The sequence below is a fragment of the Stenotrophomonas sp. STEN046 genome (assembly GCF_056759755.1).
On record NZ_JBRRDR010000002.1, the window covers coordinates 109,828 to 167,498 of the forward strand.

At 65.7% G+C, this 57,671-nt stretch carries 45 protein-coding genes (2 of these 45 only partly in view); 21 read left to right on the plus strand and 24 right to left on the minus strand.

Going from position 1 to position 57,671, the window contains the following annotated elements; translation table 11 throughout:
* On the plus strand, positions 1-124 hold the final stretch of the coding sequence (locus ACVOLJ_RS01860) for a DUF3037 domain-containing protein (RefSeq protein WP_475280584.1). Its footprint begins 269 nt before the window's first position; only the last 124 of its 393 coding nucleotides appear in the window; its start codon lies off the left edge, out of view; it ends in the stop codon at positions 122-124.
* 16 nt (positions 125-140) lie between these two features.
* Here the strand turns inward: ACVOLJ_RS01860 and ACVOLJ_RS01865 are convergent, their stop codons facing one another.
* The 3 genes from ACVOLJ_RS01865 to ACVOLJ_RS01875 form a co-directional block, all read right to left on the minus strand.
* Positions 141-1,571, minus strand: a complete 1,431-nt coding sequence (locus tag ACVOLJ_RS01865; RefSeq protein ID WP_481563307.1) for a serine hydrolase domain-containing protein — start codon at positions 1,569-1,571, stop codon at positions 141-143.
* A 64-nt stretch (positions 1,572-1,635) separates the two neighbouring features.
* On the minus strand, positions 1,636-2,151 hold the full coding sequence (locus tag ACVOLJ_RS01870; protein WP_481563308.1) for a DUF4952 domain-containing protein: 516 nt from the start codon (positions 2,149-2,151) through the stop codon (positions 1,636-1,638).
* Positions 2,152-2,201: 50 nt separating this feature from the next.
* Positions 2,202-3,107 carry a LysR substrate-binding domain-containing protein gene (locus ACVOLJ_RS01875; RefSeq protein ID WP_481563309.1) on the minus strand — a complete coding sequence of 302 codons (906 nt, stop codon included), beginning with the start codon at positions 3,105-3,107 and terminating at the stop codon, positions 2,202-2,204.
* 120 nt (positions 3,108-3,227) lie between these two features.
* Between ACVOLJ_RS01875 and ACVOLJ_RS01880 the strand changes: the two genes are divergently transcribed.
* The gene (locus ACVOLJ_RS01880; RefSeq protein ID WP_481563310.1) at positions 3,228-4,217 is read left to right on the plus strand and encodes a zinc-dependent alcohol dehydrogenase family protein; all 990 of its coding nucleotides are present in this window, start codon (positions 3,228-3,230) and stop codon (positions 4,215-4,217) included.
* 49 nt (positions 4,218-4,266) lie between these two features.
* Here ACVOLJ_RS01880 and ACVOLJ_RS01885 read toward each other — a convergent pair whose 3' ends face one another.
* From ACVOLJ_RS01885 to ligA, 9 genes are all read right to left on the minus strand, one after another.
* Positions 4,267-5,898: a peptidoglycan-binding domain-containing protein gene (locus tag ACVOLJ_RS01885; protein ID WP_481563311.1), complete on the minus strand. Its 1,632-nt coding sequence runs from the start codon at positions 5,896-5,898 to the stop codon at positions 4,267-4,269.
* Positions 5,899-5,945: 47 nt separating this feature from the next.
* Positions 5,946-7,034, minus strand: coding sequence for a lysozyme inhibitor LprI family protein (locus ACVOLJ_RS01890; protein ID WP_481563312.1), 1,089 nt, complete (start codon positions 7,032-7,034; stop codon positions 5,946-5,948).
* Between the two features lie 125 nt (positions 7,035-7,159).
* Entirely contained in the window at positions 7,160-9,685 is a 2,526-nt protein-coding gene (locus ACVOLJ_RS01895) for a membrane-bound PQQ-dependent dehydrogenase, glucose/quinate/shikimate family (protein WP_481563313.1), read from the minus strand.
* Positions 9,686-9,816: 131 nt separating this feature from the next.
* Entirely contained in the window at positions 9,817-12,531 is a 2,715-nt protein-coding gene (gyrA, locus tag ACVOLJ_RS01900) for a DNA gyrase subunit A (protein ID WP_475280592.1), read from the minus strand.
* 256 nt (positions 12,532-12,787) lie between these two features.
* Positions 12,788-13,852 (minus strand): S-methyl-5-thioribose-1-phosphate isomerase, encoded by a 1,065-nt coding sequence (mtnA, locus tag ACVOLJ_RS01905; protein ID WP_481563314.1) that lies wholly within the window; start codon positions 13,850-13,852, stop codon positions 12,788-12,790.
* Positions 13,853-13,899: 47 nt separating this feature from the next.
* Positions 13,900-14,631, minus strand: a complete 732-nt coding sequence (locus tag ACVOLJ_RS01910) for a DUF3011 domain-containing protein (protein ID WP_475280662.1) — start codon at positions 14,629-14,631, stop codon at positions 13,900-13,902.
* 137 nt (positions 14,632-14,768) lie between these two features.
* Entirely contained in the window at positions 14,769-15,725 is a 957-nt protein-coding gene (gene epmA / locus ACVOLJ_RS01915; protein ID WP_481563315.1) for an EF-P lysine aminoacylase EpmA, read from the minus strand.
* Positions 15,722-16,207 (minus strand): N-acetyltransferase family protein, encoded by a 486-nt coding sequence (locus tag ACVOLJ_RS01920; protein WP_475280594.1) that lies wholly within the window; start codon positions 16,205-16,207, stop codon positions 15,722-15,724. The genes epmA and ACVOLJ_RS01920 overlap by 4 nt, the downstream gene beginning before the upstream one ends.
* A gap of 51 nt (positions 16,208-16,258) precedes the next feature.
* Positions 16,259-18,763, minus strand: coding sequence for an NAD-dependent DNA ligase LigA (gene ligA / locus ACVOLJ_RS01925; protein WP_481563355.1), 2,505 nt, complete (start codon positions 18,761-18,763; stop codon positions 16,259-16,261).
* A gap of 278 nt (positions 18,764-19,041) precedes the next feature.
* Between ligA and ACVOLJ_RS01930 the strand changes: the two genes are divergently transcribed.
* On the plus strand, positions 19,042-20,166 hold the full coding sequence (locus ACVOLJ_RS01930) for a pyridoxal phosphate-dependent aminotransferase (RefSeq protein WP_481563316.1): 1,125 nt from the start codon (positions 19,042-19,044) through the stop codon (positions 20,164-20,166).
* Between the two features lie 72 nt (positions 20,167-20,238).
* On the opposite strand, the gene zipA is transcribed toward ACVOLJ_RS01930, so the two are convergent.
* From zipA to ACVOLJ_RS01965, 7 genes are all read right to left on the minus strand, one after another.
* A complete protein-coding gene (gene zipA / locus ACVOLJ_RS01935) occupies positions 20,239-20,976 on the minus strand; it encodes a cell division protein ZipA (RefSeq protein ID WP_481563317.1) in 738 nt (245 codons plus the stop codon).
* A gap of 46 nt (positions 20,977-21,022) precedes the next feature.
* Positions 21,023-24,526 carry a chromosome segregation protein SMC gene (gene smc, locus ACVOLJ_RS01940; protein ID WP_481563318.1) on the minus strand — a complete coding sequence of 1,168 codons (3,504 nt, stop codon included), beginning with the start codon at positions 24,524-24,526 and terminating at the stop codon, positions 21,023-21,025.
* A 256-nt stretch (positions 24,527-24,782) separates the two neighbouring features.
* Positions 24,783-25,235 carry a 50S ribosomal protein L9 gene (rplI, locus tag ACVOLJ_RS01945; protein WP_475280598.1) on the minus strand — a complete coding sequence of 151 codons (453 nt, stop codon included), beginning with the start codon at positions 25,233-25,235 and terminating at the stop codon, positions 24,783-24,785.
* A 104-nt stretch (positions 25,236-25,339) separates the two neighbouring features.
* Positions 25,340-25,570 (minus strand): 30S ribosomal protein S18, encoded by a 231-nt coding sequence (gene rpsR, locus ACVOLJ_RS01950; RefSeq protein ID WP_005926280.1) that lies wholly within the window; start codon positions 25,568-25,570, stop codon positions 25,340-25,342.
* A gap of 11 nt (positions 25,571-25,581) precedes the next feature.
* Positions 25,582-26,022, minus strand: coding sequence for a 30S ribosomal protein S6 (rpsF, locus tag ACVOLJ_RS01955; protein ID WP_475280599.1), 441 nt, complete (start codon positions 26,020-26,022; stop codon positions 25,582-25,584).
* 204 nt (positions 26,023-26,226) lie between these two features.
* Positions 26,227-26,769: a CbrC family protein gene (locus tag ACVOLJ_RS01960; protein ID WP_481563319.1), complete on the minus strand. Its 543-nt coding sequence runs from the start codon at positions 26,767-26,769 to the stop codon at positions 26,227-26,229.
* Positions 26,770-26,828: 59 nt separating this feature from the next.
* On the minus strand, positions 26,829-27,167 hold the full coding sequence (locus tag ACVOLJ_RS01965) for a HesB/IscA family protein (RefSeq protein ID WP_475280601.1): 339 nt from the start codon (positions 27,165-27,167) through the stop codon (positions 26,829-26,831).
* 131 nt (positions 27,168-27,298) lie between these two features.
* On the opposite strand from ACVOLJ_RS01965, the gene asnS reads away from it, so the two are divergent.
* The 11 genes from asnS (at position 27,299) to ACVOLJ_RS02020 (ending at position 36,839) form a co-directional block, all read left to right on the plus strand.
* Entirely contained in the window at positions 27,299-28,693 is a 1,395-nt protein-coding gene (asnS, locus tag ACVOLJ_RS01970) for an asparagine--tRNA ligase (RefSeq protein WP_475280602.1), read from the plus strand.
* Positions 28,694-28,722: 29 nt separating this feature from the next.
* Positions 28,723-29,022, plus strand: coding sequence for a hypothetical protein (locus ACVOLJ_RS01975; RefSeq protein ID WP_053515445.1), 300 nt, complete (start codon positions 28,723-28,725; stop codon positions 29,020-29,022).
* A gap of 7 nt (positions 29,023-29,029) precedes the next feature.
* Positions 29,030-29,344: a hypothetical protein gene (locus ACVOLJ_RS01980; protein WP_475280603.1), complete on the plus strand. Its 315-nt coding sequence runs from the start codon at positions 29,030-29,032 to the stop codon at positions 29,342-29,344.
* Between the two features lie 9 nt (positions 29,345-29,353).
* Positions 29,354-29,992, plus strand: coding sequence for an FMN-binding negative transcriptional regulator (locus ACVOLJ_RS01985; RefSeq protein ID WP_475280604.1), 639 nt, complete (start codon positions 29,354-29,356; stop codon positions 29,990-29,992).
* A gap of 74 nt (positions 29,993-30,066) precedes the next feature.
* Positions 30,067-30,729, plus strand: coding sequence for a carbonate dehydratase (can, locus tag ACVOLJ_RS01990; RefSeq protein ID WP_475280605.1), 663 nt, complete (start codon positions 30,067-30,069; stop codon positions 30,727-30,729).
* A gap of 18 nt (positions 30,730-30,747) precedes the next feature.
* Positions 30,748-31,269 carry a 3-hydroxyanthranilate 3,4-dioxygenase gene (locus ACVOLJ_RS01995; RefSeq protein ID WP_475280606.1) on the plus strand — a complete coding sequence of 174 codons (522 nt, stop codon included), beginning with the start codon at positions 30,748-30,750 and terminating at the stop codon, positions 31,267-31,269.
* A gap of 162 nt (positions 31,270-31,431) precedes the next feature.
* The gene (gene kynU / locus ACVOLJ_RS02000; protein ID WP_475280607.1) at positions 31,432-32,706 is read left to right on the plus strand and encodes a kynureninase; all 1,275 of its coding nucleotides are present in this window, start codon (positions 31,432-31,434) and stop codon (positions 32,704-32,706) included.
* A gap of 30 nt (positions 32,707-32,736) precedes the next feature.
* Positions 32,737-34,104, plus strand: a complete 1,368-nt coding sequence (locus tag ACVOLJ_RS02005) for an FAD-dependent oxidoreductase (RefSeq protein WP_481563320.1) — start codon at positions 32,737-32,739, stop codon at positions 34,102-34,104.
* The gene (gene sbcB, locus ACVOLJ_RS02010) at positions 34,104-35,543 is read left to right on the plus strand and encodes an exodeoxyribonuclease I (RefSeq protein WP_481563321.1); all 1,440 of its coding nucleotides are present in this window, start codon (positions 34,104-34,106) and stop codon (positions 35,541-35,543) included. Before ACVOLJ_RS02005 ends, sbcB begins: the two co-directional genes overlap by 1 nt.
* A complete protein-coding gene (locus ACVOLJ_RS02015; protein ID WP_475280610.1) occupies positions 35,540-36,226 on the plus strand; it encodes a DUF2461 domain-containing protein in 687 nt (228 codons plus the stop codon). The genes sbcB and ACVOLJ_RS02015 overlap by 4 nt, the downstream gene beginning before the upstream one ends.
* Positions 36,227-36,287: 61 nt before the next feature.
* Complete coding sequence (locus tag ACVOLJ_RS02020) at positions 36,288-36,839, plus strand: DUF2939 domain-containing protein (RefSeq protein WP_481563322.1); 552 nt, start codon at positions 36,288-36,290, stop codon at positions 36,837-36,839.
* Positions 36,840-36,944: 105 nt separating this feature from the next.
* Here the strand turns inward: ACVOLJ_RS02020 and ACVOLJ_RS02025 are convergent, their stop codons facing one another.
* The 3 genes from ACVOLJ_RS02025 to ACVOLJ_RS02035 form a co-directional block, all read right to left on the minus strand.
* On the minus strand, positions 36,945-37,889 hold the full coding sequence (locus ACVOLJ_RS02025) for a 5'-nucleotidase (protein ID WP_481563323.1): 945 nt from the start codon (positions 37,887-37,889) through the stop codon (positions 36,945-36,947).
* A gap of 47 nt (positions 37,890-37,936) precedes the next feature.
* Positions 37,937-38,710 (minus strand): NAD kinase, encoded by a 774-nt coding sequence (locus tag ACVOLJ_RS02030; RefSeq protein WP_481563324.1) that lies wholly within the window; start codon positions 38,708-38,710, stop codon positions 37,937-37,939.
* A 385-nt stretch (positions 38,711-39,095) separates the two neighbouring features.
* Positions 39,096-44,072, minus strand: coding sequence for an NAD-glutamate dehydrogenase (locus tag ACVOLJ_RS02035; protein ID WP_475280613.1), 4,977 nt, complete (start codon positions 44,070-44,072; stop codon positions 39,096-39,098).
* Between the two features lie 250 nt (positions 44,073-44,322).
* On the opposite strand from ACVOLJ_RS02035, the gene ACVOLJ_RS02040 reads away from it, so the two are divergent.
* The 4 genes from ACVOLJ_RS02040 (at position 44,323) to ACVOLJ_RS02055 (ending at position 50,615) form a co-directional block, all read left to right on the plus strand.
* Positions 44,323-44,979: a TetR/AcrR family transcriptional regulator gene (locus tag ACVOLJ_RS02040; RefSeq protein ID WP_475280614.1), complete on the plus strand. Its 657-nt coding sequence runs from the start codon at positions 44,323-44,325 to the stop codon at positions 44,977-44,979.
* Positions 44,979-46,238, plus strand: coding sequence for an efflux RND transporter periplasmic adaptor subunit (locus ACVOLJ_RS02045; protein WP_475280615.1), 1,260 nt, complete (start codon positions 44,979-44,981; stop codon positions 46,236-46,238). Before ACVOLJ_RS02040 ends, ACVOLJ_RS02045 begins: the two co-directional genes overlap by 1 nt.
* A 15-nt stretch (positions 46,239-46,253) precedes the next feature.
* The gene (locus ACVOLJ_RS02050; RefSeq protein ID WP_481563325.1) at positions 46,254-49,427 is read left to right on the plus strand and encodes a multidrug efflux RND transporter permease subunit; all 3,174 of its coding nucleotides are present in this window, start codon (positions 46,254-46,256) and stop codon (positions 49,425-49,427) included.
* Positions 49,428-49,703: 276 nt separating this feature from the next.
* Entirely contained in the window at positions 49,704-50,615 is a 912-nt protein-coding gene (locus ACVOLJ_RS02055) for a hypothetical protein (protein ID WP_481563326.1), read from the plus strand.
* Between the two features lie 76 nt (positions 50,616-50,691).
* Here the strand turns inward: ACVOLJ_RS02055 and ACVOLJ_RS02060 are convergent, their stop codons facing one another.
* Positions 50,692-51,840 carry an acyl-CoA dehydrogenase family protein gene (locus ACVOLJ_RS02060; RefSeq protein WP_481563327.1) on the minus strand — a complete coding sequence of 383 codons (1,149 nt, stop codon included), beginning with the start codon at positions 51,838-51,840 and terminating at the stop codon, positions 50,692-50,694.
* A 163-nt stretch (positions 51,841-52,003) separates the two neighbouring features.
* On the opposite strand from ACVOLJ_RS02060, the gene ACVOLJ_RS02065 reads away from it, so the two are divergent.
* From ACVOLJ_RS02065 to metH, 3 genes are read left to right on the plus strand one after another with little or no spacing between them, the layout of a single operon-like run.
* The gene (locus ACVOLJ_RS02065; protein WP_475280619.1) at positions 52,004-52,933 is read left to right on the plus strand and encodes an ArsR/SmtB family transcription factor; all 930 of its coding nucleotides are present in this window, start codon (positions 52,004-52,006) and stop codon (positions 52,931-52,933) included.
* 7 nt (positions 52,934-52,940) lie between these two features.
* The gene (locus ACVOLJ_RS02070) at positions 52,941-54,032 is read left to right on the plus strand and encodes a homocysteine S-methyltransferase family protein (RefSeq protein ID WP_481563328.1); all 1,092 of its coding nucleotides are present in this window, start codon (positions 52,941-52,943) and stop codon (positions 54,030-54,032) included.
* Positions 54,029-56,713, plus strand: a complete 2,685-nt coding sequence (metH, locus tag ACVOLJ_RS02075; protein ID WP_481563329.1) for a methionine synthase — start codon at positions 54,029-54,031, stop codon at positions 56,711-56,713. The genes ACVOLJ_RS02070 and metH overlap by 4 nt, the downstream gene beginning before the upstream one ends.
* Positions 56,714-56,738: 25 nt before the next feature.
* Here metH and ACVOLJ_RS02080 read toward each other — a convergent pair whose 3' ends face one another.
* Positions 56,739-57,671, minus strand: partial view of an acyltransferase family protein gene (locus ACVOLJ_RS02080; RefSeq protein WP_481563330.1) — the end only. The gene runs 1,125 nt beyond the window's last position; 933 of the gene's 2,058 nt are visible here — the last part of the coding sequence; the start codon falls outside the window, past its right edge; the stop codon is at positions 56,739-56,741.

Below are 57,671 nucleotides of genomic sequence, written 5' to 3' on the forward strand. Positions count from 1 at the left end.
CCACTTCCTCACCGCCAAGCGCAGCTCGATCGTGCAGATGTCGAGCACGCATGTGGGCCGCACCGCGGACCCGGGTGGTGTGGTGGAACATCTGATGCGGCGCATGGTGCGGGTACCGGAATGACCGGCACCCGCTGCTGCTACAGCGGCAACCGTCGCGCGATGTAGTTGACCACGTTGCCGATCGCATCCGGATCGACATTGGCCAGCCCAACGATTACATAGCCCTGCGCGGGCAGCACCACGATGGCGCTGTTCGAGCCGGGCGCGCCCCCTTCGTGGCCGTACTGGCGTTCCCTGCCCTCGCCCTGCACCACGAAGCCAAAGCCATACCAGCCCTTGTGGTTCTGTGCCGTGGTGGCCTGCTGCAGCAATGCAGGTGAGACCAGCGTTCCACTGCGCAGCGCCTCGGCAAACTTCAGCATGTCGGTTGCCGTACTGTATCCACCGCCAGCGGACATGCCGCGCCAGGGCAGCGTCTTCGTCTCACGGACCCATTGCCCGGTCTTCTTCGTGTAGGCGACGGCACGCTGCGGAACGTTCACCGTTTCAGGCTCGAAGCCGGTGCCGGTCATGCCCGCCGGCAACAGGATGTGGTCCTCCACATAGGTGTAGTACGACTGCCCGGAAGCCGCTTCGATGATCCGCCCAAGCACGATGAAACCGTAGTTTGAATAATTGTCCTGGCTGCCAGGGGTGAACTGCGGTGCGTCCTTGGCAAAGCGCTGCACATAGTCGTCCAGCGTCTTCAACGATGCCGAGTAGCGCTCGAAATCGTCGCCGAAGAAATCACCCAGGCCGCTGGTGTGGGTCAACAGCTGGCGCACGGTGATGGTGCCGGCGACGGCCTTGTTCGGATAGTCGGGCAGGTGCTTGCCGATGGTGTCGTCCAGCCCCAGCTTGCCGGCCTGCACCAACTGCAGGATCGCCACCGAAGTGAACATCTTGTTGGACGAGGCCAACCGGAAGCGCGTATCCGCATTCACCGCAATCCCGCCCTCGCGGTCCGCATTGCCACCCCGCCAGTCCAGCAGCACCTCGCCGTTCCGTGCCACCAGCAGCGCTCCCGACAGCGCGTCCTGTGCACGCAATGCATCCAGTTTCGCTCTGGCATCGGCCATCAGGGCAGGTAATGCAACACGCTCCGGCTTGTACTTGTCCGGTGTTCGAGTGCCTTCGATCTGGAACTGCGCCAGGTGCGCCGGGTTGTCCGGGTCCATGCTGGCCGTCACCCACATCGCGCGTTCATTCAACTGGCCCATTACCAGCAGCTTCGCTTGGCGGGGCGTGTTCTCGATTGTTTCCAGCGCCCTCAGCGGCCCGGTGCTCTCGCGGAACTCGATATAGTCATCAGGACTGCTGCCTTCCTTCTTCGCATATCTATCGGCGAAGGCCTGCAACGCCTCGAGGCTGCCGGCGTTGAAGGCCGCCAGCCAGTCGTCGATGGCATCCTGCGCACGTGGATACGCACGTTCGGAAGAAGTTGCGCCAACGGCTGGAAATGCCAACGTGGCCATCAGAACCGAACAGGCCAGCGCATTGCAGAAAAGCAGTCGCCCAACAGCCCTCATCGCCATTCCTTTGCGGGGATCCCTGGACGCATCCTAGACAAAGGAAGCCTCCGCCGCATCCACGCTAGGGACTCTGCCGCAACACCTCAACCGTGACGTTGAATGCATCGATGCGATGCCACTCATCCCGCGCATGCGGCAGCGACTCCACGCCCATCCCGATCTGGTACCTCACCGCGTCTGGACCTTCGCGCCAGTAATAGGGCGCGCCATTGCTCCAGCCACAACACACGTAGCGCAGTTCGGGCATGCCGAACACTGCATGCAGGTAGGCTTCAACTTCCGCAGCGCGCGCGCCGGTGACGCGGTAGCGAGCCTCCATCGGCTTGATGTAGGACGCGTCATCCTGGCTGCACACGATGTATTCCAGGCCCTCGGGCTTCCTGTTCATCGCCTGCAGGAAGTCCTGGCACGCGGTATCGGGGCGCGCAAGACCCTCGGCGCGCCCGTGCGCTTCCCAGTCGGTCAGCGCCTGCGCGGGCGTCTGCTGCGCAAGTGCACTGGCACTGGCACTGGACAGTACTGCTGGCGGCACCAGCAACAGGAAGAACGCAGCACGCAACGGCATCCGGGGAAACATCTCAGGGCGATCCTTCGCAGGTAGTGGCAGGAATGCTAACCGAAGCTGCGCTATCGCCGCGCCATGCTCTGTTCGTTGAACCAGGCGATGCAGAAGTCGAGGAAGCTGCGCAGCTTGGGTGTCAGCTGACGATCGCGCGGGTACAGCAGGTTGATCCAGGTCGAAACCGGCACGAACGCCGGCAGCACTTCCACCAGCTCACCACGGGCCATTGCCGCTGCCAGCATTTCGTGGGGCTGCAGAATCAATCCCAACCCACCCACGGCCGCGGTCAGCAGGGGTTCGGCCTGGTTGACCATGAAACGACTGGATACCGGCACGGTCAGCACGGTGCCGTCGGCGTCGCGGAAACTCCAGCGGGTGCGGATGATCGAATGCGCGAACCCCAGGCACTCATGACGGCTCAGATCGGATGGGTGCGCGATGGCCGGGCGCGATGCCAGGTAAGCCGGCGATGCGCACAGCACCAGCGGGTACGTCCCCAGCCGTCGCGCCACCAATCCGCTGTCGGCCAGATCGCCGGTACGGAACACCAGGTCGTAACCGTCCTCGACGATGTCCACCAGGCCGTTGGACAGGTTCAGATCAACCTGCACGTCCGGGTACTGCTGCATGTAGGACACCACCGCCGGCCCCAGCGCGTGCACGCCGAAGGTCACCGGCGCACTGATCCGCAACCGCCCCATCGGCCGTCCACGCGCGACCTCGGCCAACCGTTCGGCAGCTTCCACTTCCTCCAGGATCACCCGCGCACGCGCTAGATAGGCCTGCCCGAAATCGGTCAGGCTCTGCTTGCGCGTGGTGCGGTTGAGCAGGCGCACGCCCAGATGCTGCTCCAGTGCCTGCACATGCTTTCCGACCAGTTGCGGCGACAGGTCCAGCGCCTCGGCCGCCGCGACGAACGAGCCGATCTCGGCCACCTTGGTGAAACTGCGCAGCGGTGCGATCAGGTCCATTGCAAACGATTGTTTTCCAATGAAACCCCAGATTACCCCTTTCCGCACCCGGCAACCACGCGCACAGTAGGCACCTGTTCCCTGCCCGGCCGCGTGCCGGCCTACCCATTGGAGACCCCCATGACCCAGGTTGTTCGCATCCACGAATATGGCAGCGCCGATGTGCTGCGCATCGATGACATCGAGGTGCCCGCCCCCGCCGCCGACGAAATCCAGATCCGGGTGAAGGCGATCGGCCTGAACCGCGCCGAGGTGATGTTCCGCAATGGCGCCTATCTGCAGCAGGCGCAGTTCCCCAGTCGCCTCGGTTACGAAGCGGCCGGCGTGGTCGAAGCCGTGGGCAGCGAGGTGACCGGCTTCGCTGCCGGCGATGCGGTGAGCGTGATCCCGCCGCTGGATATCGCCCGTTGGGGCACCTATGGCGAACTGGCCAACGTGCCGGCACGGCTGGTGGTCAAGCATCCGCAGGCGCTGGGCTTCGAAACTGCCGCTGCGGTGTGGATGCAGTACGTCACCGCCTGGGGTGCGCTGCTGGAGCAGGCGCATCTGGCTGCCGGCGATTTCGTCATCATCACCGCTGCCTCCAGCAGTGTCGGCCTGGCCGCGATCCAGATCGCCAATGCGGTGGGTGCCACACCAATCGCAGTCACCCGTGGCCCGGGCAAGCGCCAGGCGCTGCTCGATGCCGGCGCCGCCCACGTCATTGCCACCCAGGAACAGGACCTGGCGGCCGAAGTGGCACGCATCACCGAAGGCGCCGGTGCCCGCGTGGTGTTCGATCCGATCGGTGGCCCGCAGTTCGTGCCGCTGACCGAGGCGATGGCCCGTGGCGGCATCCTGCTGGAGTACGGCGCACTGAGCAGCGAGCCTACCCCGTTCCCGCTGTTCAACGTGCTGGGCAAGTCGCTGACGCTGAAGGGCTACCTGTATTCGGAAATCGTCGGTGACGATGCCGCGCTGGCACGTGCCAAGGCTTTCATTGTCGATGGCCTGGACAAGGGCACGCTGGCCCCGAAGATCGCCAAGGTGTTTCCGTTCGCGCAGATCCAGGAGGCACACCGCTACCTGGAATCGAACGAGCAGATCGGCAAGGTGGTGGTGACGCTGTAACCCCTGGCGGCAGCGACGGACCCGCAGCGGGCACGTCGCTGCCGCAGGCTCAGGCCATTGAAGGCCCGCGGTTCTCATGCTGGCGGCTGTCGAGGGCGAGCTGGTGCTCGCGCTGCCGGTTGTCGGTGGCTAGATCATTCACGGTCTGCTCCATCGAGCGCGCGGGCTGCGCCGTATCCACGCTGGCGCGCTCACCTGGAATCAACCCGGCAACCCACAGGCGATCTCCGGCCATCATCACCCGGTCGACGCGCCCGGCATCGTCGATGCCATTGCGCTTGGATTCCAGCACCGCCTGCATCACGTGCTCGTCGCCGATGCTGCCAGGTACCCCCTGGCGGATGCGCTCGAACAGCCCGGCGTCCCTGGGCGACAGCGATTCCACACCACTGCGCTGCGGCGCGGGTTCCTGTGGAGCCGGACCAGCAACCGGCGGATTCGCCGCCGCCTGCTGCCGCGCCTGCACCTGCTCCGGCTGGAACTCCGCCCGCGTATAGGGCGGACGCTGCGGCGGCCAGTTCTCTGCGCGGTCGAACTCGGTGGTCGGCGCATGTTCGCGAGCGACGGCAGCATCGTTCAACTGCCGGCGCGCATCCGCGTCGATGATGCCGCCCGGGCGCAACGGCAGGCCGTAGTCCTGCTGGAAGGTGCGCATGGCCGTCTGCATGCCGGCATCAAACGTGCGCGCCTCGCGCTCGACACGTGGATTCGGTTCGGTCAGGTACCCCAACGCTTCCAGTTGGCGGCGCATCTCGAACACCGGCTCGCCCTTCTCACCGGGCCCCAGGTTGCTGTCGGCCAGCGGCCCGGTCAGGTCGGTCACCGTAAGGCGCTTGAAGTCCGGATCGACCGCCAGCGTGTCGGTGCGCATGCGCTCCAGCAATGCATCGTCGATGCGGCCATTGGCCGGACTGATGCCCCGCTCGGTCTGGAAGCGGCGCACGGCCTGCTCGGTGGAGGCGCCAAAATCACCGTCGGGCTTGATCGCGGCATTGGCGTTGTTGCGGATGTCCAGCCGCTGCAGGTACTGCTGTGCTTCCAGCACCTGCTGGTTGGCGTCGCCCCGGTGCAGGTCCATCGCCCCGGCGGGCGCCTGCAGGGTCGGCACCGGCATCTGGAAGCCTGGCTGCTGCACACGCTGGACCAGGCCGGCGACCTGGGATTCCCATCCAGTGGCCAGCGTGGCGATGGCGTCCGGATAAGGACTGCCGTTGATCAGCTCACCGCCATTGACCGAGGCCCGCGCCTGCCGGTAGTCGGCATGGTTGGCGTCGACGTTGTCGGACAGCCGCGCACCGAACATGCCATCGCGCATCCCCACCACCAGCACCTTGGTGGCGATTTCCGCCTGGGCTGCCCGTTCCGGATGCTCGACCAGCTCGCGGCCCATGCCCAGCGCCTCGCCCAGCCGCTCGTAGTTGTTGACGTGGGTAAGGTGGGCAAAGCCCCGGCCGTAATACTCCTCGCCACCGAAGTAGCGCAGATCCACCGCCTGCTTCCTGCCCCAGTCTTCCTCGGGTGCGGCGAAATCACGCGATTCGTGCTGCGCCGTGGCCAGCACATAGGCAATCTGCCGATGGTCGGTAATGCCGTTGTCGATGCAGGTACGCACGATCATCTCGACCGACTGGTCCCGGGTCAGGCCGAAGCCCACCCCACCTTTTCCATAGCCTTCGCTCATCCTTCAGCTCTCCAGTTCCGGAACGCATCCGTTCGTCAGGGGACGGCCTACTTCAGCAGATCCGATTCGGTAGGGGCTTCGCCCTTGCAGGTGTCATAGCGTCGCTGCAGCAGCGTGCGTGGCTCGGTTCCGCGCAGCTCGATGACCTTGTCCTCGCGCTCGCACGGGCTGACCTTCGCGCGCAGCACGAACCGCCCCTTGTCGATATGGTCGATGTCGCGTCCGCCGATGGCCGCTTCCAGTGCCTTGGCGCGCACATAGCGCTTGCCCTTGGCATCGAACAGGTAGAACGCATGCAGCGGAACGTTGTAGACGCCGTTGTTGTCCTGCCACACCTGCAGGTCCAGCACGCCATCGCCATTGAAATCCGAAGCGGTCAGCAGCACGGCGGCCGCCCCCAGGGCGTCGGCGCCGGCGCGGGTCAGGCGCGGCTGCACGCCCGTGACCGCCACGTTGCGCCCGCCACGGGTCACGCTCATGCTGCGCACCTGGCAGGTCGTCACGTTGTCGGTGCCACTGCAGTCGGCCACCTGGAAGACCACCTGCAGTGCAGGCGTGATCCTGCCCTCGCCGGGCCGCAGGACGATCCTGCCCTGTTTGTCGGGCGCGGCATCGACGGTATGCACAACGACCTGCGCGGCCGCCGGGGCCGCCTTGGCTTCAGCCACCAGCGCCGCCGCGCCGCCGCCCTGCAACTGGCGCGCACGCAGCAGGGTCATGTGCGTGCGGCACTGCTGTGCATCCAGCTGGGCAACGGCCGTGCCACCTTCCGGGCAACGGCTGTCGCGCTGGCGCAGCCATTGCCGCTGCAGGTCGCGCAGCACCTGCTGGCCACTGGCTGTCAGCGTGGAGCGCGCCGCGCTGTAGGCGGCGTTGAGCGCATCGTCGTGCACCTTGAATTCAGCGTCGGCACAACGACGCTGGGCGTCCAGCGCGTTACCCGCGGCCGCCATGCAGGGCGCGTGGGCGGGGCTCAGATAGCGCGCATCGCCAGCGATCAATTCGGCACCACTGGGCATCTTGCGCACGGCGGGCTGGGGTGAGGTCTGCGCGCTTGCCCACAGGCACGGGCCAAGCAGAAGCAGTCCTGCCAACAACCGGGTGGCACACCCCGGCAGGCGTTCAGAGTTCAGCATGCGTTTCCTTCCATGGGAGCTTTGGCCGGCCCCGTCATGTTCCGATGATGGATGCTGCCCGATCGCCAGCGCAACTTCAGCGACAGCGGTCATAGCCCCGTATGCCGTATTCAGGCGGGCAGCCGCTATTTCGGCAGAGCGAAGGCCATCACGTAATCGCCGTTCGGGGTTTCCATGAAATGGTGTCCGGCGGCGACGATCACCACGTACTGGCGTCCGCCCTGCTCGTACACCATCGGGTTGGCCTGCCCGCCCGCCGGCAGCTTGGCGTGCCACAGCTCCTTGCCGGTCTTCAGGTCGATGGCGCGCAGCAGGTCGTCGGTAGCGGCGGCGATGAAGATCAGGCCACTGGCGGTCACCACCGATCCACCATTGTTCGGCGTGCCGATCTCGATCGGCAGACCGGAGCGGATGCCGAAAGGTCCATTGCCGCGCGCGCTGCCGAAGGGTCGGTCCCACAGCAGCTTGCCGCTGCGCAGATCGATGGCGCGGATGCCGCCATAGGGCGGCTGCTTGCACAGCAGCCCGGTGAACGGCAGCCGCCAGCCGGCGTTGACGTCGATGCCATAGGGCGTGCCGACCTGCGGATCGCCCGCACCTTCCGCACCGCCCTTGTCCGCTCGGATCTGCTCGCGCGGCAACCAGCCCTTGCGATCGGCCTCGGCGCGCGGCACCAGCCGGTTGTAATTGGGCATGTCGTTGTAATTGGCCACGATCACCCCCCGCCGCGTGTCGATGGCCACGCTTCCCCAGTCCGAACCACCGTTGTAGCCGGGGTATTCGATGGAGTGGTGATCGCTGCTGGGCGGCGTGTAGAAACCCTCGTAGTGCGCCTTGCGGAACTGGATGCGGCACACCAGCTGGTCGATGGGGGTGATGCCCCACATGTCACGTTCGGTCAGCGCATTGTCGCGGCGCAGCGTGTGGTACAGCGAGAACAGCTGCGTAGGCGAGCGCTGCTCGGGTTCGACTCCGCCTGCAGGCACCTTGCGCTCCTCGGCCGGGGTCAGCAGCTGGCCGTTGCGACGGTCCAGGATGTAGATGTCGCCCTGCTTGGTCGGCAGCAGGATCGCCGGCACCTTGCCCGATGCCGTGGGATAGTCGATCAGGCTCGCCTGCGAACCCAGGTCGTAATCCCAGACATCCTTGCGTACGGCCTGGAAGTGCCACACCGGTTTGCCGGTGGCTACATCGATGGCCACCAGCGAGGTCGCGTACCTGTTCTGGTTTTCGGTGCGCGATCCACTCCAGTAGTCACCTGCGGAATTGCCCAGCGGCAGATAGACCAGGCCCAGCGCTTCATCAGCGGTGGCGGTGGTCCACATGTTCGGTGTGCCGCGCGTATAGGTCTGCTCGCGCGGCGGCAGGCCACTGCGCTCGGGCTGGTCCATGTCCCAGGCCCAGCGCAGTTTGCCGGTGATTGCATCGTAGGCCTGGATGACACCTGACGGTGCATCGCGGCGCTGCCCATCCAGCACCTGGTGGCCGGTGACGATGACACCCCGCACGATCGCCGGCGGCGAAGTGATCGATACATAACCCGGTGGCACCTCGCCCATGCCCAGGGTGATGTCGACCTGGCCGTTGTTGCCGAAGTTGGCGCACGGATGGCCGCTGTCCGCATCCACCGCGATGATGCGGCCGTCCAGCGTGCCTTCAATGATGCGTGCACTGCAGGCTGCTCGACTGCCCGGCACGGAACTGCGGCTGGCGATCGTCGGCGGCGGGGCGGGCAGTGCAAGGTCGGCGGCCACGTCGGCCAGCGCGGCATCGGCGTAGGTCGGTGCACTCGGTTGTTCGTAGTAGGACACGCCCCTGCAGGCGGCCGTGTACGGGATTGCCGCGTCCTTGACCTTCGGGTCGAAGCGCCACAGTTCCTTGCCTGTCGCAGCGTCCAGGGCGAGCAGCCGGTTGCGCGCGGTGCACAGGTACAGGCGATCTCCGATTTTCAGCGGTGTGGTTTCCGCGCCCCAGCGCTTCTTCGGCAGATCGCCGGTGCGGAACTGCCATGCCAACTGCAGGTTGCCGACGTTGGCCGGGGTGATCTGCTGCAGCGGCGAGAACCGGGTGGCCGCGTTGCTGCGGCCCCAGGCCGGCCAGTCACCTTCGGCAGGCTGGTCGGCAGGCTGCAGGCCGGTGGTGTCGCGGGTGGGAGCGAGCCCGGCACTGGCCGCCGCTTCCGGAAATGGCTGATGCCCGTCGACGGCACCGTGCGGCGCGAAGGCCAGCCCGAAGGCGACGACAAACACCAGCATCAACACACCGGCCACGCTGCGCGAAAGGCGCCGTGGAACCGGTACGTGCAGCGTTGGCCCCAACAGCGCCAGCACGATGCCCAGGGCTGTGACCAGGCCCAGCCGCGGCACCCAGCGCCAGTAATCGCTGCCCGACTCCCACCAGGTCCAAAGCAGCGTGCCGATGAACACCAGCGCATACAGGAGCGCAGCGCTGCGGCGATTGCCCCACAGCAACAGGCCGGTTACCAGCAGGCCCAGGCCGGCGATGGCGTAGTACCAGGAGCCGCCCAGGCTGAGCAGCCACGCGCCGAGCCCGCCGATGACCAGACCGAGCACGATCAGCAGCAGCGACAGGACGGTGGCGAGAGGATGGCGGGATCTGGGCGCGGAAGCAGACTGCGGCGTGGCGGACATCGTCGATCTCCGGGGGCAGCATGCGCCGTTATCCCACCGCCGATGTGAAGCGCGCGCGTATGTGCAGGCATCGGATACGACGACGCCGGCACAAGGCCGGCGTCGTCGGGTACCTCAAGCGCGCGGCAGGATCACTCCTGCGCGGCGTCCTCGCTGCTGGCAGCAGCCGGGGCGCCGTCGGTCGCGGCCGGGGCGGCGACAGCCACCTCGTCCTCGTCCTCGTCGATCGAGGCATCCATGCGCTCCACGGCCTGCAGCTTCTCGTCCTTGGACAGACGGATCAGGGTCACGCCCTGGGTGTTGCGGCCGACACGGCTGATTTCCGAGCCACGCGTACGCACCAGGGTGCCGCCATCGGAGATCAGCAGCACTTCGTCATCCGAACCCATCAGCACCGCGGCGACCAGCTTGCCGTTGCGCTCGGTGGTCTGGATGCCGATCACGCCCTGCGTGCCGCGGCCCTTGCGCGGGTAGTCCGGCAGCGGGGTGCGCTTGCCGTAGCCGTTCTCGGTGGCGGTGAGGATGTACTGCAGATTGGCGTCGTCGGCACCTTCGATCACTGCATCGCCACTGGCGACCGCTTCCTCGACACCGTTGTCGTCCTCGCTCTCGTCCTCGATGCCACCGGCACTTTCGGCCACGATCAGGCTGACCACTTCTTCGCCGGTCGGCATCTTGATGCCGCGCACGCCGGTAGCGGTACGGCCCATCGAACGGACCTTGTCTTCACCGAAGCGTACGGTCTTGCCGTTGGAGGCGAACAGCAGGATGTCGCGCTCGCCATCGGTCAGGCCGACGCCGACCAGGGCATCGCCCTCGTCGAGGTTGATCGCGATCTTGCCGCGGGCCAGACGGAAGGCGAACTCGCCCAGCGGGGTCTTCTTGACCGTGCCGTTCTTGGTGGCGAAGAACACGAACTGGCCATCGGCGTACTCACGCACCGGCAGTACGGCCTGCACGCGCTCGCCCGGTTCCAGCGGAATCCAGTTGATGATCGGACGGCCGCGGGCGTTGGAACCGGCTTCGGGCAGCTGGTACACCGGCAGCCAGAACACCTTGCCCGAACTGGTGAAGGTCAGCAGCGTGTCGTGCGTGTTGACCAGCCACAGCTGTTCGATGAAATCCTCTTCCTTGGTGGACGCTGCACTGCGGCCACGGCCACCGCGGCGCTGCGCGCGGTACACGCTCACCGGCTGGCGCTTCACGTAGCCGGCGTGGGAGACGGTGACCACCACGTCTTCCGGGGCGATCAGGTCGAGGATGTCCAGGTCTTCTTCGCTGTGGCGGATTTCGGTACGACGCTCGTCGCCGAACTCGGCCTTGACGCTGATCAGCTCTTCGCGGATCACCTGCAGCAGGCGGTCGGGATCTTCCAGGATGTGGATCAGCCCGGCGATCACTTCCAGCAGCTGCTTGTATTCCTCGGTCAGGCGATCCTGCTCCAGCCCGGTCAGGCGGTGCAGGCGCATTTCCAGGATCTGGGTGGCCTGGATCTCGGTCAGCTGGTAGCCGCCTTCGATCAGGCCCACGCCCTTGGGCAGGTCGTCCGGACGCGACGCCTCGGCACCGGCGGCGCCCAGCATCGACCCGACCAGGCCCGGCTCCCACAGGCGTGCAAGCATGCGTTCGCGTGCTTCACCGGGGTTGGGCGAGGTCTTGATCAGCTCGATCATCTCGTCGATGTTGGCCAGCGCGACGGTCAGGCCTTCCAGCACGTGGGCACGGGCGCGCGCCTTGCGCAGCTCGAACACGGTGCGGCGGGTGACCACTTCGCGACGGTGGCGGACGAACGCCTCCAGCATCTGCTTGAGGTTCATCAACTGCGGGCGGCCATCGACCAGCGCCACCATGTTGATGCCGAACACCGATTCCATCTGGGTCTGCTGGTAGAGGTTGTTGAGCACAACCTCGGCCGACTCGCCGCGCTTGATTTCGATGTAGATGCGCATGCCGTCCTTGTCGGACTCATCGCGCAGCTCGCTGATGCCTTCGATCTTCTTTTCCTTCACCAGCTCGGCGATCTTCTCGATCAGACGCGCCTTGTTCACCTGGTAAGGAATTTCAGTGACGATGATCGACTCGCGGCCGTTGTCGGCCACTTCGACGTCCGCCTTGGCACGGATGCGCACGCGGCCGCGGCCGGTGCGGTAGCCGGCGATGATGCCAGCGGTGCCGTTGATGATGCCTGCGGTCGGGAAATCCGGGCCCGGGATGTACTCCATCAGGCCGTCGATGTCGATTTCCGGATTGTCGATCAGCGCGATGCAGGCATTGATCGATTCGGTCAGGTTGTGCGGCGGGATGTTGGTCGCCATGCCCACCGCGATGCCGGCCGAACCATTGACCAGCAGGTTCGGGAACCGGGTCGGCATGACCGTCGGCTCCAGTTCCTTTTCATCGTAGTTGGGCTGGAAATCGACGGTTTCCTTGTCGATGTCCGCCATCAGCTCATGCGCGAGCCGCGACATGCGCGCCTCGGTGTATCGCATCGCCGCAGCGGAGTCGCCGTCGACCGAACCGAAGTTACCCTGGCCATCGACCAGCATGTAACGCAGCGAGAACGGCTGTGCCAGTCGCACCAGCGTGTCGTACACCGACTGATCGCCATGCGGGTGGTACTTACCGATGACGTCACCGACGATACGTGCCGACTTGAAATAGGGCTTGTTGCTGTGCGCGTTGAGTTCATTCATCGCAAACAGCACACGACGATGCACCGGCTTGAGGCCATCGCGCGCATCTGGCAGCGCGCGGCCCACGATCACGCTCATGGCGTAATCGAGGTAGCTCTTGCGCATCTCGTCTTCCAGGTTGACCTGGATGATTTCCTTGGCGGTTTCTGCCATTCGGGTTCCGTTGTCTGGTAGCGGTCCAGTCCGGCGCATCCGCCACAGGCGGTCGCACCGGAACCTCGATTCAACCGCTGGATTCTACCACAACGGGGCGTTTCCCGCCGCTGTTTACCGGGATTTTACCGGCACAAATCAGGAACTTAGGGGGTTCAGCAGCCCTTGCCGCGCCGAGCCCATGCCCGGGTGCGGTGGAATGGCCCGCTGAGCCGAGCATGGGCTCGGCTCCACAGGCATCGGCGACCGGCCCGGCTCAGCCGCCGAAGGCAGCGCGCATGTTCCCGGCGGTGGGGTTCAGGATCACCCCGCGCTCGGTCACGATGGCGTCGATCAGCTCACCGGGAGTCACATCGAACACCGGGTTCCAGGCGGCGATGCCCTCGGCCACGGTGCGCGTGCCGCCCACCCCGTACAGCTCGCCGGGGTCGCGCTGCTCGATCTCGATCTGGCTGCCATCCACGGTATCCATGTCCACCGTCGAGGACGGTGCCACGACCATGAACTTCACCCCGTGGTGGCGGGCGGCGATGGCCAGCTGGTAGGTGCCGATCTTGTTGGCGGTATCGCCGTTGGCACAGATGCGGTCGGCACCGACGATCACCCACTGCACCGCGCCGGTCTTCATCAGGTGCGAAGCGGCCGAGTCGGCGATCAGGGTTGCATCGATACCGTCCTGCTGCAGTTCCCAGACGGTCAGGCGTGCGCCCTGCAGCCACGGCCGGGTTTCGCCGGCAAACACGCGCGCGATGCGGTCCTGGGCCATGCCGGCGCGGATCACGCCCAGCGCGGTGCCGAAGCCCGCGGTGGCCAGCGAACCGGTGTTGCAGTGGGTCAGCACGCCGCTGCCGGCCTCGATCAGGCCTGCACCCAGCGCGCCCATATGGCGGTTGGCGGCCAGGTCTTCCTCGGCGATGGCCTGTGCCTCCGCCTCCAGCAGCGCCTTCCAGTCGGCGCCTGCCGCGCTCAGGCAACGGCGCATGCGCGCCAGCGCCCAGGCCAGATTGACAGCGGTCGGGCGCGAGGCGTTCAGGCGCTGCAGGGCCGGTTCCAGCTGCTGCAGCGCATGCGCACCATCGGCAGCCTGCACCGTGCGCGCGGCCAGCACCACACCCCAGGCGGCGGCAATGCCGATGGCCGGCGCACCGCGCACGGTCAGGGCATGGATGGCGGCGGCAACCTCATCACTGTCATGGCAGGCCACATGCTCAACCACGAACGGCAGCTTGCGCTGGTCCAGCAGCTGCAGGGCATCACCGGTCCACAGGATCGGGCGGATGTGGTCGTAACGGGCGTAGTCGAGGTCGGTGGCAGTGTTCATGGCCCCATTGTAGGGCCAGGCCCTGCGTGGTTGGAGCCTGCGGGCGCTCAATTCACCGAGAATTCGGCGCGGCAGCCGCCATCGACCCAGACGCCATTGCGGTTCCAGCCCCAGGTGCTGCCCTCTTCGCACGGCGTGCCGGAAATCTGCCTGGAAACGGTGGCGCTGGTGGAGATGCTGGCCCCGCAGAAGCGGCGCTTCCTGGATTTGGATTCGCAGGTCAGGCGGCGCGGCATATCCACGAAACGCCCCTGCTCGTCGGCCACTTCGAAATCGCCCTGGCAGCCGCGCGTGGTCCACACTTCGTTGCGCTTGTAGCCCCAACCCTGGCCTTCGCGGCATGGCAGCACAGAAAGCTGCCGCAGCAACCGCACCGGTGCACCGTCCAGGCGTACCGGGCAACTCTGCGGGCGGCCATTGGATTCGCAACGCACCACCCGTCGCACCATCCGCTTGCGGCCATCGCCAGTGGACGCGGCCACGCCTTCGGCGGCGCGCGCACGGAACTCGGCGCGGCAACCCAGGGTGACCCATACACCACTACGATCGGTGCCCCACTCGCTGCCGCGTATGCAGCTGTTGCTGGACAACTGGCGGATCAGGTCGACGCCATTGCTGACATCGATATCGCAATGCACCCAGCCCATGTCGCGCGATTCGCAGGTCACCACCTGGCCGTCGTAGCCGGGCGATTGCGCAGATGCCGTCGACGGAAGCAGGCCACCCCATATCGCCATGGAGTACATCGGTGCCGCTACGACTGCGAACCACTTGACCAAAACCTTCCCCATGAACAGATGAACCACGTCGAAAGTGTGCGGTATCGACTGTGATAAGAGCATCATCGCGCTTAGTGAATCAAGCGTGCAAAAGGCCGTTTCCGTTCAGCCTGCGACGTTCATGGTGAGTTGGCCGGTCACGCGTGGGCAAAATCGAATGCAAGCACGTCGGCGATGCGCGCCGTCCGCTGCATCGCCATCAGCAGCCGATCCATGCCAACGGCGACACCGGCACAGGCAGGCATCGCCGGCAACGCCTCCAGCAGGGCTTCATCCATTGCCGGCTGCACCTGGCCGCGTGCGTGCCGGCGCTGCAGATCGTGCTGGAAGCGCGCGCGCTGCTCAGCCGCATCGTTCAGTTCGTGATAGCCGTTGGCCAGTTCCACCGGCCCCAGGTACAACTCGAAACGTTCGGCCAGCGGCGGCGTGCCGGGGCGGATGCGCGCCAGCGCGGCCTGGCTGGCTGGCCAATCGTGGACCACGGTCATGACCGCGTCATCGAAGTGTGGTTGGATGCGATGGGTCATCAGCAGATCGAGCCAATCGTCGCGGGTCAGCCCGACCGGATCGATGTGCACCTCGCCCAGCGCAGCGCGCAGTTCTGCCTCGCTGGCAGCGAACGGGTCCACGCCTGCGTGCTGCTGGAACAACTCGCGGTAGCTCACCACGCGCAGCGTCGCGCTGCGATCCACCAGCGCCAGCGCCTGCTGCACCAGCTCGGCGGTTTCCTGCAACAGCCGATGGTGATCCCAGCCCAGTCGATACCACTCCAGCATGGTGAATTCGGGATTGTGGCGGCCGCCAGCTTCGCCGTTGCGGAAGACCCGGCCGAGCTCGTAGCAATCACCGATACCCGCAGCGAGCAGGCGCTTGAGCGGAAACTCCGGCGAGGTACGCAGCCAGCGGCGGCGGCCACCGGCATCCACATGGCCGCTGAAATCGGTGTGGAAGCTGTCGATGTTCGGCTCGGTATTGCCGGCCACCGACAGGATCGGCGTTTCCACCTCCAGCACGCCGCGCTCGGCGAAGAAGCGCCGCGCCAGCGCATTGAGCGCGGCCCGCTGTTGCAGGTTGCGCAGCAGCGCCGCGCTCACAGGATGCCCTCCGGACGCGGGTGATCCAGCGGCAGGGTCAGCAGGTCACGGGTGTCATCGATGTAACCACTGGCAAGATACAGGCGGCGGGCCAGTTCGTTGTGGTGGTTGACCTCCAGCCGCAGGCGGCTGACGCCACGCCCGCGTGCCCGCTGCTCGCAGATGGCCAGCGCGCGCTTGCCACGGCCGCGACCGCGCGCGCGATGGCTGAGGTAGAGCTCGTCCAGCAGCATGAAATGACCGCCCTGCTCCAGGCTGAAGCCCATCGCGATGACCGCGTAGCCCACCACATCACCTGCTTCATCCAGCCACAGCAGCACCTCGCCGTTGCGCGGATCGGCAAGCAGCGCATCGACGCCACGACGCACGCGTGCATCGTCGAACGCGATCTTGTCTTCGGCGTAGAAATCGCGCATCAGTGCGATCAGCAGTTCCTCGTCGGCACGGGTGGCCAGGCGGAAATCCAGCGGGGCGGTCTGCATCGGGGTTCCTTTGCGGTTGCATGCCAGGCGCCTGCGCGCCTGGCCTGTTCATCATTCGTGTTCGGCGAGGTAGGCCAGCAGGCGCTCTTCGTCCCATACCGGCACGCCCAGCGACTGCGCCTTGTCCAGCTTGGAACCGGCCTCGGTGCCGGCGACCACGAAACTGGTCTTCTTCGATACGCTGCCGGACACCTTGGCGCCCAGTGCCTCCAGGCGTTCCTTGGCGGCATCGCGATTGAGCTGGGCCAACGTGCCCGTCAGCACCACGGTCTGCCCATCCAGTGGACCGGCCACCACCTCGGCCAGCGCCGGTGCAGCGGCGAGGATGTGCTTCATCTCCGCTTCGGCGGCCAGCAGCATCGCGCCATGGCCCTCAGTGTCCAGCCATGCCGCAACGCCCCGCGCGGTGTCATCGGGCAGGCCGGCGTTGACGAACTGGCCATGCTCGGCATCCAGCACCGACTGCGCACTGGGCAGTGCCGCCACCAGCTTCTCCGCACGCAGGCGGGTGATCCCCGGAATCTCCGCCTCGACCAGCAGCTGGGCAAGATCCAGGCCATCACGCAGTTTGGCGCTCGGCGGATGCACGTCACTGATGCGCACCTGGCCGACCTGCAACAGATCATCGATGGCCTGCTGGTTGCCCTGCTGCTCGAAGAAATGACCGAGCGAGCGGGCTACTTCGCCGCCGATGTCCGGTACGCGCTTGAACAGCGGCCACGGCAGGCGCCGGATCAGTTCCAGATCGCCAAACCACTGCGCCAGCGCCTTGGCCGTGCTTTCACCCACATGCTCGATGCCCAGTGCGAACAGCAGGCGCTCCAGGCTGGCATCGCGGCTGGCATCGATTGCCGCAATCAGGTTGTCGGCCCATTTGGTTGCAATCTTCCTGGTATTCCATTCGAAGGCGGCCGGCTGTGCCAGCGCCTGCGCACGCCAGCCCGGATCGTTGCCATCCAGTTTCAGCACCGCGTTGAGCACCGCACCGCTGCCTTCGGCCGGCAGGTGCAGCTTCAGGCTTGCAGCCAGTGCCGAAGGATCCTCGGCGTCCAGTACCAGTTTCAGCTGCAGCAGCTGGTCGCGGGTAAGCCGATACAGGTCGGCCACGCTCTTGACGATGCCTGCATCGACCAGGGTTTCGATGTATTTATCGCCCAGGCCGTCGATGTCCATTGCGCGACGCGAGGCGAAGTGCGCGATGGCTTCCTTGCGTTGCGCCGGGCAGGACAGTTCGCCCGAACAACGCCACGCAGCTGCCCCCTCCTCGCGCACGATCTCCGAGCCACACACCGGGCAGCGCGTCGGCATCTGCCACGGCGTAGTGCCCTGCGGGCGGCGGTCGAGGATGACGCTCACCACTTCCGGAATGACATCGCCCGCACGGCGCACGATCACGCTGTCGCCGACGCGCGCATCCAGCCGCGCGATCTGGTCGGCGTTGTGCAGGGTCGCGTTGGAGACGATCACGCCCGCCACCGCAACCGGCGCCAGGCGCGCCACCGGGGTGGCGGCGCCGGTGCGGCCGATCTGGATTTCGATGGCTTCCAGCGTGGTGCTCTGTTCCTGCGCAGGGAACTTGTGCGCGATGGCCCAGCGCGGGGCGCGCGCTACGAAGCCCATCTGCCGCTGTCCAGCTCTGTCGTTTAGCTTGTAGACAACTCCATCAATATCGAATGGAAGGTCTTCTCGGAGCGAACCCATTGATTCGTAGTAGGTGAGTAGTCCCTCCAGACCAATCGCGGTACCGACATGCTCGTTTACGGGAAATCCCCAAGCCGCCAAGGCCTTCAACATGTCTGAGTGCGAAAGCTCATGCCAGTCCTCGCTTTCACGGAAAAGATCCTTGGCAAACTCCACATCTCCTACACCATACGTGAAGAAAGAAAGTGGGCGACCGGCTGTAACTTTAGGATCGAGTTGACGGAGCGATCCTGCTGCGCCATTGCGCGGATTTGCCAGTGGCTTTCGCCTTTCGCGCAGAGCCCTTTCATTGAAATCGTTGAAGCCCTTGTGAGTCATATAGACCTCTCCTCGAACTTCAATTCTCAAAGGAAAATTGATGGAGGCAATTTTCTTCGGCACGTCTGCAATCGTTCGAACGTTCTCGGTTACGTCTTCGCCGACTCGGCCATCACCACGAGTGACGGCGCGATTCAACTCACCGTTGACATAGACCAGACTGATAGCCAACCCATCAAACTTCGGCTCAACTGAAAACTCCAACCGAGACCGCTTCGTCACACCCTCGATGCGCTTTACAAACGTCCGCACTTCTGACTCGTCAAAAGCGTTGGACAGAGAGAGCATCGGGGTACTGTGTGCAACCTTTCGGAAAGAGGCGAATGCCTCCCCGCCAACCTTTGCAGTTGGAGAATTTGACACCACTAGCTCTGGATGCGTTGCCTCCAGCAGTTCGAGCTCACGCACAAACTTGTCATACTCAACATCAGGAATGATCGGCGCATCCTGATCATGGTAAGCATGATTAGCTTGATCGATAATGCGACGAAGCGCTCGTGCTCGCGCCTCTGGCGAGACGGCGCGACCTTGGGCTATTTCTGGATGACGTCGCTCAAGTTGCTCTAGCTGTCGAACCAGCCTTCCGTATTCGGCATCAGACATGCTTGGAGCATCTAGAACAGAGTATTCGTACTGTGCCTGCGCAATCATTTGGCGCAATTCGGCCGCACGCTCGGCGGGACTGTTGTTCATGTTCCAAGGGCTGCTAGTTGAGGCAATTGTGGAATTCTACAGCTGCCAATGTGAGCCGGAAGCCCTTGCCGCCCGCACCCGGCGGCGCTAGCGTGCGGCGGTCGCCCTGCGGAATTCCACCTGTGACCCTGCCCGCCTCCCGCCGTCACTTCCTGCAGCTGGCCGGCGCCGGCCTTGCCGTTGCCGGTAGCGGCCTGCCCCGCCTTGGCCATGCGCAGCCTGCGTCTGCAGCGGCACCGGCCGCCTCCAACGGCGCGGTGCTGCTGAACTTCAACGAATGCCCGTATGGCCCCTCCCCGGCCGCCCAGCAGGCGGCGCGGGACAGCATCGCCAGCTGCGGCCGCTACCGCTTCGCGCTGGCCGGCGAGGTGCGCGATGCCTTCATCGCCCAGGCCGGCATTCCGGCCGACCATGTGCGCCTCTACCCCGGCTCCAGCGAACCCTTGAACCGTGCGGCAACCCTGTGGACCGGCCCGCAGGCCGGCCTGGTGGTGGCCGACCCGACCTTCGAGACACTGGGTGAGATGGCGGCCGCGCGCGGCGCGCACGTGCAGAAGGTGCCACTGCGCAGCGATGGCGCACACGACCTGCGCGCCATGGTGGCGGCCGCACATGCACGCCCAGTCGGGCTGCTGTACGTGTGCAATCCCAACAACCCCACCGGCTCGATCAGTTCTGCCAGCGAGCTGGACTGGCTGCTGGCCAACAAGCCCGCCAGCACCCGCGTGCTGCTGGACGAGGCCTATCTGCAGTACAGCGAACAGCCCAGCCAGATTGCACAGGTGACCCGGCGCGACGACCTTATCGTGCTGCGCACGTTCTCCAAGCTGTACGGCATGGCCGGCCTGCGTCTGGGTGTGGCGGCGGCACACCCCGACCGGCTGCGCGAACTGGCCAGCCTGGGCGAGAACCCGCTGCCGGTTCCGGCGCTGGCAGCAGCGCTGGCCAGCCTGCGCGACCCCCAACTGATCCCGCAGCGCCGGCTGCAGAATGCCAAGGCCCGGCAGGCCACGATTGCCTGGCTGGGCAAGCGCGGGTTCGACTGCCTGCCGTCGGAAGCGAATTGTTTTGTAGTGGATGTCCAGCGCGACGGCGCCGCATTCGCCAAGGCCATGGCGGACAACGGCGTGGTGATCGGGCGCAGCTGGCCCATCTGGCCGCAGCGGGTGCGCGTTACGGTGGGTACCGAAGAAGAGATGACCGCCTTCCGCAGCGCGTTCGCGAAGGTGGCTGGCGTACCGGTGTAGACCGCATCCACGCATGGCGTGGATCTACTGTTGTGGGTGCCGACCGTTGGTCGGCACACCGAAAAAATGACTTTACCAGCGCGGGGTCTTGGTCAGCGGCGGCGCCTGGTGCTGGCGATCATAGGCGCGCAGCTCATCGCGGATATGCGCGATGCGCTGGCGACCCAGCGCGTTGCGGCTGTCATCAAGCACCACGCCGTCCAGCAGCTCGGCCATGCGTTGCACGGTCGGCAGCATTTTTTCCCAGGCATCGAGCGCGGTCAGCGGCGCTGGAAGGGTCAGGAAGAAGGCGATGGCCGGCGTTTCCATGGCGCGGATGTTGGCCATGTCGAAGCTGCCCGGCTTCATGATGCTGGCCATCGAGAAGATCGGCCCGCGCTCGGGATGCCCTTCCACCAGGCGGTGGAAAACGTTCATGTGGCCAAACACCAGGCCGGTCTTCTCGGCCGCCACGACGATGTCTTCGCCGCGCAGCTGCTCGCCGGCACGGGCGGCCACGAACAGCGAAACGATCTTGTCGAAATCCTGCGTCGCGCGCTTGCCCAGATCGCTGGCTGCGCCATCAAGGTCGGTCAGGCCCAGTTCGGCCTGCTCGCCTTCGTCGCCCATGCCAGGCTCCTGGCGGCCATCAGCCAGCGGCACGCCGTCCTCGCCCAGTACCGGTTCGCGGCGTTCGCCGCTGGTCGGTTCGGCGCTGTCCAGACGACGCCCCTGGGGCTTCTTTTTCGGACGGCCAAACAGGAAGATCGCAGCGACCAACAGCAGGCCGGCGGCCAGGATGCCGATGCGCAACAGTGCCGTGTCGGACATTCGTTAGGTTCTCCGGCTAGTTCATTCAGGTAACTAGGATGGCACGTCAGGCCGCGCCCGCCAATCGCGCGGCTTCTTCCAGGTCCACGCTGACCAGGCGGCTGACGCCCGGCTCGCGCATGGTCACGCCCGAGAGCTGGTGTGCGGCCTCCATCGTCGCCTTGTTGTGGCTGACGAACAGGAACTGCACCTTCTCGCTCATTTCCTTGACCATGTTGGCCAGACGGCCGACGTTGGCTTCGTCCAGCGGCGCGTCCACCTCGTCCAGCAGGCAGAACGGCGCGGGGTTGAGCTGGAAGATGGCAAACACCAGGGCTACGGCAGTCATTGCCTTCTCGCCGCCGGACAGCAGCGAGATGCTCGACACGCGCTTGCCCGGCGGGCGCGCCATGATGGTCACGCCGGTATCGAGAAGGTCTTCACCGGTCAGTTCCAGGTAAGCGTGGCCACCGCCGAACAGGCGCGGATACAGCGCCTGTACGCCGGCGTTGACGCGGTCGAAGGTGTCCTTGAAACGGCCACGGGTTTCGCGGTCGATCTTGCGGATCGCATCTTCCAGGGTTTCCAGCGCGGTGGTCAGGTCCACATGCTGCGCGTCCAGGTATTCCGAGCGCTGCGACGCCTCGCCATACTCATGGATCGCGGCCAGGTTGACTGGCTCCAGCCGGCGCATGCGGCCGTCGATCTGGTGCACGGCCTGCTCCCAGTCGCCAAGGCGCGCCTCGTCGGGCAATGCGTTGATGACATCCTGCAGCACGAACCCGGCCTTCTCCACCGCGCCCTGCAGGGTCTCGGCGCTGAGCACCAGCGCCTGCTGGTCCAGCTTGCGCTGCGATATCCGCTCGCGCTGCGCCAGGGCCTGCTCGTCGCGCTGGTGCCGGGTCTGTTCGAAATTGCGCAGCTCAGCATCGATGCCGTCCAGCAGCGTACGCGCCTCGGTCAGCACGCGATCAGCGCGCACGCGCTCTTCCAATGCGTTCTGGTGCTCGGCCTGCAGCGATTCGACCGGTGTGTCGCCCTCATCCAGCTGCAGATGCAGTTCGCCCAGGCGCGAATCCAGCTGGCCACGCTGGGTGCTCATGCGCTCCAGCGCCTGGCTCAACGACGCCACCTGGGCGCGCTGTGATTCCAGGGTCAGGGCAAGCGAATGCGAACGCTCACGCACCGCGCGGGCGGCATCACGGGCCAGGTCGCGCGCCTCGGTCAACTGCCGGCGCTCGCCTTCCAGCCCCTGCCGGTTCGACTCCAGGTCGCCCATGCTGTTGACCGCATTCTCCAGCCGCGAACGGGCTTCACGCGCCTGCTCACGGTTGATCTCCAGGGTCTCCAGCAGCTGGCCGAGCTCACCCTCGATGCGGTCGATGCGCGTACGCGCCGCTTCGACCTTGCCCTGCTGCCCCTGCAGTTGGCCGGCCAGTTCGGACACCGCGCGGTGGGCCAGGTACAGCGACCGCTGCGCATCCTCGCGCTGCTGTTCGGCGGCCAGCAGCTGCTCACGGAAATCGGCCAGCTGTTCTTCCAGCTCCGCTTCGCGCGACTGCAGCTGCTCGATCTGTTCGCGCAGTTCGTTGATTTCGCGTTCGCGCAGCAGCGCGCCCTGCTTGGCGGCGCCGGAGCGCGACACGCGCACCCAGCCCTCGCCCAGACGCTCCCCCCCCTGGGTGATGATCGAATCGCCTTCGGGCAGGCTGGCCTGCAGCGCCCTGGCTTCAGCCAGATCACGCGCACCGTGCAGGCGCGCAAGCAGGCGGCGGACCGGCGCAGGGCCACGCACACGTGCAGCCAGCGACGTCGCTGCGACCTTCAGGTCCGCGCCATCGTTGGCCACCAGTGCGATGCGGCCATCGCCCAGTTCACCCAATGCATCGACCAGGCTGGCCGGGTCGTCGACCAGCACACCTTCGATCAACTGGCCGAGCGCGCTTTCCACGGCGTTTTCCCAGCCAGCGTCGACATCGAGGCGCTCGCCGACGCGGGCGGCCGAATCCAGCCCATGCGATTTCAGCCATGCCACGGCCGCACCCTGCTCCTGGCCCAGTGCGGCCTGCTGCAGGGTTTCCAGCGAAGACAGCCGCCCGCGCAGGCCGTTGACCTGCTTGCGCAGTTCGGCAAGCTCGTTCTGGCTGCTGCGCTGCTGCTCCTGCACGGCGACAACGCCGTGCTTGCGCTCATCGACCTGGCCGGTCAGTTCATCCAACGCGGTCTTCTGGGTTTCGTGCTGCAGGTACAGCTGCTCGAACGCCTCATCCAATGCATCCACATCCAGCCCTGCGCGCTCGGCGGCCAGCGCTTCGCGGCGGCGATCGGCATCCAGGATCTGCTTGTCCAGGTAGTCCACGCGGGTACGCTCGACTTCACCGGCACGCGAGGCTTCCGAGCTCTGCGAGGTGTGCTGTTCCCACCGCTGCTGCCAATCGGACAGCCGGGTCTCGGCCTCGCGCAGGCCCTCCTGCTTGATCTCGTCTTCTTCCTGCAGTTCTTCCAGCTGCGGCGTGGCCGCATCGACCGCTTCACGCAGCACCATCAGCTTGGCTTCGTCGCCGCTGATGTGCTGGCCAAGCTCGGCCAGTGCCTGCCGGGTTTCATCACGCGCCTTGTGCAGGCGCTGCGACAATTCACGCTGGTGCTGGATCTGCTGTTCCAGGCGGGCCAGTGTGCTGCCCACCTGGTAGACCTCGGCCTGCGCGGCGTTCAGCGCATCGGCCGATTCTTCGCGGCGCACGCGCGAGGTTTCAATACGGGCCTCGGCATCGCGCTGGTCGGCGATCAGCTGCTGCAGGCGGGTTTCTTCCTGCGACAGGCCTTCGCGCAGTTTGGACAGACGGCCATCGAGGCCGCGGTATTCCAATGCCTTCCACTCGGCATCCTTGACCCGGCGCTCTTCCTGCAGCGCCTGGTACTGCTCGGCCTGGCGCGCCTGGCGCTTGAGGTGCTCGAGCTGCTTGGTGATCTCCTCGCGCAGGTCGCCCAGACGGTCCAGGTTCTCGCGGGTGTGGCGGATGCGGGTCTCGGTTTCCTTGCGGCGCTCCTTGTACTTGGAGATGCCGGCGGCTTCTTCCAGGTACACGCGCAGGTCTTCCGGACGCGCCTCGATGATCTGGCTGATCATGCCCTGCTCGATGATCGAGTAGCTGCGCGGGCCCAGCCCGGTGCCGAGGAACAGGTCGGTGATGTCGCGCCGACGGCACTTGGTGCCGTTGAGGTAATAGTTGCTGCTGCCGTCGCGGCTGACGGTGCGCTTGACCGAGATTTCGTTGAACGAGGCGTATTCGCCGGAAATCGTGTGATCGGAATTGTCGAAGATCAGCTCGACGGTGGCCTGCGAGACGGGCTTGCGGGCGTTTGACCCGGAGAAGATCACGTCGGTCAACGAATCGCCACGCAGACGGCTGGCCGAGCTTTCACCCATGACCCAACGCACGGCATCGATGATGTTCGACTTGCCACAGCCGTTGGGCCCCACCACGCCGGTCATGTTGGTCGGCAGGTGCAGGGTGGTCGGATCGACGAACGACTTGAAGCCGGACAGCTTGATCGTGGAAAGACGCATAGGGTTTCCGGACTGGGGCCAGCGAGGGCCGGCTTACCCGCCAAGTGGTTGATTCCAATGGAATCAGCGACTTCGGAGCGGGCATGACGTCCTGAGTATACCGATGTGGCCGTGTTCTACGAATGGGCGTGGAACATTGCCCGCCCGGGGATGCGGTCGCGCATCGCGCGACACCGCCTGCAGGGCGTCCGCCCAAAACAAAACGGGCACCCTTGCGGGCGCCCGTTCCGGTGATACCAGGCCTTGCGGCGTGGGATCAGGCCTTTTCGGCTTCAACCACGACCTTGACGGTGGTCTCGACGTCCGCGTGCAGGTGCACCAGGACTTCGTACTCGCCAATGTTGCGGAAGGCGCCTTCGCCCAGGATGACTTCGCTCTTGCTCAGCGGCAGGCCGGCAGCGGTGAAGGCATCGGCGATTTCGCGGGCGCCGACCGAGCCGTACAGCTTGCCTTCGGTCGAAGCGTTGGCGGCGACGGTCACGCTCGCGCCTTCCAGCTTGGCCTTGCGGCTTTCAGCGTCGGCGTGGATGGACTGCGCCTTGGCTTCGTAGTCGGCGCGCTTGGCTTCGAACTCGGCCTTGTTGCTCTCGGTGGCCGGCACGGCCTTGCCCTGCGGCACGAGGAAGTTACGGCCGTAGCCCGGCTTCACGTCGACCAGGTCGCCCAGGTTGCCGAGGTTGGTGACTTTCTGCAGAAGAATCAGCTGCATGGTATTGCTCCAGATGAATTATTCGTTAGCGAGGCGATGGCCCCGCAGCGATGGCTGTCCGAATAGCTGGCACAGGGGGGCGGCACGTGGCCGCCCCGCCGGCATCAGATGTCGTGGTTGTCGGTGTACGGAATCAGGGCCAGGAAGCGAGCGCGCTTGACGGCGGTCGCCAGCTGACGCTGGTACTTCGACTTGGTACCGGTGACGCGGCTCGGCACGATCTTGCCGTTCTCGGTCAGGTACTGGCGCAGGGTGTTGAGATCCTTGTAATCGATCTCCTTGACACCTTCGGCGGTGAACTTGCAGAACTTGCGGCGACGGAAGAACTTGGACATGTCAGTGCTCCTTAAGCGGCCGAAGCGGCGTCGTCGCCGGCATCGTTGTCAGCGGCGGCGGGGGTGGTTTCGCCTTCTTCGTCATCACGACGACGACGCTCACCACGCTCGGGCTTGTCGCCCTTCTCGTCCTTGCTCTTCATGATCAGCGACTGCTCGGTGTCAGCCTCGTCACGCTTGATGACCAGGTTGCGCAGCACGGCGTCGTTGAAGCGGAAGCTTTCGGTCAGCTCGGTCAGCACGGCCTGGTCGGCTTCGATGTTCAGCAGCACGTAGTGCGCCTTCACCAGGTTCTGGATCGGGTACGCCAGCTGGCGGCGGCCCCAGTCTTCCAGACGGTGGATGGTGCCGTTGCCGTTCTCGACCAGCGACTTGTAGCGCTCGATCATGGCCGGGACCTGCTCGCTCTGGTCCGGGTGGACCATGAACACGATTTCGTAATGACGACTCATGTTTTTTCTACCTTTCGGATGTGGCCCGTTCGGGCCGGACAGCCCCCCGCCGTTGATACCGCGGTGGGGCAAGGGCTCCTGCCAGGGAGGCAGGAAGCCGCGCATTATGGCGTAGATGGGGCTGCCGGGCAACCGGCGAGCCGCAGAGCGAGCTGAACCTGGCAACGCTGGGCCATGCCCGGCGGACGCGGAAGCCGGCCCGGGCTACCCCAGATCCACATGCAGGCGATGCTGGCCGCATTCCAGGCACTGGAACAGGCAACCGACCATCATCCCGTCCCGACCCAGGTGCGCCAGCACCCAGTCGGCGTCGCGTGGATTGACTGCCGCCACATCGGGCCGGACCTGATCGAGGATGGGCAGCAGATCTTCGCTGCCGGCGAAGCCGAGGAAGGCACAAGGCCGCTCACAATGGCTCAGCCAGACCGATTGCTGCCAGGACGAGTAGCCCGGGGTGCGCTCGCAGATCTCCAGCAGCAGCTCGCGGGCGATGGTCGGCGGCGGATCGGCCGGATCCGGGGATACCCCCTCGATATCGCTCCAGCCGGTGAATTCCCCCTCATAACTGGCCGCTGCCCTGCCATCGGCGATACACCAGGGGCACAGGTAATCCGGGCACAGGCGGGTGTAGAACGGCCCCCGGTAGCGCAGTGTCCGCGGCTCGCCACAGCAGTCGCAGACCCCCGCAATGTCCTCGAAGGACAGTGCGTAGGCGTTCGGGTAATAGGTGAAAACCGGTCGTTCCATCCATGGATCCCTCGCCCCGGTAGCGCCGGGCCATGCCCGGCGGACGCGGAAGCCGGCCCTCAGGCCTTGTCGGCGTCGGTGGTGAAGCTCTCGCCGCAGCCGCACTCAGCGGTCGCGTTCGGGTTTGTGAACGTGAAGGTCTCGCTCAAGCCGTGCTTGCCGAAGTCGATCACGGTGCCATCCACCAGGGCCAGGCTCTTGGCGTCGACGAAGATCTTGACCCCGTCCTGGTCGAACACGGTGTCGCCCTCGCGCTCGTCACGGGCCAGGTCGGTGATATGCCCCCAGCCGGAGCAGCCGGTCTTGGTCACGCCGAAACGCAGGCCCAGCGCGCCGGGGGTCTGGGCGACAAAGCGCTGCACGCGCTCGAAGGCAACGGGGGTCAGGCTGACAGCCATGGGGATTCACTCCAGAGGTACGGGGACATTATAAGGAGCCGGCGGCCGCGAAAAATGCCTCGCAAGCAGAACGCTGCAACCGGTAAACTCCCGTGTTCACAGATCGAGTCGATCAGCAGAGGATTCAAGTCATGACGGTGGTCAGCGTTGAACATGCGCTTGCCGGGAAGATCCCGGAAGGCGGCGAAGTCACGGTACGCGGATGGGTGCGCACGGTGCGCGGTTCAGCGAATCTGGCTTTCGTGAATGTGACCGACGGTTCGTGCTTCGCCCCGATCCAGGTCGTGGCCGGCGACAGCCTTGCCAACTTCGACGAGGTCAAGCGCCTGACCACCGGCTGCTCGCTGGTGGCCACCGGCACCCTGGTGAAGTCGCAGGGCAAGGGCCAGTCGTTCGAGATCCAGGCCAGCGCGGTCGAGGTGGTCGGCTGGGTCGAAGACCCGCTCACCTACCCGATCCAGCCCAAGCCGATGACGCCGGAGTTCCTGCGTGAAGTGGCGCACCTGCGCCCGCGCACCAACCTGTTCGGCGCGGTCACCCGCATCCGCAACTGCCTGTCCCAGGCCGTGCACCGTTTCTTCCACGAGAACGGCTTCAACTGGATCAGCACCCCGATCATCACCACCTCCGATGCCGAAGGCGCCGGCCAGATGTTCCGCGTGTCCACCCTGGACATGGTGAACCTGCCGCGTGACGCCCAGGGCGGGATCGACTTCAGCCGCGACTTCTTCGGCAAGGAAACCTTCCTGACCGTGTCCGGCCAGCTGAACGTCGAGGCCTACTGCCTGGCGCTGAGCAAGGTCTACACCTTCGGCCCGACCTTCCGCGCCGAGAACAGCCACACCACCCGCCATCTGGCGGAGTTCTGGATGATCGAGCCGGAAATCGCCTTCGCCGACCTGGCCGAAGACGCCCGCCTGGCCGAAGAGTTCCTGAAGTACCTGTTCCGCGCAGTGCTCAACGAGCGCGGCGACGACCTGGCCTTCATCGCCGAGCGCGTGGACAAGAACGCGATCACCAAGCTGGAAGACTTCATCAACGCGCCGTTCGAGCGCATCGATTACACCGATGCGGTCACCCTGCTGCAGAAGTCCGGCAAGAAGTTCGACTTCCCGGTGGAATGGGGCCTGGACCTGCAGACCGAGCACGAGCGCTGGCTGACCGAGGAACACGTCGGTCGCCCGGTGGTGGTGACCAACTACCCCGAGCACATCAAGGCCTTCTACATGCGCCTGAACGACGACGGCAAGACCGTCGCGGCGATGGACGTGCTGGCCCCGGGCATTGGCGAGATCATCGGCGGCAGCCAGCGCGAAGAGCGCCTGGACGTGCTGGATGCACGCATGGCGCAGTTCGGCCTGGATCGCGAGCACTACAGCTGGTACCGCGATTTCCGCCGCTACGGCTCGGTGCCGCACGCCGGCTTCGGCCTGGGCTTCGAGCGCCTGGTGGTCTATGTCTGCGGCCTGTCCAACATCCGCGACTCGATCCCCTACCCGCGCGCCCCGGGCAGCGCGGACTTCTAAGCCCACACGACCACGGAGGCACCGCTGCCATGACCCTGTTCTTCGCCCTGTGTTTCGTCGGCGTGGCAGTGGCCGGTTTCAGTGCCTTCGTGATCTTCTGGCCGCTGACCCTGGTGCACGTGCGTGACCGCCACCCGGCGCTCGCGCAGCGCTTCGGCAGCGGCGCCTTCCTCAAGCCCGACGCCCTGGCCTGGTTGCTGCGCCGTGACTATCGGCAGCAACCGGACCGCTCGCTGTCGGGGCTGGCGACACCGGCATGGGTATCGCTGCTGACCCTGCTGGCCGGACTGGGCATGGCTGCCCTGCTCTGGCTGGCCTCGCTCTGGTAAGACACACATGAACGATTCTTCCGACGCCCGCGACAGCTGGTGGCTGGCCAGCCTCGGCAACACCCTGATCTGGGCGCGCCTGCGCATCCGCGCGGCCGGCACCGCCGAAGTACTCGACAGCGATGGCAACACGCTGAGCTACGACAGTGAAGACACGGCGCGCTCGCAGTTGTTCGACGCTGAATTCGTCGAATACGACGGCCTGGATGAAGAAGATGCGCTGGTGCGCGGCTTCTCGCTGCACGAAGTGCAACCGCCGCAGGCCGGCAGCGACGAAGGCCTGCACGGTCGCATGGTGCAGTCACTCGGCAGCCGCGCCTGAGGCCACCGGATGTTCACCCCTCGCGCTTTCGCCGAAACCGACCTGCTGTGGCTGGACCGACTGCTGGCGCGTGATCCGTTCGTCACCGTGCTGACTGCCGGTAGCGATGGCCTGCCCGAACTGACGCGGCTGCCGGTGCTGTACCGGCGCGATGGCGACCGCATCGAGCTGCGGGGGCACTGGGCCCGCGCCAACCCGCAGGCGCGCCACAACGGTGCAGCCAAGGTGCTGGTGGACGGCCCGCATGCCTACGTATCGGCCAGCTGGTACCCCGACAAGGAACCGGCGGCACGCGTGCCCACCTGGAACTATGCCGCCGCCGAACTGCGCGGCCAGCTCCAGCGCTTCGACGATACAGATGAACTGGCCCAGCTGGTCAGCGACATCGGTAACCATTTCGAAGCCAGCGTCGGCCAGGCCTGGCAGTTCGAGCCGCAGCGCGACGACCACCGCCGCCAGCTGCGCGGCATCGTCGGCTTCTGCTTCATCGTCGAGCACGTGCAGCTGGCGTTGAAGCTGAGCCAGAACCACCCCGAGGCCAACCAGCAGGCGGTGATCGCCGAGTTGGAGCGGCTGGACGCGCAGCCTTCCACCGAGCTGGCGCAGTGGATGCGCTGGCACCGCGACGAGGTCGCCACCGGCGGCTGAGCGCACCGTTTCCCGCGACGACGTGGCCGGTCCGGCCACGCCTTGCTCCCCACCCGACGTCAGGGACAACCGAAATGAAAGACATCCACAAGCTGCTGCAGAACAACCGCGACTGGGCCGACCGCATCGAGAAGGAAGACCCCGAGTTCTTCCACCAGCTGGCCAAGCAGCAGCATCCGGAATATCTGTGGATCGGTTGTTCCGATTCGCGCGTGCCGGCCAACCAGATCATCGGCATGGCCCCGGGCGAAGTATTCGTGCACCGCAATGTGGCCAACGTGGTGGCCCACACCGACCTGAACTGCCTGAGCGTGGTGCAGTACGCGGTGGACCAGCTGAAGGTCAAGCACATCCTGATCGTGGGCCACTACGGCTGCGGCGGCGTGCATGCCTGCCTGCACAATACCCGCGTAGGCCTGGCCGACAACTGGCTGCGCCACGTCGGCGACGTGATGCAGAAGCACAGCGCGATCATCGAGGCGATCGAGACCGATGAGCTCAAGCACGCGCGCCTGTGCGAACTGAACGTCATCGAGCAGGTGGCCAACCTGTGCCGCTCGACCATCGTGCAGGACGCCTGGGCACGCGGCCAGAAGCTGATGGTGCACGGCTGGGTCTACAGCCTGAAGGACGGCCGCGTGCGCGAGATGGGCATCGACGTCGGCGCCCTGGAAGAACTGCAGCCGGCTTACGAGAAGGCCCTGTCCTACGTCCCGCGCAAGGGCAAGCGCGACTGATCCCCACGGAACCCGACCATGCTCGCCTCCCCGATCAACCTGCACGCCTGGATCGAAGAACACCGCCACCTGTTGAAGCCGCCGGTGGGCAACAAGATGATCGACAACGGCGATTTCATCGTAATGGTGGTCGGAGGGCCGAATTCGCGCACCGATTACCACTACGACGAAGGCCCGGAGTGGTTCTACCAGCTTGAAGGCGAGATGGTGCTGAAGGTGCAGGAGGACGGCGCGGTACGCGACATTCCGATCCGCGCCGGCGAGATTTTCCTGCTGCCTGCAAAGGTGCCGCACTCGCCGCGGCGCCCGCCCGGCGGCATCGGCCTGGTGGTTGAACGCAAGCGCCTGCCGCACGAGCTGGATGGCGTGATCTGGCATTGCGAACGCTGCAACCACAAGCTGCATGAAGAGTTCTTCGCACTGCAGAACATCGAGACCGACCTGCCGAAGGTATTCGCGCGGTACCAGGCGAGCATCGCGCTGCGCACCTGCAGCGAATGCGGTCACGTGGACCCGCTGCCCACGCCCGTGGCGGGCTGAACGATCGAACGGTAGATGCCCACCTTGGTGGGCGCCTGGTCGCACGTGCGCCAACCAAGGTTGACGACTACCGGATCATGCGGCGCTGGCGCTGGGTTCGCAGACGCCGCGGCAGGCCCCAGGCGCTACACTGGCAGCCCCGTTGCAGCCTGTTGCCCGACCATGTCCGACCTGCTCAGCCGCACCCACGCCATTGCCCTGGACGCCGCCGATCCGCTGCGCCCGCTGCGTAACGAATTCCTGATTCCGCGCCACGGTGCTGGGGAGCAGACCTACTTCGTGGGCAACTCGCTGGGCCTGCAACCGCGCGGCGCACAGGCGGCGGTGCAGGAAGTGATGAAGCAGTGGGGTGAACTGGCAGTGGAAGGCCACTTCACCGGGCCGACCCAGTGGCTGTCCTATCACCGCCTGGTCAGCGCGCAGCTGGCCCGCGTGGTCGGCGCGCTGCCCAGCGAAGTGGTGGCGATGAACACGCTGAGCGTGAACCTGCACCTGATGATGGTCAGCTTCTACCGGCCCACCGCAGAACGTCCGGTGATCCTGATGGAGGCCGGCGCATTCCCGACCGACCGCCATGCGGTGGAGGCGCAGATCCGCTTCCATGGTTTCGACCCGGCCGACTGCCTGGTGGAAGTGCAGCCGGATGAAGCCCAGGGCACGATTTCGATGGCCGCCATCGAACGCGCCATCAGCGAGCACGGCCCACGCCTGGCGCTGGTGCTGTGGCCCGGGGTGCAATACCGCAGCGGGCAAGCGTTCGATCTTGACGCGATCACCCGTGCCGCACGCCTGCAGGGCGCGCGCATCGGTTTCGATCTTGCCCATTCGGTCGGCAACCTGCCGCTGCACCTGCATGACGTTGCCCCGGACTTCGCCGTGTGGTGCCACTACAAGTATCTCAACAGCGGCCCCGGTGCCGTTGCCGGTGCGTTCGTGCACGAGCGCCACCATCGCGACACCACGCTGCCGCGGTTTGCCGGCTGGTGGGGCCACGACGAAGCCACCCGCTTCCAGATGGCGCCACAGTTCCAGCCGGCCGTCGGCGCAGAGGGCTGGCAGCTGAGCAATCCGCCGATTCTCGGCCTGGCGCCGCTGCGCGCATCGCTGGATCTGTTCGAGCGCGCCGGCATGGAATCGCTGCGCAGCAAGTCGCTGGCCCTTACCGGCATGCTCGACGGGCTGGTCCGCGCACGCCTGCCGCAGGTGCTGGACATCGTCACCCCGGCCGAGCCGGAACGTCGCGGCTGCCAGTTGTCGCTGCGGGTGATCGGCGGCCGTGAGCGCGGCCGCGCCTTGTTCGAACACCTGCGCGCAATCGGCGTGCTGGGTGACTGGCGCGAGCCGGATGTGATCCGCATCTCGCCCACCCCGCTCTACAACCGCTACCTGGACGTGCACCATTTCGTCGAGGAAGTGGAAGCCTGGGCTGGCCTGTAAGCGCCCCCTCTCCTACTGCTGGACAGTTCGTTGATCGCACATGCATCCCGCTCACTGAGCATCATCGGTGCCGGCCTGGCCGGATCCCTGCTGGCCATCCTGCTGTCGCGGCAGGGCTGGCGCATCACCCTGTACGAACGCCGCGGCGACCCGCGCATTGCCGACTACGAGAGCGGCCGCTCGATCAACCTTGCGCTGGCCGAACGCGGGCGCAACGCGCTGCGCCAGGCCGGGGTGGAAGAGGAAGTGATGGCGCGCGCGGTGATGATGCGCGGCCGCATGGTGCACCCGCGCGAAGGCGAGCCACAGCTGCAGCGCTACGGTCGTGACGACAGCGAAGTGATCTGGTCGATTCACCGCAGCGACCTGAATACCACGCTGCTGGAACTGGCCGAGCAGGCCGGCGCCACCGTGCATTTCCATCGTCGCCTGCACACCGTGGACTTCGACGCCGGCTACGCCCGCTTCATCGACGACCGCGACGACAGCCCGCACGACATCCGCTTCGACACGCTTATCGGTGCCGATGGCGCCGGTTCGGCGTTGCGCGCTGCGATGAACCGCCGCGATCCGTTGGGAGAAGACATTGCCTTCCTCGACCATTCGTACAAGGAGCTGGAGATTCCGCCCAGCGAAGGCGGCGGTTTCCGCATCGAGCGCAATGCACTGCACATCTGGCCACGCGGCCACTACATGTGCATCGCGCTGCCCAACCACGAGGGCACGTTCACGGTGACCCTGTTCCTGCCCAACCATGGTGACCCCAGCTTTACCACGGTCAACAGTGGCGAACAGGCCGAAGCGCTGTTCGCGCGCGAATTCGCTGACACCCTGCCGCTGATTCCGAACCTGCGCGCGGACTGGGACCAGCATCCACCCGGGCTGCTCGGCACCCTCACCCTGCAACGCTGGCACCAGCAGGGCCGCGCGGTGCTGATCGGAGACGCCGCGCACGCGATGGTGCCGTTCCATGGGCAGGGCATGAACTGCGCCTTCGAGGACTGCGTTGCCCTCGCCCGCCATCTGCTGGAGGCCGATCAACTGGAAGATGCTTTCGCCGCGTTCGAGGCCGAACGCAAGCCGAATGCACGCGCCATCCAGCAGATGGCGCTGGAAAATTATCTGGAGATGCGCGACCGCGTCGCCGAACCCGCCTTCCTGCTGCAGCGCGAACTGGAACAGGAGCTCCAGCGGCGCTGGCCGACGCGCTTCGTGCCGCATTACACGATGGTCACCTTCCTGCACACGCCGTACGCCGAAGCGCTGCGCCGCACCGACATCCAGCGCGACATGCTGGTTGCTGCCACCGTCGGCCACCAGACGCTGGACAACATCGACTGGGATGCACTGGAAGCGCAGATCCACGCGCGCCTGCCGGTGCTGGAGGGTGCACACTGATGGCCGACAGCTTCCTGTTCTACGACCTGGAAACCTTCGGCCAGGACCCGCGCCGCACCCGCATCGCGCAGTACGCCGGCATCCGCACCGACAGCGACCTCAATGAGATCGATGCGCCGGTCAGCTTTTTCGTGCGCCCGGCCGATGACCTGCTGCCCTCGCCGATGGCGACGATGGTCACCGGCATCACGCCGCAACAGGCGCTGGCCGAGGGCATCAGCGAGGCCGAAGCCTTCGACCGCATCAATGAACAGTTCTCGCGCCCCGGCACCTGCGCACTGGGCTACAACACCCTTCGTTTCGACGACGAGTTCATCCGCTACGGCCTGTTCCGCAATTTCCACGACCCCTATGAGCGGGAATGGCGCAACGGCAATTCGCGCTGGGATCTGCTGGACATGCTGCGGCTGATGCACGCCATCCGGCCCGACGGCATCCAGTGGCCCAAGCGCGAAGACGGCGCTACCTCGTTCAAGCTGGAGCACCTCGCTCAGGCCAACGATGTGCGCGAGGGTGATGCCCACGAAGCACTGTCCGACGTGCGGGCGACGATCGGCATGGCGCGCCTGTTCAAGCAGTCGCAGCCACGCCTGTGGGACTACGCGCTGAAACTGCGCGACAAGCGCTTCGTCGCCAGCCTGCTGGATATCGCCGCGTTGAAGCCGGTGCTGCACATTTCAATGCGCTATCCGGCCAGCCGCCTGTGCGCGGCGCCCGTGCTGCCGCTGGCAATGCACCCGACCATCAACAACCGGGTGATCGTGTTCGACCTCGACGGTGACATCGACGATCTGCTGGAACTGCCTGCCGAGGTGATCGCACAACGCCTGTACCTGCGTGCGAGCGAGCTCCCCGAGGGTGCAGCACGGGTGCCCCTGAAGGAAGTGCATCTGAACAAGGTGCCGGCATTGATCGCCTGGAATCACCTGCGTGCCGATGACCACGCGCGCCTTGGCCTGGACGTGGTGGGCATCGAGGGCAAGGTCGAGCGGCTGCGCGGGTTTGCGCCGCAGTTGGCCGAGAAGGCACGCCAAGTCTACAACCAGCCGCGGCCACAAGGCGTTTCCGATGTGGACGCCTCGCTGTACGACGGCTTCCTCGGTGCCGGTGACAAGCCGTTGCTGGCATTGGCGCGGACCACGCCTGCCGACCAGCTGGCGGAACTGGAAGGCCGCTTCCGCGATCCGCGCCTGCCTGAACTGTTGTTCCGCTACCGCGCCCGCAACCATCCAGACAGCCTCATGCCTGAAGACCGCCAGCGCTGGAACGATTACCGTCGCCAGCGCCTGTTCGGCGAGCAAGGCCTGGGCGAACTCAACCTGTCCCAGTACCAGCAGCAGCTGGATGCACTGGCCGCCGAGGCGCCCGACGACGCCCGTCGCGCCGCCCTGCTGCAATCGTTGCGTGACTGGGGCCAGCACCTGCAGGAAGACCTGTGAGCACGTATTTTTCCGACGCCAGTTTCAAGTTCCTGCGCAGCCTGGCACTGCACAACGAAAAGGCCTGGTTCAACGATCACCGCCAGCAGTACGAGGACCACGTGCGGCAGCCGTTCCTGCGCCTGCTGGGCGACCTGCAGCCGGCACTGACCGAGGTGAGCGGGCATTTCCGCGCAGATACCCGCGGCGTCGGCGGCTCGCTGTTCCGGATCCACCGTGACGCACGCTTCTCCAACGACAAATCACCCTACAAGACCTGGCAGGGTGCGCGGCTGTTCCATGAGCGACGCCGCGAAGTGGCAGCGCCCTCGTTCTACGTGCACCTGCAGCCAGGTGAAAGCTTCGTCGGCGCCGGGCTGTGGCATCCCGAACCGGATACCCAGCGCCGCGTCCGCCACTTCATCCTGGACAACCCCGGCAGCTGGAAGGCCGCCGCGCACGCTCCGGCGCTGCGCAAGCGCTTTGACTTCGAGGAGACCGAGAAGCTGGTGCGCCCGCCGCGTGGCTTCCCCGCCGATTTCGAATTCATCGACGACCTCAAGCACCGCAACTGGGTGATGTGGCGTTCGCTGGACGATGCCACCATGACCGGTCCACGCCTGCTGTCCACGCTCGCAAAGGACCTGGCGGCACTCGGGCCGTTCGTCGATTACCTGTGCGCCGCGCTGGACCTGGAATTCTGATGCGCAAGGGCATCACCCGGCGTTCACCCCGCGCGGCCGCACTTGCGGCAGTCTGGGCGCCATGAAGAAACTCATCGGCATCCTCGTCGCGCTCATGCTGGTCATTGCGGCCTGGTGGTTCAGCGGTCCGTACCTGACCGTGCATGGCCTGTCCAAGGCCATCGAGCAACGCGACACCTCGTGGCTGGAACGCTATGTGGACTTCCCGCGCGTGCGCGGCAGCGTCCGCGCGCAGCTCAATGATTACCTGGTGCGCCAGGCGGGGCCGGACATCGCGAGCAGCCCGTTCGGCGCACTGCTGTATGGCCTGGGCGACCAGCTGGGCGGCGCCGCCGTTGAAACGATGGTCACCCCGACCGGGATCGGCGCGATGTTGCAGGGGCACGTGCTGTGGAAGCGCGGCCGCAATGAACTGCAGGGCGGCGATGCCTTCGGTGCAACCGAACCGGCGCAGCCGCTGAAGCATGCCGAGCACCATTTCGAGGGGCTGGACCGTTTCGTGATCGACGTCGATCGCGGCCCGGGCCAACCGCCGTTGAAGGTGGTACTGGAACCACAGGGCCTGCGCTGGAAAGTGGTTGATCTGCAGCTGGGTTTGTCAGCCACCCCGTAACCGGTAGCCGCCCACCTTGGTGGGCGCCGCCATGCCAACCAAGGTTGGCATCTACCACACCATCGGGCAGTGCCAACCAACGGTTGGCACCCACCGGTCATGACCTCAGTCTTCGTTGGCGACCCCGTGCGGCACATGGCCGGCAGCCACGTGTTCGCGGGCACTGTCGATGTTGTGCTGTGAATCATCGAAGAAGATGTCGGCACCGAACGCCTGCAGGAACGGGCCCTTGTGGCGGCCGCCGAGGAACAGTGCCTCGTCCAGGCGCACGCCCCACTCGCGCAGGGTGCGGATCACCCGCTCATGTGCGGGTGCCGAACGCGCCGTCACCAGTGCGGTGCGGATCGGCGCGCTGTCGCCGGCCGGGAATACTTCCTGCAGCGTATGCAGTGCGGACAGGAAGCCGCGGAACGGGCCGCCGCTCAGCGGTTCGCGCGCACGTTCCCGCTCATGGCGACCGAAGGCTTCCACGCCCTGCTCGCGCGAAATGCGCTCACTCTCGTCACCGAAGATCACCGCGTCGCCATCGAAGGCGATGCGCAGCTGCCCGGCCGGGCGCGTGATATCGATCTGGTCCGCAGCGGCGGCAGCGGTTTCGCCCGGCGGCTTGGGCAGGATGGTGGCCGCAGCGATGCCATGGCGCAGCGCGCTGCGCACCGACTCCGGGTTGGCCGACAGGAACAGGTCGGTGCCGAACGGCTTCACGTAGGGCCAGGTGGGTTCGCCGGCGGTGAAGGTAGCGCGGATGATGCCCAGGCCGTAGTGCTGGATCGAATTGAAGATGCGCAGGCCGGTATCGGCCGAGTTGCGCGACAGCAGGATCACTTCCACGCGCGGATTCTCGGGGCTGGCGCCCTGGTTCAGGGCCAGCAGCTTGCGCACCACCGGGAAAGCCACGCCCGGCCCGAGGATGTCGTCCTCGTGCTGGCGCTGGTACTCGGCATAGGCGGCCACGCCATCGCTTTCAAACAGGGCGTGGCTCTCTTCAAGATCGAACAGCGCCCGCGAGGTCACCGCAACGGTCAGCAAACGGGGGGAATTGTCGCCCATCGGTGGGGTCCTTCAAGCGGTCGGCGGGGGCCGGCAGCGTATTGTCCTCAAAAAACGAACTGTTCGCTCATGATCCGGTCTTCGAGGTTGTGCTCGGGGTCGAACAGCAGGGTCACCCGGTGCTCGCGCGACTCGCGGATGGTCACCTCCACCACGTCGCGGGTCTCGTGCGAATCGGCGGTAACGCTGACCGGACGCTTGTAGGGATCAAGCACGCGGAAGCGCACTTCGGTGTCGGCCTTGAGGATGGCACCCCGCCAACGCCGGGGGCGGTACGGGGCCAGCGGCGTCAGCGCGATGGTATGCGAGCCCAGTGGCAGCACCGGCCCGTGTGCGGAATAGTTGTAGGCGGTGCTGCCGGCCGGCGTGGCCACCAGTACGCCATCGCCGATCAGCTCGGCCACCCGCTCCTGGCCGTTGAGGTCGATGCCGATATGTGCCGCCTGCCGGGTCTGGCGCAGCAATGACACGTCGTTGTAGGCCAGCGAGCCGGTGCTGGTGCCCGACTCGGTCAGTGCCAGCATTTCCAGGGGGCGCAGATGGGCCGGCTCGGCGCGGGCGATGCGCGCGTGCACGTCATCGTCGCCACGGTACTGGTTCATCAGGAAGCCGACCGTACCCAGCTTCATGCCGAACACCGGCTTGCCCAGATGGCCATGCCGGTGCAGGGTCTGCAGCATGAAACCATCGCCACCCAGCGGGCACAGCACGTCGGCCTTGTCCGGCGCATGGTCGCCATAGCGCGAAACCATGGCGGCACGGGCCATCTGCGCCGGCTCGGTGGTGCTGGCCAGGAAAGCGATGCGGGGGGTGTCGCTCATCGGTGGATCCGGGGGGAACTGGTGAAGAGCATAACCGAGCGCCGGGGGTTGGACCGCGCCGGGCGGATCACCCGCATATCAGCCGGGACACGCCGTAAACCCGTCCCTGGGGGCTCGATCGCGCCATCCATGGCGCTCACGGTCCCGGCGGATATGCCGGTCATCCACCTTGCAGGTTCACAGCCGGCGTCGAGTCAGGCGGTCGCAAAAGGCCAAAGGCAGAAACAGAACGGCCCCGCTTTCGCGGGGCCGTTCCTCCAACTACTGCAGATCAGGAGCCCCCCTGAGTCAGGGGGGCGCGCCAACGGCGCGGGGGTCCGGGAGCATGGTTGGCATGGGGCCCACGGTTTGCAGAGCAAACCGTGGGGCGTCAGCGCGAATGCGCTTACGCACCATGCGCAGCCAGCTGGCCCAGGCGCTGCACCGCGACCGAGACGGTCGGGTAGTCCAGGGTCTTCTGCTCGGCCAGTTCGGCCAGCATCGCCAGGGTGAAGCGCAGGCTGCTGTCGTCACGACCGATCCACGCGGCCACCTTGGCTTCAGCGGTGCTGCCCTTGGTGCCCAGCGCCTGGCCGGCCAGGCTGCGGTGGTGCGCAGCCAGTTCGTCGCGCAGCACGCCACGTGCCACCGCGTGCCAACGGCCATTGACCTCCAGCGCGTCGATCTGCTCGAACAGCCACGGCAGCTGCAGCGCGTCGCCCAAGCGGAAGTGGATCTTGGACACATCCACCGGCTTCAGCTTGCGGGTACGGGCCAGTTCAATGATGTCGAAGGCCGGCTCCAGGAAGTGCAGCTCGGCCAGCTGCTGCGCCAGTGCCGACGGCAGGCCCTTTTCCTTCCACTCGGCCACCAGGGCTTCGTAGGTCGGACGCTGCGAATCGGGCAGCACACCCGAAGCGACACGGATGTCGTTGAACGGACCCTGGTAACGGTTGACCGCCTCGGTGATGCCCGGCATCGGGCCCGGGCGCGAGAGCAGCCAGCGCACGAACGAACGCTGCAGCTTCCAGATCACTTCCAGTGCATCGATCTGCACCGACTCCGGCAGCGTGCCGTCGAGGGCATCGATCTGTGCCCACAGCGCGCGTGCATCCAGCGTTTCGCGGCTGATGGTGTAGGCCTTGGCAACCTCGGCGATGGAACGGCCGGTGTCTTCCTGCATGCGCATCAGGAAGGTGGCGCCCATGCGGTTGATGGTCTGGTTGGTCACGGCCGTGGCGATGATTTCGCGCTTCAGGCGGTGACGCTCCATCGCATCGGCGTACTTCTTCTGCAGCGGCGTCGGGAAGTAGCGCTGCAGTTCCTTGGACAGGTACGGATCTTCCGGAATGTCCGAATCCAGCAGCTGGGCAAACGCCACCAGCTTGGAATAGGACAGCAGCACCGACAGTTCCGGACGGGTCAGGCCCTGGCCGCGCGCCTTGCGCTGGGACAGCTCGGCATCGGACGGCAGGAACTCGATCTGGCGATCGAGCAGGCCCTGCTGTTCCAGGGTGCGGATGAAGTGCTGCTTGGAACCCAGGCGCTTGACCGCCATCCGCTCCATCAGGCTCAGCGCCTGGTTCTGGCGGTAGTTGTCGTTGAGCACCAGCGCGGCCACTTCGTCGGTCATCGACGCCAGCAGCTTGTTGCGCTGTTCAACGGTCAGCTTCTTGGCCCGCACCACATCGTTGAGCAGGATCTTGATGTTGACTTCATGGTCGGAGGTGTCCACACCGGCCGAGTTGTCGATGAAGTCGGTGTTGAGCAGCACGCCGGCCTGGGCAGCTTCGATGCGGCCAAGCTGGGTCATGCCCAGGTTGCCGCCCTCGCCCACCACCTTGCAGCGCAGCTCGCCACCGTTCACGCGCAGTGCGTTGTTGGCACGGTCGCCCACGTCGCTGTGCTGCTCGCTGGCCGCCTTGACGTAGGTACCGATGCCGCCGTTCCACAGCAGGTCGACCGGCGACTTCAGGATCGCGCTCATCAGATCGTTCGGCGACAGCGCCTTGACGCTCTCGTCCAGGCCCAGCACTTCACGCACCTGCGGGGTGATCTCGATCGACTTCAGGCTGCGCGGGTACACACCGCCGCCCTTGCTGATCAGCTTGGCATCGTAGTCCGCCCAGCTCGAACGCGGCACGGTGAACAGGCGCTCACGCTCGACGAACGTCGTGGCTGCATCCGGATTCGGGTCCAGGAAGATGTGGCGGTGATCGAACGCGGCCAGCAGACGGATGTGGCGCGACAGCAGCATGCCGTTGCCGAACACATCGCCGGACATGTCGCCGACGCCGACCGCAGTGAAGTCCTGGCTCTGGCTGTCACGGCCCAGCGCACGGAAGTGGCGCTTGACCGACTCCCACGCACCGCGTGCGGTGATGCCCATGCCCTTGTGGTCGTAACCGACCGAACCACCGGAGGCGAAGGCATCGCCCATCCAGAAGCCGTGCGCGATGGCCAGGCCGTTGGCGATGTCGGAGAAGGTCGCGGTGCCCTTGTCGGCGGCCACCACCAGGTACGGATCGTCCATGTCATGACGGACCACGTCCACCGGCGGCACGATCTTGTTGTTGACGATGTTGTCGGTGATGTCCAGCAGGCCCTGGATGAACAGCTTGTAGCAGGCCACGCCGTTGGCGAAGATCGCATCGCGGTCGCCATTCACCGGCGGCATCTTGGCGAAGAAGCCGCCCTTCGCGCCAACCGGCACGATGACGGTGTTCTTGACCATCTGCGCCTTGACCAGGCCCAGCACCTCGGTGCGGAAGTCTTCGCGACGATCCGACCAGCGCAGGCCACCACGGGCCACCGCACCAAAGCGCAGGTGGGTACCTTCCACGCGCGGGCCGTACACGAAGATTTCGCGGTACGGACGCGGCTTGGGCAGGTCCGGCACCAGCGCCGAATCGAACTTGAAGCTGATGACATGGCCGTGCTGGCCATTGGCATCGGTCTGGTAGTAGCTGGTGCGCAGGGTCGCATCGATCACGCCCATGAACGAGCGCAGGATGCGGTCCTCGTCCAGGCTCGACACGCGGTCCATCAGCTTCAGCAGCGCATCGCGCGCGGCCTGCATCTGCGCATCGCGGTCACCCTTGCGGGCATCGACCACGGTCTTGAGCACCTTCAGGGTGGCTTCGTCGCCGGCTGCAAGCACATCCAGGTGTGCCTTCAGCTGGGCCTGGCCGGCGGCGATGTCGTCCTTGCTTTCGTGGCCGGTGGCCGGATCGAAGCGGGCTTCGAACAGCTCCACCAGCAGGCGTGCCAGCAACGGGTAACGGGTGAAGGTGCCTTCCACGTACGCCTGCGAGAACGGCACGCCGGTCTGCAGCAGGTACTTGCAGTAGCCACGCAGCATGGCGACCTGGCGCCAGTGCAGGCCGGCAGCCAGCACCAGGCGGTTGAAGGCATCGTTCTCGGCATCGCCGTGCCAGACGCGGGCGAAGGTCTCGCCGAAGGCTTCATCGACGCTGGCCGCATCGATCGCACCGGCGGTCGATTCGACCTCGAAGTCCTGCACGTACACCGGCGCGTTGTCCACCGACAGGCGGTACGGACGCTCGGCGATCACGCGCAGGCCCATGTTTTCCATCATCGGCAGCGCGTCCGACAGCGGGATGTCATCCAGCTGGCGATACAGCTTCAGGCGCAGGCCATCACCGGATTCACGCGGCACCGCCTGCAGGCTCAGGCGCAGGTCGTCCGGGCCGGTCAGGGCGTCGAGCTGGCTGACATCGTTGGCGGCAACAGCGGTGCTGTTGTCTTCGATGTAACCGGCCGGCAGCGCCTTGCCGATACGCGCAGCGATGCGCAGGCCTTCGGCTTCGCCGTGGCGGGTGACCAGCGCTTCGCGCAGATCGTCCTGCCAGTTGCGCAGCACCTGGGCCAGCTTCTGCTCCAGTTCGGCGGTGTCGACGTCGAGCATTTCGCCCGGTTTGGGGCGCACGATCAGGTGCACCTGGGCCAGCGGCGATTCGCCCAGCACCACCGAGCTGTCCACGTACTCACCGTGCAGCGCTTCCTTGAGCATCGCTTCGATGCGCAGGCGCACGTCGGTGTTGAAACGCTCGCGCGGCAGGTAGACCAGCGCGGAGATGAAACGGCTGTACTTGTCACGGCGCAGGAACAGGCGGCTGCGCACGCGCTCCTGCAGGCCCAGCACGCCCATTGCGGTGCGGAACAGCTCGTCCTCGCTGGACTGGAACAACTCCTCGCGCGGCAGGGTTTCCAGGATATGGCGCAGCGCCTTGCCGCTGTGGCTCGAGCCGGCCAGGCCGGACTGCTTCATTACGTGTTCGTAGCGCTGGCGCACCAGCGGAATTTCCCACGGGCGGCGGTTGTAGGCACTGGAGGTGAACAGGCCAAGGAAGCGCTGCTCGCCGATGATCTTGCCCTTGGCGTCGAATTCCAGCACGCCGATGTAGTCCATGTAACCGGCGCGGTGCACGCGCGAACGGGCATTGGTCTTGGTCAGGATCAGCGCGTCCTTCAGCCCGGACGTGGTGTTCAGGCCCTGCGCGGCCAGGGTCTTGACCGGACGTGCGGCAGACTTGTCCTTGCCGCGCATCAGGCCCAGGCCGGTGTCGTTCAGCGGCGCCAGCACGTCTTCCTTGCCCTGCTTCTCGACGCGGTACTCGCGGTAGCCGAAGAAGGTGAAGTGGTTGTCGGCGGCCCAGCGCAGGAATTCCTGCGCTTCCTTGCGCGAAGCCTCGTCGACCGGCAGCTGACGGCTGCCAAGGTCGTCGGCCAGTGCCAGCGCCTTGTCCTGCATCGGCTGCCAGTCGCGCACGATCGCACGCACTTCATCGAGCGCCTTGTTGATGGCCTGCTCGATGGCGGCCATCGCCTCGGCCGGCTGGCGGTCGATCTCCAGCAGCATCACCGATTCCAGCTGGCCCTCGCCGACCTTGGTCAGCTTGCCGGCCTTGTCGCGGCTGAAATGCAGCACCGGGTGGCCCAGCACATGCACGCCCACGCCGTGTTCGGCCAGCGACATGGTCACCGTGTCGACCAGGAACGGCATGTCATCGTTGATGATCTGCAGCACGGTGTGTGGCGATTCCCAACCATTGGCCTTTGCCGTCGGATTGAATACGCGCACATTGGCCTTGCCGGCCTTGCGGGCACGGGCGAATTCCAGCGTCTCGGCGGCCAGTGCCGCCCACTCCTCAGCGCTGTGGTGGGGGAACTCGTCCGCCTCCATGCGCTTGTAGAAATCGGCTGCGAATGCCACTGCCTCGGCCTGTGCGGCCGCGGGGTAACGCTTGCGCAAGGCCGTGTACACCGGCTCCAGGGAGAAACCAGCGGTCACTGCGACCTCCGACTCAGCTGGTTTGGTCTTGTTTTTCACGGTCTTGGCTGCGGTTTTTTGCGGTTTCATGGCAGAGCGAGGCGCTTGCTCAGTTGGGAAAATGAAATTGTAGCCCTACCGCATGAAAAGGCCTTGCTGCAGGACGGAATAACCTGATTCGGGTTTGCTGCGGTTTAGATGCCCTATTCAGTTCGCACCGGTATGGACATCGCAGCCGCGCAACGCAACCGACAGGATCGGCAAAACGTGTTACCGGAAGACACACGCGGCGACATCGGCGTGATTCCACAATCCTGAACTGGACGGTATAGTCCACCGCGTGAATCCGGCCTACCTTCCCGTCGCCCTCGATGCGCGCGATGAGCGCGTGTTCGATGCCGTGCGCGAGCTGCTCGCACGACAGGGCATGCAGATGAGCATGGATGCGGTGGCCCAGCAGGCCGGTTGCTCCAAGCAGACCCTGTACTCGCGCTATGGCAACAAGCAGGCCCTGCTGCGGCGGGTCATGCAGCGCCATGTCGGCACGGCGACCGGGGCGATGCTGCGTGCACTCCGCGGTGACGACCTGCGTGCCAGCCTGCTGCAGTTCGCCACCGACTTCCTGGAGCATTTCAACCAGCCCCACGTCGGCCAGGCCTGTCGCCTGATTGCCGCCGATGCAGCACAGTTTCCTGAAGAGGCGCGTACGCTGTACCGGCATGGCGCTGGCGCGTTGACGCTTCATCTTGCTGAATGGATTGAAACCGTTTGCAACCGCGGCCTGCTGCGGCATGACGACCCGCACTTCATGGCCGAACTGCTGTTGAGCATGATCGCCGGTCAGGATTTCGACAAACAGCGCTTCCATACCCCCCATCGTGATGACGCAGCGTTGCGTCGGCGCTGGGCAGAGTTCTCCGTCGATGGCTTCCTGCGCGCGTTCGCGCCACAGCCCTCGCCGGCCTTGCCTTCAAACCAACCCCGGAGTTCCTCCTGATGACCGCCCCACTCCGCATCCTTGCCTTGACGTGCGCCGTTGCTGTCGCCGTAGCTGCCTGCAAGAAGCCGGAACAGCCGACGCCCCCACCGCCGGAGGTGGGCGTGATCGACGCCAAGCCGCAGACCCTGCCGCTGCAGCGCGAGCTGGTCGGCCGCCTGTCGCCGTTCCGCAGCGCCGACGTGCGCGCCCGCGTGCCCGGCGTCCTGCTCAAGCGCGTCTACCAGGAAGGCAGCGAGGTCAAGCAGGGCCAGACCCTGTTCCTGATCGACCCGGCGCCGCTGCGTGCGACGCTCAACGCATCGGAGGCCCAGCTGGCCTCGGCCCGCGCCACCTATGCCAACGCCAAGGTCGCCGCTGACCGTGCCCGTTCGCTGGCGCCGCAGCAGTTCGTGTCCAAGTCCGACCTGGACAACGCCGAATCGGCCGAGCGCACCGCGCTGGCCGCGGTCAAGCAGGCCGAAGCCTCGGTCACCAGCAGCCGCATCAGCCTGGGTTACACCGAAGTCACCGCCCCGATCAGCGGCGTAGCCAACAAGCAGCAGGTCACCGAAGGCGCGCTGGTCGGCCAGGGCGACGTGACCCTGCTGACCACCGTCGACCAGCTCGATCCGCTGTACGTGAACTTCTCGCTGAGCGTGGACGAACTGACCCAGCTGCGTGCGCAGCAGGCCAAGGGCACGCTTGCCCTGTCCGGCGATGGCAAGGCAACGGTCAACGTCAAGCTGGCCGACGGCAGCACCTACAGCGAGCCGGGCACCCTGGACTTCTCCTCGACCACGGTCGACCCGGCCACCGGCGCGGTATCGCTGCGTGCGGTGCTGCCGAACCCGCAGAAGATCCTGCTGCCGGGTGCCTTCGTCAGCTTCCAGGCCAACCTGGGCGAGCGCAACAACGCCTACCTGGTGCCGCAGCAGGCCCTGCTGCGCGATACCACCGGCGGCTACGTGATGGTGGTCGGGGCCGACGGCAAGGTCGTGCGCAAGAACGTCAAGACCGATGGCGCGCAGAACGGCAACTGGCTGGTCAGCGAGGGTCTGGCCGCCGGTGACAAGGTGGTTGTGGCCGGCGTACAGAAGGTCAAGGAAGGCACTCCGGCCACGGCCAAGCCGTGGACCCCGGGCCAGGATGCCAGCGGCAAGCCTGCCGCTGCCGGCGCTGCCCCGGGCGCACCGGCGGCCGCTCCCGCAGCCGAACCGGCCAAGCCCGATCAGGCCGACAAGGCCGAACCGGCCGCCACCGACTCGAACAAGCAGTAACGGGAACCTTCCGTCATGCCTAAATTTTTCATCGAACATCCAGTCTTCGCCTGGGTGGTTGCGATCCTGATCTCGCTCAGCGGCGTGATCGCGATCCTCAACCTGGGCGTCGAGTCCTATCCCAACATCGCCCCGCCGCAGGTGACCGTCTCGGCCACCTACCCGGGCGCGAGCGCGGACACCACGGAGAAATCGGTCACCCAGGTGATCGAGCAGCAGCTGACCGGCATCGATCACCTGCTGTACTTCAGCTCCTCGTCCGCATCGAACGGCCGTGCCTCGATCACCCTGACCTTCGAGACCGGTACTGATCCGGATATCGCCCAGGTGCAGGTGCAGAACAAGGTGTCGCTGGCCACGCCGCGACTGCCATCGGAAGTCACCCAGCAGGGTGTGGTGGTGGCCAAGGCCAACGCCGGCTTCCTGATGGTGGTGGCACTGCAGTCCGATACGCCGACCATCAACCGTGACGCGCTGAACGACATCGTCGGCTCGCGCGTGCTCGACCAGGTCTCGCGTATCCCCGGCGTCGGCAGCACCCAGCAGTTCGGTTCCGAGTACGCCATGAACATCTGGCTCAACCCGGAAAAGATGCAGGGTTACGGCCTGTCGGCCAGCCAGGTGCTGGCGGCGGTGCGCGCGCAGAACGTGCAGTTCGCTGCCGGTGCGCTGGGCTCCGATCCTTCCCCGGAAGGCCAGCACTTCACCGCCACGGTCTCGGCCGAAGGCCGCTTCAGCTCGCCGCAGGAGTTCGAGAACATCATCCTGCGCGCCAATGCCGACGGCTCGCGCGTGCTGCTGAAAGACATCGCCCGCGTTGCCTTCGGCGCCAACAACTACGGCTTCGATACCCAGTACAACGGCAAGCCGACCGGCGCCTTCGCGATCCAGCTGCTGCCGGGCGCCAACGCCCTGAACGTGGCCGAGGCGGTGCGCGGCAAGATGGACGAGCTGCAGCCCAGCTTCCCGTCCGGCGTAACGTGGTTCTCGCCGTACGACAGCACCACCTTCGTCAAGATCTCGATCCAGGAAGTGGTCAAGACCCTGTTCGAAGCGGTGTTGCTGGTGTTCCTGGTGATGCTGATCTTCCTGCAGAACTTCCGCGCCACCCTGATCCCGACCCTGGTCATCCCGGTGGCCCTGCTCGGTACGTTCCTGGGCATGTGGATGATCGGCTTCACGATCAACCAGCTGACCCTGTTTGCGATGGTGCTGGCGATCGGCATCGTGGTCGATGACGCGATCGTGGTGATCGAGAACGTCGAGCGCATCATGACCGAGGAAGGCCTGGCGCCGAAGCCGGCCACGCAGAAGGCGATGACCCAGATCACCGGCGCGGTGGTGGCCATCACCGTGGTGCTGGCGGCGGTGTTCATTCCCTCGGCCCTGCAGGGCGGTGCGGCGGGTGAGATCTACAAGCAGTTCGCGTTGACCATCGCCATCTCGATGGCGTTCTCGGCGTTCCTGGCACTGGGCTTCACCCCGGCGCTTTGCGCGACGTTCCTGAAGCCGACGCACAACGACAACCCGAACATCATCTACCGCACCTTCAACAAGTACTACGACAAGATCAGCCACACCTATGTGGGCCACATCACCTCGGCGGTGCGTCATGCTCCGCGCTGGATGATCCTGTTCGTGGTGCTGACCGCACTGTGCGGCTTCCTGTTCACCCGCATGCCGGGCAGCTTCCTTCCCGAAGAAGACCAGGGTTACGCGCTGGCGATCGTGCAGTTGCCGCCGGGCTCGACCAAGAGCCAGACCAACGAAGCGTTCGCGCAGATGCGTGGCATCCTGGAAAAGCAGGACGGCTATGAAGGCATGCTGCAGGTGGCCGGCTTCAGCTTCGTCGGTTCCGGCGAAAACGTGGGCATGGGCTTCATCCGCCTGAAGCCCTGGGAAGAGCGCAAGTTCACTGCTCCGGAGTTCATCCAGAACATGAACGGCGCCTTCTACGGCATCAAGGAAGCGCAGATCTTCGTGGTCAACCTGCCCACCGTGCAGGGCCTTGGCCAGTTCGGTGGTTTCGACATGTGGCTGCAGGACCGCAGCGGTGCCGGCTATGAACAGCTGACCCAGGCCCGCAACATCCTGCTCGGCCAGGCCGCGCAGAAGCCGGACCACCTGGTCGGCGTACGCCCGAACGGCCTGGAAAACGCGCCGCAGCTGCAGCTGCACGTGGACCGGGTGCAGGCACAGTCGATGGGCATGTCGGTGTCGGACGTGTACAGCACCATCCAGCTGATGCTGGCCCCGGTGTACGTCAACGACTTCTTCTACGAAGGCCGCATCAAGCGGGTGACCATGCAGGCCGATGGTCCGTACCGCACCGGCCAGGAATCGCTGAAGAGCTTCTACAGCCCGTCCAGCCTGACCACCAACGCCGATGGCACCAACGCGATGATCCCGTTGAACACGGTGGTCAAGTCCGAGTGGGTGTCCGCACCGCCGTCGCTGAGCCGTTACAACGGCTACTCGGCGATCAACATCGTCGGCTCGCAGGCCCCGGGCACCAGCTCGGGTGAAGCGATGCAGACCATGGAGGGCATCGTCAACGACGATCTGCCAGCAGGCTTCGGCTATGACTGGTCCGGCCTGTCCTACCAGGAAATCCTGGCCGGCAACGCTGCGACCCTGCTGCTGGTGCTGTCCATCGTGGTGGTGTTCCTGTGCCTGGCCGCGCTGTATGAAAGCTGGTCGATCCCGGTGGCAGTGCTGCTGGTGGTGCCGCTGGGCGTGCTGGGTGCACTGGCGCTGTCGATGATGCGTGGGCTGCCGAACGATCTGTTCTTCAAGATCGGCCTGATCACGGTGATCGGCCTGGCAGCGAAGAACGCGATCCTGATCGTGGAGTTCGCCGTGGAGCAGCGTGCGGCGGGCAAGACCCTGCGCGATGCCACCATCGAAGCGGCGCGCCTGCGGTTCCGCCCGATCCTGATGACATCCTTCGCGTTCATCATGGGCGTCATTCCGATGGCGATCTCCACCGGCGCCGGCGCCAACTCCCGCCACGCCATCGGCACCGGCGTGATCGGCGGCATGCTGTTTGCCACCCTGCTCGGCCTGCTGATGATCCCGGTGTTCTTCGTGGTCGTGCGGCGCATGCTGGGTGACAAGCTGGACGAACCGTCGAAGGAATTCCTCGGCCGCCAGCGTGATGCCGAGACCGCACACCGCCCGGATCGTTGATCCGATGGTGAGTTGCTGAAATGAAAAAGCCCCGGAGCGATCCGGGGCTTTTTTGGTTTCCGGCTGCCGGAAACACTGTCGCACTTGCCCCCGCCGAAGCAACGAACGCAATCGTTCAGATTGCCCAGGTCGCATTCAACCATTGCGATGGCGTAGCTGCCGACAGCGTCTGGCGCACTTCGACGGATATGCATGAGCTGAGAGACGCGTCGCAGTTCGGCTCAGAATAGAGCGATATTCCAGTCACTCCCTCAACGGAATGACCAAGGAGTACCCATGCTGCCTTCCACCATCATCCGACTGTTCACTGCAGGCGCCCTCCTTGCTGCAGCCATCACCCTGCAATCGACGGCGCATGCAGGCGGCGTAGTACCTTGCAGCAACTGCGCGGATCCACGATCCGCCGCGATCCAGTCCGGCATTGGACTGACGGTGGTGGTCGATCCCGATCAGCGTCGTCTCAATGCCTACAACGTGGAGTATGACCGGGAACTGCGTCGCTACCGGGCCGTCCCCACAGCGGTGCCGCCAGAGGTCACGGCCATGTTCAACCGTGTCCTTGCACTGCCCCACGGCCGCCTCGGATCAGGGACACAGTTCGTGCCGCAGGCGTTCGGGCGGGGCACGGTGGTCCCGGTTCACCCGGACGATCCCCAGTGGGCCAACGGCATCACCTTCCCTGAAGGGCTCAAGGGGCTGAACGCCTACGACGTCGTAACTTCGGCAAACCATCGCACCCGGCTGGAGCTTGAAATCGACCGCGCCTTCAGCGGTGCCACGAGCCAGCACGCAGCATGGAACTCGCTCGCTACGACCATTTCGTCGGTGGTTCTCAGCTGGGTCAGCAAGTTGTTCGGCGTGGATACGGTGACCTACGTGATTACGTGGCGGGATGGCTCCAGTACCAGGCTGGTCATCAGCCCGGATTCGGTTGACCGGGCCCGATACGTGTCAGGCGAAAGCGTCGACGCCGATGGCAACCGCATTCCCGACGGCGCAGCCTCACACCAGGACACCGGCCAGGGATACTCGGGCGGGTATCAGTTCAGCAGTGATGACGGATATCAAAGCTGGCTCGATGCCGCGCACCTGTACGGTGTGGGGATCGAAATCAACCCCGGCCTGGCACCGCTGGGCCCCATCTGCCGATGGAACGGGCGGACCCTGCATTGCCAGGTACCGCGCTGACACACTTTTGAGGCCCATCCACGCATGGCGTGGATCTACGGCCGCGCCGCCCTTGCGGCGGCGCGGCAGATCGAACTCAACGCAGCCCGGTCTCGTTGCGGGCGATCACCAACCGCTGGATCTCCGAAGTACCTTCGTAGATCTCGGTGATCTTGGCATCACGGAAGTAGCGCTCCAGCGGCATTTCCTTGGAATAGCCCATGCCACCGTGGATCTGCACGGCCTGGTGGGTGATCCACATCGCCGCTTCCGAGGCGGTCAGCTTGGCGATGGCGGCCTCGTTGCTGAAACGCTTGCCCTCGCCCTTCACCCATGCCGCGCGCAGGGTCAGCAGCAGCGCTGCATCCAGCTTGCACTTCATGTCGGCGATCTTGGCCTGGGTCATCTGGAAGGTGCCGATGGCAGCACCGAAGGCCTTGCGGTCCTTCACGTACGCGATCGTCGCTTCATAGGCGGCACGCGCGATGCCGATGGCCTGCGAAGCAATACCGATGCGACCGGCGTCGAGCACGCCCATGGCGATCTTGAAGCCCTCGCCTTCCTGGCCCAGCACGTCCTCGGCCTGCGCCAGGTAGTCGTTGAATTCGATCTCGCAGGTGGCGGATGCGCGGATGCCCAGCTTCGGCTCGGTCTTGCCACGGCCGAAACCGGCCTTGTCGGTGTCGATCATGAATGCGGTGATGCCACGCGCACCCTTGTCCGGGTCGGTCATCGCGAACAGCACGATGTACTTGGCCACCGGGCCGGAGGTGATCCAGCTCTTCTTGCCGTTGATGACGAAGCTGCCGTCGGCCTGCTTGACCGCACGGCAACGCATCGCCGTGGCATCCGAACCGGACTGCGGCTCGGTCAGCGCGAAGGCACCGATGGCCTCGCCCTCGGCAATGGCGCGCACGTACTTCTGCTTCTGCGTTTCGCTGCCGTGGGTCAGGATGCCGTTGCAGAACAGCGAGTTGTTGACCGACATGATGGTCGAGTGCGCAGCATCACCGGCGGCGACCTCCACCATCGCCAGCACGTACGCGATCGGGTCCATGCCCGCGCCACCGTATTCGGCCGGCACTTCGATGCCCATCAGACCGTTCTCGCCCAGCAGGCGGATGTTCTCCAGCGGGAACTCGCCGGTGCGGTCATGGTGTTCTGCGCTCGGGGCGATCTTTTCCTGCGCGATGCGGCGTGCAACGTCCTGCAGCATCAACTGCTCTTCGGTAAAGCTGAAATCCACAACACCCTCCCGGGGACATGATGATATGGGCCGCGCACAGCGCGCCCAGGTGCGCCGATTGTAACGGGGACAGGCATCGGCGGCTGAATCGGGAGGCACTTCGACTTGACCGGAACAGGCAGGTTCGGCGAATATATCTCTATATCGCGATAGGTAGATATTTATGGATCTGGAAGACTGGTCGACCCGCCTGAAGGTGTTCGCCGATGCCACCCGCGTGCGCCTGCTGGCGCTGCTGGAGCAGGAAGAGCTGACCGTGGCCGAGCTGTCGGCCATCACCCGGCTGGCACAGCCACGGGTGTCAACCCATCTGGCACGCCTGAAAGAAGCCGGCCTGGTGCGCGACCGCCGTGCGGGCGTGTCGGCCTATTACCGCTTCGACGAGGCCCAGCTGGACCCGGCGCAGCGTGCATTGTGGCATGCCCTGAGCAATGGAAGCGACGACCCGTTGTTGCGGCAGGACGCTGAACGGGTCGCCTCGGTACTGGCCCACCGCGCCGCCGACCAGAACTGGGCCGACAGCGTGGCCGGTGACATGGAGCGCCACTATTCGCCGGGCCGTACCTGGGAAGCACTGGCGCGCACTGCGCTGCCGCTGCTGGAAACCGGCGACGTGCTGGATATCGCCTCCGGTGACGGCGTGCTGGCCGAACTGGTTGCCCCGCATGCCAAGCGTTACATCTGCATCGATACCAGCGCACGCGTGGTGGCCGCCGCCAGCGAGCGCCTGCGCCGCCTGCCCAACGTGGAAGTGCGCGAAGGCGACATGCATGCCCTGCCCTTCAAGGACCGCAGCTTCGACCTGGTGGTGCTGATGCATGCACTCACCTACGCCAGCAAACCCGCTCAGGCCGTTACCGAAGCGGCGCGGGTGCTGCGCCCGGGCGGTCGCCTGCTGCTGTGCAGCCTGGCCCGCCACGAGCACAAGGCCGCTGTCGATGCCTACGGCCACGTCAACCTTGGCTTCAGCGACAAGGAGCTGAAGAAGTTCGTCGACAAGGCCGGTCTGCAGGTGTCCAGCCTGGAAACGGTCACCCGCGAGAAGCGCCCGCCGCATTTCGAAGTGATCTCGCTGATCGCCAACAAGCCCTGAGGTCGTCATGCCCGCCCTGCCCTGGCTGCACCCGCAACGCGTGGAATCGCTGCTCACTGCCCTGCGTGACCGCATCCTGATCATCGACGGCGCGATGGGCACGATGATCCAGCGCCACGGCCTGCAGGAAGACGATTACCGCGGCGAGCGCTTCGCCGGCGGCTACGATCACGCCCACGGCCCAGGTTGCGACCACGCCGCGCCGGAGGGACACGACCTGAAGGGCAACAACGATCTGCTGCTGCTGACCCGGCCGCAGGTCATCGCCGACATCCACACCGCCTACCTGGAAGCCGGCGCCGACCTGGTGGAGACCAATACCTTCAATGCCACCTCGGTCAGCCAGGCCGACTATCACCTCGAGCACCTGGTGTATGAATTGAACAAGGCCGGCGCTGCGGTGGCGCGCGCCTGCTGCGATGCGGTGGCGGCAACCACGCCCGGCAAGCCACGCTTTGTCATCGGCGTGCTGGGCCCGACCAGCCGCACCGCGTCGATCAGTCCGGACGTGAACGATCCGGGTTTCCGCAATACCAGTTTCGACGAACTGCGCGGCACCTATCGCGAAGCCATCGACGGCCTGATCGACGGCGGTGCCGACACGATCATGGTCGAGACCATCTTCGACACGCTCAATGCAAAGGCTGCGCTGTATGCCATTGAAGAAGCCTTCGACGCGCGCGGCGCGCGGCTGCCGATCATGATTTCCGGCACCATCACCGATGCCTCCGGCCGCACCCTGTCCGGGCAGACCGCCGAAGCCTTCCAGGCATCACTGGCGCACGCGCGGCCGTTGTCGATCGGACTCAACTGCGCGCTGGGTGCCGACGCCATGCGCCCGCATGTGGAAACCCTGTCGCAGGTGTCGGACTGCTACGTGAGCGCACACCCCAATGCCGGCCTGCCCAATGCATTCGGCGAGTACGACGAGACACCCGAGGAGATGGCCGCCACCCTGCGCGGCTTCGCCGAAGATGGACTGTTGAACCTGGTGGGTGGCTGCTGCGGTTCCACCCCCGACCATATCCGCGCCATTGCCACGGCGGTGGCCGGGCTCGCGCCGCGCGCATTGCCCCTCGCCCGGGAACGCGCCGCATGAGCGCGCCAGCCTACACCCGCCTGTCCGGCCTGGAACCGCTGGTCATCACCCCGGACCTGCTGTTCGTCAACGTTGGCGAACGCACCAACGTCACCGGCAGCGCGCAGTTCCGCAAGCTCATCAAGGAAGGCCGCTACGAAGAAGCGGTGGAGGTCGCGCGCCAGCAGGTGGCCAGCGGCGCACAGATCCTCGACGTCAACATGGACGAGGGCCTGATCGATTCGGAAGCGGCGATGACCCGCTATCTCAACCTGATCATGTCCGAGCCGGACATCGCGCGCATCCCGGTGATGGTCGATTCGTCCAAGTGGAGCGTGATCGAAGCCGGCCTGAAATGCCTGCAGGGCAAGAGCGTGGTCAACTCGATCTCGCTGAAGGAAGGCGAAGACCTGTTCCGCGAGCACGCACGCAAGGTACTGCGCTACGGTGCCGCCGCCGTTGTGATGGCCTTCGACGAAACCGGCCAGGCCGATACCTGCGCACGCAAGGTCGAGATCTGCACACGCGCCTACCGCCTGCTGGTGGACGAGATCGGCTTCCCGCCGCAGGACATCATCTTCGACCCGAACATCTTCGCCGTCGCCACCGGCATCGAAGAACACGACAACTACGCCGTCGACTTCATCGAAGCCACGCGCATCATCAAGCAGACGCTGCCGCACTGCCATGTATCCGGCGGCGTTTCCAACGTTTCATTCTCGTTCCGTGGCAACGAAACGGTACGCCAGGCCATCCATTCGGTGTTCCTGTATCACGCCATCGCTGCCGGCATGGACATGGGCATCGTCAACGCCGGCGCCATGCCGATCTATGACGAACTGGAGCCGGATCTGCGCGAGCGCGTGGAGGATGTGATCCTCAACCGCCGCAGTGACGCCACCGAGCGCCTGCTTGAGATCGCCGAGCGCTACAAGGGCAGCAAGGGCGCAGCGAAGACCGAAGACCTCGCCTGGCGCACAAAGCCGGTCGCGCAGCGTCTGGCACATGCACTGGTGCATGGCCTGGATGCCTGGGTGGAGGAAGACACCGAGCTGGCCCGGCAAGCCTCCAGCCGCCCGCTGGATGTGATTGAAGGCCCGCTGATGGATGGCATGAACGTGGTCGGCGACCTGTTCGGTGCCGGCAAGATGTTCCTGCCGCAGGTGGTCAAGTCCGCACGCGTGATGAAGAAGGCCGTGGCCTACCTGCTGCCCTACATCGAAGCTGAAAAAGCGCGCAGTGGTGACACCGCGCGCAGCAACGGCCGGATCATCATGGCCACGGTCAAGGGCGACGTGCACGACATCGGCAAGAACATCGTGGGCGTAGTCCTGGCCTGCAACAACTTCGAAGTGATCGACCTGGGCGTGATGGTGCCGGCGCAGAAGATCCTCGATGCCGCACGCGAGCACCAGGCCGACATCATCGGCCTGTCCGGCCTGATCACCCCCTCGCTGGAGGAAATGAGCCATGTCGCACGCGAAATGCAGCGGCAGGGCTTCGACCTGCCGCTGATGATCGGCGGCGCGACCACCTCGCGCGCGCATACCGCGCTGAAGATCGACCCGCATTACAAGGCGCCGACGGTATGGGTGAAGGATGCCTCGCGCGCGGTAGGCGTGGCGCAGTCGCTGATCTCGCGCGAGCTGCGCGCGGCCTTCGTTGCCGCCAACGAAGCCGACTACGCCGAGATCCGCACGCGCCATCGCAACCGTGGTGACGCCAAGCGGCTGGTGTCGCTTGAACATGCACGCGGACAGAAGTTCCAGGGCGACTGGGAGGGGTACACGCCGCCGACGCCGAACCAGCCCGGCCTGCATGTGCTGGATGATTACCCGCTGGCCGAACTGGTGCCCTACATCGACTGGACGCCGTTCTTCCAGGCATGGGAGCTGGCCGGCAAGTATCCGGCCATCCTCACCGACGAGATCGTCGGCGCGCAGGCCAGCGACCTGTACAAGGATGCCCGCGCGATGCTTGATCGCATCGTCGGCGAGAAATGGCTGCAGGCCAGGGCCGTATTCGGCCTGTGGCCAGCCAACAGCGTTGGTGACGACGTGCGCGTGCACCACCCGGACGGCGAAACCACTCTGCATTTCCTGCGCCAGCAGGTGGACAAGCCGGCCGAACGCCCGGACTTCTGCCTGGCCGATTTCATTGCCCCGGCCGACAGCGGCAGGCAGGACTGGATCGGAGCGTTCGCCGTCACCGCGGGCATCGGCATCGACGCCCATGTGGCCCGCTTCGAGGCAGACCACGACGATTACAACGCGATCCTGCTGAAAGCACTGGCCGATCGCTTCGCCGAAGCACTGGCCGAGCGCCTGCACCAGCGGGTGCGCACGCAGTTCTGGGGATACGACCACGCCGAGACGCTGGACAACGAAGCGCTGATCGACGAGAAGTACCGCGGCATCCGCCCAGCCCCCGGCTATCCGGCCTGCCCGGAACACAGCGAGAAGCGACGCCTGTTCGATCTGCTCGGCGCCGAGGCCAACGCCGGCATGGAACTGACCGAAAGCTTCGCGATGCTGCCGACCGCGGCGGTTTCCGGCTATTACTTCAGCCATCCGCAGAGCCAGTACTTCGTGGTCGGCCGTCTCAGCCGCGAACAGGTGGGCGATTACGCCCGGCGCAAGGGCGTGGACCGGGCGCAGGCCGAACGCTGGCTGGCATCGAACCTGGACTACGATCCGGAATGATCACGCCGCCGGGCATGGCCCGGCGTCACGGTTGTTGCAGCGCCTGCTGCAGCGAAGGCAGCAGCAGGCGGTTGGCATAACCGCTCAGATGGTCACCATCGAAGAACAGCGGCTTGCCCTCCCGGGTCGGCAGGCATTGCTCGCCGGGGCACAGCAAGGGCATCGGGTCCCAGATGGATGCACCTGGCAGACCGGCGGCAACCTGCTGCAGGCCGGCCAGCACCGGCTCGCGCAGCTGCTCGATCTCGCTGCGCGCGACGGTCATGCCGTTGGCGCAGATCGGGTTGTGCCGATTGAACACATCCGAGCAGCGGTACGGTGGCGCCGGCAGCACCGGCTTGGGCGCCTCCAGCACGATGTGCACGCCACGTCCGGCCAGCGGCGTGAGCTGCTCGATCCAGTGCGCGATCTCGGCCTTGCGCCCCGCAGCGGCCCGCTCGCTCAGATGTTCGGCACGTACCTGGTCAGCGTCGAACAGCGCGTACTGCTCGGACAGGCGTGGCAGACGCAGCCCTGCCAGCAGGACCACATCGCCCGGCTGCGCGCGTGCCTGGATATCCTCCAGCACGTTGCGCGCATAGGCCTCGCAGGCAGGGTTGGGCCCCTGCCAGGCACGCAGCCCGACCAGCGCGCAGCCGCCGCTGCTGTACAGCCGGATCGGCGCGCCATCGAGCACAGCCAAACGCTGCAGCGTCTCGTGATACGCCAGTGCATGCGAGTCGCCTGCAACGAACAGCTGGCGGGTGGATGCCGTGCGTCCGGGACAGTCGCCGCGCTCGTAAAGACGGGCCTGCCCGCCCAGCACCGGCACGTTGTTCACCCGCACACGGCAGTCGGGGATTTCCTTCTTCAACCCCTTGGCATAGGGGTACCAGTCCAGCGGGGCACGGCTGACCACGCTGAGCGAGGTGTACTGTTGGGTCTTGACCAGCGCAGACTGCAGCCCGGCCCCCAGCAC

Excerpts from the sequence above, each read along its gene's own strand:
- ACVOLJ_RS01865 (WP_481563307.1), bottom strand. The coding sequence starts at position 1,571 with ATGAGGGCTGTTGGGCGACTGCTTTTCTGCAATGCGCTGGCCTGTTCG.
- ACVOLJ_RS01870 (WP_481563308.1), bottom strand. The coding sequence starts at position 2,151 with ATGTTTCCCCGGATGCCGTTGCGTGCTGCGTTCTTCCTGTTGCTGGTG.
- ACVOLJ_RS01875 (WP_481563309.1), bottom strand. The coding sequence starts at position 3,107 with ATGGACCTGATCGCACCGCTGCGCAGTTTCACCAAGGTGGCCGAGATC.
- ACVOLJ_RS01880 (WP_481563310.1), top strand. The coding sequence starts at position 3,228 with ATGACCCAGGTTGTTCGCATCCACGAATATGGCAGCGCCGATGTGCTG.
- ACVOLJ_RS01885 (WP_481563311.1), bottom strand. The coding sequence starts at position 5,898 with ATGAGCGAAGGCTATGGAAAAGGTGGGGTGGGCTTCGGCCTGACCCGG.
- ACVOLJ_RS01890 (WP_481563312.1), bottom strand. The coding sequence starts at position 7,034 with ATGCTGAACTCTGAACGCCTGCCGGGGTGTGCCACCCGGTTGTTGGCA.
- ACVOLJ_RS01895 (WP_481563313.1), bottom strand. The coding sequence starts at position 9,685 with ATGTCCGCCACGCCGCAGTCTGCTTCCGCGCCCAGATCCCGCCATCCT.
- gyrA (WP_475280592.1), bottom strand. The coding sequence starts at position 12,531 with ATGGCAGAAACCGCCAAGGAAATCATCCAGGTCAACCTGGAAGACGAG.
- mtnA (WP_481563314.1), bottom strand. The coding sequence starts at position 13,852 with ATGAACACTGCCACCGACCTCGACTACGCCCGTTACGACCACATCCGC.
- ACVOLJ_RS01920 (WP_475280594.1), bottom strand. The coding sequence starts at position 16,207 with ATGCAGACCGCCCCGCTGGATTTCCGCCTGGCCACCCGTGCCGACGAG.
- zipA (WP_481563317.1), bottom strand. The coding sequence starts at position 20,976 with ATGTCCGACACGGCACTGTTGCGCATCGGCATCCTGGCCGCCGGCCTG.
- smc (WP_481563318.1), bottom strand. The coding sequence starts at position 24,526 with ATGCGTCTTTCCACGATCAAGCTGTCCGGCTTCAAGTCGTTCGTCGAT.
- rplI (WP_475280598.1), bottom strand. The coding sequence starts at position 25,235 with ATGCAGCTGATTCTTCTGCAGAAAGTCACCAACCTCGGCAACCTGGGC.
- rpsR (WP_005926280.1), bottom strand. The coding sequence starts at position 25,570 with ATGTCCAAGTTCTTCCGTCGCCGCAAGTTCTGCAAGTTCACCGCCGAA.
- rpsF (WP_475280599.1), bottom strand. The coding sequence starts at position 26,022 with ATGAGTCGTCATTACGAAATCGTGTTCATGGTCCACCCGGACCAGAGC.
- ACVOLJ_RS01960 (WP_481563319.1), bottom strand. The coding sequence starts at position 26,769 with ATGGAACGACCGGTTTTCACCTATTACCCGAACGCCTACGCACTGTCC.
- ACVOLJ_RS01965 (WP_475280601.1), bottom strand. The coding sequence starts at position 27,167 with ATGGCTGTCAGCCTGACCCCCGTTGCCTTCGAGCGCGTGCAGCGCTTT.
- asnS (WP_475280602.1), top strand. The coding sequence starts at position 27,299 with ATGACGGTGGTCAGCGTTGAACATGCGCTTGCCGGGAAGATCCCGGAA.
- ACVOLJ_RS01975 (WP_053515445.1), top strand. The coding sequence starts at position 28,723 with ATGACCCTGTTCTTCGCCCTGTGTTTCGTCGGCGTGGCAGTGGCCGGT.
- ACVOLJ_RS01980 (WP_475280603.1), top strand. The coding sequence starts at position 29,030 with ATGAACGATTCTTCCGACGCCCGCGACAGCTGGTGGCTGGCCAGCCTC.
- ACVOLJ_RS01985 (WP_475280604.1), top strand. The coding sequence starts at position 29,354 with ATGTTCACCCCTCGCGCTTTCGCCGAAACCGACCTGCTGTGGCTGGAC.
- can (WP_475280605.1), top strand. The coding sequence starts at position 30,067 with ATGAAAGACATCCACAAGCTGCTGCAGAACAACCGCGACTGGGCCGAC.
- ACVOLJ_RS01995 (WP_475280606.1), top strand. The coding sequence starts at position 30,748 with ATGCTCGCCTCCCCGATCAACCTGCACGCCTGGATCGAAGAACACCGC.
- kynU (WP_475280607.1), top strand. The coding sequence starts at position 31,432 with ATGTCCGACCTGCTCAGCCGCACCCACGCCATTGCCCTGGACGCCGCC.
- sbcB (WP_481563321.1), top strand. The coding sequence starts at position 34,104 with ATGGCCGACAGCTTCCTGTTCTACGACCTGGAAACCTTCGGCCAGGAC.
- ACVOLJ_RS02020 (WP_481563322.1), top strand. The coding sequence starts at position 36,288 with ATGAAGAAACTCATCGGCATCCTCGTCGCGCTCATGCTGGTCATTGCG.
- ACVOLJ_RS02025 (WP_481563323.1), bottom strand. The coding sequence starts at position 37,889 with ATGGGCGACAATTCCCCCCGTTTGCTGACCGTTGCGGTGACCTCGCGG.
- ACVOLJ_RS02030 (WP_481563324.1), bottom strand. The coding sequence starts at position 38,710 with ATGAGCGACACCCCCCGCATCGCTTTCCTGGCCAGCACCACCGAGCCG.
- ACVOLJ_RS02035 (WP_475280613.1), bottom strand. The coding sequence starts at position 44,072 with ATGAAACCGCAAAAAACCGCAGCCAAGACCGTGAAAAACAAGACCAAA.
- ACVOLJ_RS02045 (WP_475280615.1), top strand. The coding sequence starts at position 44,979 with ATGACCGCCCCACTCCGCATCCTTGCCTTGACGTGCGCCGTTGCTGTC.
- ACVOLJ_RS02050 (WP_481563325.1), top strand. The coding sequence starts at position 46,254 with ATGCCTAAATTTTTCATCGAACATCCAGTCTTCGCCTGGGTGGTTGCG.
- ACVOLJ_RS02055 (WP_481563326.1), top strand. The coding sequence starts at position 49,704 with ATGCTGCCTTCCACCATCATCCGACTGTTCACTGCAGGCGCCCTCCTT.
- ACVOLJ_RS02065 (WP_475280619.1), top strand. The coding sequence starts at position 52,004 with ATGGATCTGGAAGACTGGTCGACCCGCCTGAAGGTGTTCGCCGATGCC.
- ACVOLJ_RS02070 (WP_481563328.1), top strand. The coding sequence starts at position 52,941 with ATGCCCGCCCTGCCCTGGCTGCACCCGCAACGCGTGGAATCGCTGCTC.
- metH (WP_481563329.1), top strand. The coding sequence starts at position 54,029 with ATGAGCGCGCCAGCCTACACCCGCCTGTCCGGCCTGGAACCGCTGGTC.